At 31.1% G+C, this 57,671-nt stretch carries 52 protein-coding genes, 3 pseudogenes and 1 riboswitch (2 of these 56 cut by a window edge); of the genes and pseudogenes, 50 read left to right on the top strand and 5 right to left on the bottom strand.

Translation table 11 applies throughout. The features are described 5' to 3' along the window. The 3 genes in view from CLOPA_RS19800 to CLOPA_RS19790 are tightly spaced (at most 24 nt apart) and all read right to left on the bottom strand, a layout consistent with a single transcriptional unit that may run on beyond the window. On the bottom strand, positions 1-152 hold the 5' portion of the coding sequence (locus CLOPA_RS19800) for a hypothetical protein (protein WP_015617204.1). It extends 79 nt beyond the left edge of the window; only the first 152 of its 231 coding nucleotides appear in the window; the start codon lies at positions 150-152; the stop codon falls past the left edge of the window. Next, on the bottom strand, positions 145-1,050 hold the full coding sequence (locus tag CLOPA_RS19795; RefSeq protein WP_015617203.1) for a 4Fe-4S binding protein: 906 nt from the start codon (positions 1,048-1,050) through the stop codon (positions 145-147). The genes CLOPA_RS19800 and CLOPA_RS19795 overlap by 8 nt, the downstream gene beginning before the upstream one ends. A 24-nt stretch (positions 1,051-1,074) precedes the next feature. Continuing rightward, the gene (locus tag CLOPA_RS19790; RefSeq protein ID WP_431602558.1) at positions 1,075-1,623 is read right to left on the bottom strand and encodes a hypothetical protein; all 549 of its coding nucleotides are present in this window, start codon (positions 1,621-1,623) and stop codon (positions 1,075-1,077) included. A 793-nt stretch (positions 1,624-2,416) separates the two neighbouring features. Here CLOPA_RS19790 and CLOPA_RS19785 point away from each other — a divergent pair. The 35 genes and pseudogenes from CLOPA_RS19785 (at position 2,417) to CLOPA_RS19630 (ending at position 42,662) form a co-directional block, all read left to right on the top strand. After that, entirely contained in the window at positions 2,417-4,330 is a 1,914-nt protein-coding gene (locus CLOPA_RS19785; protein WP_015617201.1) for a bacterial Ig-like domain-containing protein, read from the top strand. 111 nt (positions 4,331-4,441) lie between these two features. Next, complete coding sequence (locus CLOPA_RS19780) at positions 4,442-5,311, top strand: hypothetical protein (RefSeq protein WP_015617200.1); 870 nt, start codon at positions 4,442-4,444, stop codon at positions 5,309-5,311. Between the two features lie 112 nt (positions 5,312-5,423). Continuing rightward, complete coding sequence (locus tag CLOPA_RS19775) at positions 5,424-7,121, top strand: sulfite exporter TauE/SafE family protein (protein WP_015617199.1); 1,698 nt, start codon at positions 5,424-5,426, stop codon at positions 7,119-7,121. A 456-nt stretch (positions 7,122-7,577) separates the two neighbouring features. Beyond that, positions 7,578-8,396 carry an ABC transporter permease gene (locus CLOPA_RS19770; protein WP_015617198.1) on the top strand — a complete coding sequence of 273 codons (819 nt, stop codon included), beginning with the start codon at positions 7,578-7,580 and terminating at the stop codon, positions 8,394-8,396. A gap of 33 nt (positions 8,397-8,429) precedes the next feature. Beyond that, the gene (locus CLOPA_RS19765; protein ID WP_015617197.1) at positions 8,430-9,413 is read left to right on the top strand and encodes an ABC transporter ATP-binding protein; all 984 of its coding nucleotides are present in this window, start codon (positions 8,430-8,432) and stop codon (positions 9,411-9,413) included. A 69-nt stretch (positions 9,414-9,482) separates the two neighbouring features. Beyond that, positions 9,483-10,430, top strand: a complete 948-nt coding sequence (gene cysK, locus CLOPA_RS19760) for a cysteine synthase A (RefSeq protein ID WP_015617196.1) — start codon at positions 9,483-9,485, stop codon at positions 10,428-10,430. Positions 10,431-10,720: 290 nt separating this feature from the next. Further along, the gene (locus CLOPA_RS19755) at positions 10,721-12,028 is read left to right on the top strand and encodes an O-acetylhomoserine aminocarboxypropyltransferase/cysteine synthase family protein (protein ID WP_015617195.1); all 1,308 of its coding nucleotides are present in this window, start codon (positions 10,721-10,723) and stop codon (positions 12,026-12,028) included. A 386-nt stretch (positions 12,029-12,414) separates the two neighbouring features. After that, the gene (locus CLOPA_RS19750; RefSeq protein ID WP_015617194.1) at positions 12,415-13,305 is read left to right on the top strand and encodes a radical SAM protein; all 891 of its coding nucleotides are present in this window, start codon (positions 12,415-12,417) and stop codon (positions 13,303-13,305) included. 224 nt (positions 13,306-13,529) lie between these two features. After that, complete coding sequence (locus tag CLOPA_RS19745; RefSeq protein ID WP_015617193.1) at positions 13,530-14,999, top strand: nitrogenase component 1; 1,470 nt, start codon at positions 13,530-13,532, stop codon at positions 14,997-14,999. Then, positions 14,999-16,315, top strand: coding sequence for a nitrogenase component 1 (locus CLOPA_RS19740; RefSeq protein WP_015617192.1), 1,317 nt, complete (start codon positions 14,999-15,001; stop codon positions 16,313-16,315). The genes CLOPA_RS19745 and CLOPA_RS19740 overlap by 1 nt, the downstream gene beginning before the upstream one ends. A gap of 380 nt (positions 16,316-16,695) precedes the next feature. Then, positions 16,696-17,805, top strand: coding sequence for a histidinol-phosphate transaminase (gene hisC / locus CLOPA_RS19735; RefSeq protein WP_015617191.1), 1,110 nt, complete (start codon positions 16,696-16,698; stop codon positions 17,803-17,805). Next, entirely contained in the window at positions 17,805-18,908 is a 1,104-nt protein-coding gene (locus tag CLOPA_RS19730; RefSeq protein ID WP_015617190.1) for an iron-containing alcohol dehydrogenase family protein, read from the top strand. The genes hisC and CLOPA_RS19730 overlap by 1 nt, the downstream gene beginning before the upstream one ends. A gap of 169 nt (positions 18,909-19,077) precedes the next feature. Beyond that, a complete protein-coding gene (locus CLOPA_RS19725) occupies positions 19,078-20,253 on the top strand; it encodes a M20 metallopeptidase family protein (protein WP_015617189.1) in 1,176 nt (391 codons plus the stop codon). A gap of 360 nt (positions 20,254-20,613) precedes the next feature. Further along, positions 20,614-21,060, top strand: a complete 447-nt coding sequence (locus tag CLOPA_RS19720) for a pyridoxamine 5'-phosphate oxidase family protein (RefSeq protein ID WP_015617188.1) — start codon at positions 20,614-20,616, stop codon at positions 21,058-21,060. A gap of 54 nt (positions 21,061-21,114) precedes the next feature. Continuing rightward, entirely contained in the window at positions 21,115-21,933 is an 819-nt protein-coding gene (gene nifH / locus CLOPA_RS19715; RefSeq protein ID WP_015617187.1) for a nitrogenase iron protein, read from the top strand. A gap of 266 nt (positions 21,934-22,199) precedes the next feature. Beyond that, the gene (locus CLOPA_RS19710) at positions 22,200-23,666 is read left to right on the top strand and encodes a nitrogenase component 1 (protein WP_015617186.1); all 1,467 of its coding nucleotides are present in this window, start codon (positions 22,200-22,202) and stop codon (positions 23,664-23,666) included. A 3-nt stretch (positions 23,667-23,669) separates the two neighbouring features. Further along, a complete protein-coding gene (locus CLOPA_RS19705) occupies positions 23,670-24,968 on the top strand; it encodes a nitrogenase component 1 (protein WP_015617185.1) in 1,299 nt (432 codons plus the stop codon). 31 nt (positions 24,969-24,999) lie between these two features. Beyond that, a complete protein-coding gene (locus tag CLOPA_RS19700; RefSeq protein WP_015617184.1) occupies positions 25,000-26,310 on the top strand; it encodes an O-acetylhomoserine aminocarboxypropyltransferase/cysteine synthase family protein in 1,311 nt (436 codons plus the stop codon). Between the two features lie 94 nt (positions 26,311-26,404). Then, positions 26,405-26,746 carry a NifB/NifX family molybdenum-iron cluster-binding protein gene (locus CLOPA_RS19695; RefSeq protein WP_015617183.1) on the top strand — a complete coding sequence of 114 codons (342 nt, stop codon included), beginning with the start codon at positions 26,405-26,407 and terminating at the stop codon, positions 26,744-26,746. Positions 26,747-26,801: 55 nt separating this feature from the next. Next, entirely contained in the window at positions 26,802-27,146 is a 345-nt protein-coding gene (locus CLOPA_RS19690; RefSeq protein ID WP_015617182.1) for a NifB/NifX family molybdenum-iron cluster-binding protein, read from the top strand. A gap of 250 nt (positions 27,147-27,396) precedes the next feature. Further along, positions 27,397-28,377 (top strand): alpha/beta fold hydrolase, encoded by a 981-nt coding sequence (locus CLOPA_RS19685; protein WP_015617181.1) that lies wholly within the window; start codon positions 27,397-27,399, stop codon positions 28,375-28,377. A gap of 65 nt (positions 28,378-28,442) precedes the next feature. Further along, complete coding sequence (locus CLOPA_RS19680) at positions 28,443-29,987, top strand: ABC transporter substrate-binding protein (protein ID WP_015617180.1); 1,545 nt, start codon at positions 28,443-28,445, stop codon at positions 29,985-29,987. 91 nt (positions 29,988-30,078) lie between these two features. After that, on the top strand, positions 30,079-31,020 hold the full coding sequence (locus tag CLOPA_RS19675) for an ABC transporter permease (RefSeq protein WP_015617179.1): 942 nt from the start codon (positions 30,079-30,081) through the stop codon (positions 31,018-31,020). 8 nt (positions 31,021-31,028) lie between these two features. Then, positions 31,029-31,829 (top strand): ABC transporter permease, encoded by an 801-nt coding sequence (locus CLOPA_RS19670; RefSeq protein WP_015617178.1) that lies wholly within the window; start codon positions 31,029-31,031, stop codon positions 31,827-31,829. A gap of 14 nt (positions 31,830-31,843) precedes the next feature. Beyond that, on the top strand, positions 31,844-32,833 hold the full coding sequence (locus CLOPA_RS19665; protein WP_015617177.1) for an ABC transporter ATP-binding protein: 990 nt from the start codon (positions 31,844-31,846) through the stop codon (positions 32,831-32,833). Then, positions 32,823-33,782, top strand: a complete 960-nt coding sequence (locus CLOPA_RS19660; protein ID WP_015617176.1) for an oligopeptide/dipeptide ABC transporter ATP-binding protein — start codon at positions 32,823-32,825, stop codon at positions 33,780-33,782. Before CLOPA_RS19665 ends, CLOPA_RS19660 begins: the two co-directional genes overlap by 11 nt. 9 nt (positions 33,783-33,791) lie before the next feature. Then, positions 33,792-33,935: pseudogene (locus CLOPA_RS25365) on the top strand (MFS transporter); the annotation flags it as partial. A 417-nt stretch (positions 33,936-34,352) separates the two neighbouring features. After that, the gene (locus CLOPA_RS19655) at positions 34,353-35,819 is read left to right on the top strand and encodes a nitrogenase component 1 (RefSeq protein WP_015617175.1); all 1,467 of its coding nucleotides are present in this window, start codon (positions 34,353-34,355) and stop codon (positions 35,817-35,819) included. Positions 35,820-35,993: 174 nt separating this feature from the next. Then, positions 35,994-36,104: riboswitch (SAM riboswitch) on the top strand. Between the two features lie 131 nt (positions 36,105-36,235). Continuing rightward, on the top strand, positions 36,236-36,412 hold the full coding sequence (locus tag CLOPA_RS24585) for a YezD family protein (RefSeq protein WP_015617174.1): 177 nt from the start codon (positions 36,236-36,238) through the stop codon (positions 36,410-36,412). A gap of 467 nt (positions 36,413-36,879) precedes the next feature. Then, complete coding sequence (locus tag CLOPA_RS19650) at positions 36,880-37,464, top strand: nitroreductase family protein (protein WP_015617173.1); 585 nt, start codon at positions 36,880-36,882, stop codon at positions 37,462-37,464. Between the two features lie 247 nt (positions 37,465-37,711). Next, positions 37,712-38,935 carry a radical SAM protein gene (locus CLOPA_RS19645; RefSeq protein ID WP_015617172.1) on the top strand — a complete coding sequence of 408 codons (1,224 nt, stop codon included), beginning with the start codon at positions 37,712-37,714 and terminating at the stop codon, positions 38,933-38,935. Positions 38,936-38,972: 37 nt separating this feature from the next. Beyond that, complete coding sequence (locus tag CLOPA_RS19640; protein ID WP_015617171.1) at positions 38,973-39,443, top strand: pyridoxamine 5'-phosphate oxidase family protein; 471 nt, start codon at positions 38,973-38,975, stop codon at positions 39,441-39,443. A 511-nt stretch (positions 39,444-39,954) separates the two neighbouring features. Beyond that, positions 39,955-41,217 carry a radical SAM protein gene (locus CLOPA_RS19635; protein WP_015617170.1) on the top strand — a complete coding sequence of 421 codons (1,263 nt, stop codon included), beginning with the start codon at positions 39,955-39,957 and terminating at the stop codon, positions 41,215-41,217. Between the two features lies 1 nt (position 41,218). Continuing rightward, positions 41,219-41,434, top strand: a complete 216-nt coding sequence (locus tag CLOPA_RS25355) for a hypothetical protein (protein ID WP_155241947.1) — start codon at positions 41,219-41,221, stop codon at positions 41,432-41,434. A 28-nt stretch (positions 41,435-41,462) separates the two neighbouring features. After that, positions 41,463-42,662 (top strand): radical SAM protein, encoded by a 1,200-nt coding sequence (locus tag CLOPA_RS19630; protein WP_015617168.1) that lies wholly within the window; start codon positions 41,463-41,465, stop codon positions 42,660-42,662. 200 nt (positions 42,663-42,862) lie between these two features. Here the strand turns inward: CLOPA_RS19630 and CLOPA_RS19625 are convergent, their stop codons facing one another. Both CLOPA_RS19625 and CLOPA_RS19620 read right to left on the bottom strand, forming a co-directional pair. After that, positions 42,863-44,083, bottom strand: coding sequence for an IS256 family transposase (locus CLOPA_RS19625; protein ID WP_015614553.1), 1,221 nt, complete (start codon positions 44,081-44,083; stop codon positions 42,863-42,865). A 177-nt stretch (positions 44,084-44,260) separates the two neighbouring features. Further along, a complete protein-coding gene (locus CLOPA_RS19620; RefSeq protein ID WP_015617167.1) occupies positions 44,261-45,043 on the bottom strand; it encodes a nucleoside phosphorylase in 783 nt (260 codons plus the stop codon). A 599-nt stretch (positions 45,044-45,642) separates the two neighbouring features. Here CLOPA_RS19620 and CLOPA_RS19615 point away from each other — a divergent pair. The 15 genes and pseudogenes from CLOPA_RS19615 to CLOPA_RS19555 form a co-directional block, all read left to right on the top strand. Further along, entirely contained in the window at positions 45,643-46,407 is a 765-nt protein-coding gene (locus CLOPA_RS19615) for an SDR family NAD(P)-dependent oxidoreductase (RefSeq protein WP_015617166.1), read from the top strand. 300 nt (positions 46,408-46,707) lie between these two features. Further along, positions 46,708-48,075, top strand: a complete 1,368-nt coding sequence (locus CLOPA_RS19610) for an MATE family efflux transporter (RefSeq protein ID WP_015617165.1) — start codon at positions 46,708-46,710, stop codon at positions 48,073-48,075. 98 nt (positions 48,076-48,173) lie between these two features. Then, positions 48,174-48,692 carry an adenine phosphoribosyltransferase gene (locus CLOPA_RS19605; RefSeq protein ID WP_015617164.1) on the top strand — a complete coding sequence of 173 codons (519 nt, stop codon included), beginning with the start codon at positions 48,174-48,176 and terminating at the stop codon, positions 48,690-48,692. A 51-nt stretch (positions 48,693-48,743) separates the two neighbouring features. Then, positions 48,744-49,535, top strand: coding sequence for a nucleoside phosphorylase (locus tag CLOPA_RS19600; protein WP_015617163.1), 792 nt, complete (start codon positions 48,744-48,746; stop codon positions 49,533-49,535). Between the two features lie 185 nt (positions 49,536-49,720). Next, positions 49,721-49,990, top strand: coding sequence for a hypothetical protein (locus CLOPA_RS25820; RefSeq protein WP_207637889.1), 270 nt, complete (start codon positions 49,721-49,723; stop codon positions 49,988-49,990). Between the two features lie 12 nt (positions 49,991-50,002). Further along, a pseudogene (locus CLOPA_RS25815) lies at positions 50,003-50,977 on the top strand (radical SAM protein); the annotation flags it as partial. A gap of 541 nt (positions 50,978-51,518) precedes the next feature. Beyond that, positions 51,519-52,529, top strand: coding sequence for an ABC transporter substrate-binding protein (locus CLOPA_RS19590; RefSeq protein WP_015617162.1), 1,011 nt, complete (start codon positions 51,519-51,521; stop codon positions 52,527-52,529). A 40-nt stretch (positions 52,530-52,569) separates the two neighbouring features. Continuing rightward, positions 52,570-52,995, top strand: coding sequence for a GNAT family N-acetyltransferase (locus CLOPA_RS19585; RefSeq protein ID WP_015617161.1), 426 nt, complete (start codon positions 52,570-52,572; stop codon positions 52,993-52,995). Positions 52,996-53,152: 157 nt separating this feature from the next. After that, positions 53,153-54,106 carry a D-2-hydroxyacid dehydrogenase gene (locus CLOPA_RS19580; protein ID WP_015617160.1) on the top strand — a complete coding sequence of 318 codons (954 nt, stop codon included), beginning with the start codon at positions 53,153-53,155 and terminating at the stop codon, positions 54,104-54,106. A gap of 28 nt (positions 54,107-54,134) precedes the next feature. Beyond that, complete coding sequence (locus CLOPA_RS26880) at positions 54,135-54,413, top strand: sulfatase-like hydrolase/transferase (RefSeq protein ID WP_080648395.1); 279 nt, start codon at positions 54,135-54,137, stop codon at positions 54,411-54,413. Continuing rightward, entirely contained in the window at positions 54,352-54,801 is a 450-nt protein-coding gene (locus CLOPA_RS19575; RefSeq protein ID WP_155241946.1) for a sulfatase/phosphatase domain-containing protein, read from the top strand. The genes CLOPA_RS26880 and CLOPA_RS19575 overlap by 62 nt, the downstream gene beginning before the upstream one ends. Before the next feature lie 34 nt (positions 54,802-54,835). Then, positions 54,836-55,057 (top strand): sulfatase-like hydrolase/transferase, encoded by a 222-nt coding sequence (locus CLOPA_RS19570; protein WP_015617159.1) that lies wholly within the window; start codon positions 54,836-54,838, stop codon positions 55,055-55,057. A gap of 114 nt (positions 55,058-55,171) precedes the next feature. Further along, a complete protein-coding gene (locus CLOPA_RS19565; RefSeq protein ID WP_015617158.1) occupies positions 55,172-55,393 on the top strand; it encodes a hypothetical protein in 222 nt (73 codons plus the stop codon). 244 nt (positions 55,394-55,637) lie between these two features. Then, positions 55,638-56,866, top strand: a pseudogene (locus CLOPA_RS26875) (radical SAM protein). A gap of 333 nt (positions 56,867-57,199) precedes the next feature. Further along, positions 57,200-57,671, top strand: partial view of an AAA family ATPase gene (locus CLOPA_RS19555; protein ID WP_015617157.1) — the 5' portion only. The gene runs 401 nt beyond the window's last position; 472 of the gene's 873 nt are visible here — the first part of the coding sequence; the start codon lies at positions 57,200-57,202; its stop codon lies off the right edge, out of view.

The following is a 57,671-nucleotide window of genomic DNA, read 5'->3' as shown; positions in this document are numbered from 1 at the left end:
GATATACCCACAAGAGGAACTAAACAACTTAATCCACAAGCTCCACAGGTTCCTGTACAAGCTCCTACTCCTGGTATAAAATTACTTGTTGCAGCTATACTGATACCAGCAACACCAATTCCAGTTCCAATTTCTTTGATTTTATTATTCATTTATAGCCTCACTCACAGGAATGGGAATATCATGTTCATTAATACTTTCCTTTTTCCATCCAGGCTTTCCTGTTCCATAAGAGATTGCATTTTTAGGGCAGGTAGCTTCACATTGTCTGCAAGTAATACAATTAAGAATCTCATAGGATATGTTTCCATCCTTCTTTTGTAAAGATCCCATTGGACATGTTTTTACACAAGCTGCGCAGGAAACACATTTTTCCTTTGATAATCGTAATTTAAAAGTAAAACCAAACTTTGAGCTTATACTTTGTATAATTCCTTGTACAGCTCCTACAGGGCACATAAAATTACAATAACCTCTTCCACCTTTCGTAAATATTCCAAAAACAAATAGCCAAAGAAATCCTGTTATAATTGTAGTTGAACTTAAGAGTCCAAAATTGCCCCAAAATCCTCCGTTCATAAGTCTTTGTAAAAAGGAAAGATTACAAAATGCACAGGCAATGCTTCCGGCTAAAAATGGAGTCATTAGATAGCCTGCTAAAAAACCATATCTAATAGGTATTGGATTTATTATTTTATACCAATTTATTTTAAATCTTTCAGGAACTAAACGACTTAAATATTCGGGAAAAGCTCCTGCTGCACATAAGCGTCCACAGTAAAATGCACCAAAGAAGAAAGTAAGAATAAAAAATAAAATTACTGATATAAATACAACGGACATAAACTCTATTCCCTTACCCGTAAAAAGATTCAATAATGGTATACGAAGGCATATTGAATGAATATCTGAAGAACTTCCTTCATTATGTATTAATTTTCCCAAGGCTTTTTCATATAAAGCGAAGGGAGCATAAAATAGAATTATCCCAAATAAATACCATATTCCTCTTTTAATTAAAAATATATTACCTCTTTTCATGCTTATCATTATTTGTAACCCCCTCATAAACCTTTAATCTTTATCTTTTATATTTGAGTTAATAACTTTAATAGGAATAGTCCCAACTATGCTGTTATTTTTCGAATTTATTATATTTATAACTCCTTCACTTACTAAATGTTTATTTGTTCTATTTCTGGGTATATCTAATAAAACTGTTATATTGAATTCTTCACTTGCTTTTAATACAGTACTTAAATTTCCATTTATACCAAAAGATTTATCTATTTTTGAGGTTATTGTTACTTTCCCATCAAAACCTTTATACAGTAATTGCAGAGATATATCTTCTTTTCCACTATTTATAATAGTACCTTTAATTGACTGTACATTAGGTTGGACTAATTGTTTAGGTAAGCCTTGTTGTTCTATATCTATTATGGTAGTCTTGGCTATATTTTTATTATTACTTTTCTCGTTAATTTTAATTTTAAAACTTGAACTTTGCTCTACCGCTGTTGCTTTTTTATAGTATCCAGCACCTATTGTTATTAAAGTCATTAATATAAATACGGTAACAAAAATGAATACTCTAAAAAACTTTTTTTTCACTATTCTCATCTCCTTGTATAGTGATTATTGTAAAATATTTCATATAAAAAAGGCTAGGATTATCTTCTTAAAATCAGTAAGATAATCCTAACCTCCAGTTTTCTGGTCAGTTCAAATAAAAATAAGTGCATGCTATTTCTATATTTTTAATGTGCCTTTTGTAAAATTGTATTATTTTATTATTCTGTTGTCAATAAAAATTTTATGCTTATGTGTAATTATGATGTAGAATTTATTAATATTATATGAATAAAATGCATGAAATTTATTTTCAATATACGATTAACATTGTATATATTAAGGATTTCTCTTTTAACTATTCCTTACAAAATTATTAACTATTTATTCATAATTATATATTTTTTATAACTTCATCAATAAAATTGTAATATAAGTAACATGATTTTATTATAGAATTTGAAAAAAATTATAAAATCTTTTTAGTTCACTTTTTTCATTTTTTTGATGTTTCGACTCATTTTAGTGTTCCTGCCCAGCAACAAACTCATGCTAAGTAAGATTCATCGCTTAATAACAAAATTTTGTTAATGAATTATTCATAATATCTACATTGTATCTACATAAAATTTAAATAAAATTATGAATTTTTATTGACAAATAAAACATAATCTATTAACATTAAGTCACATTAATCAAATAGGTGTAATATAATTTGCTCCTTTCCTGTAAAGGAGTGGTGCTAACCAGAAATACTGGAGGCTGACTTGTTTTATGAAAGATTTATTTATCATAAAACAGTCAGTTTTTTTATTTACAAAAACTATAATACGGAGGATTAAAAATGAGTAAAAAGAAAATAATTGCAATATTACTTTTCGCAGCAATAGCAATTTCAGGATTATCCATTTCAATTTTAAAAGCATCAAGTAGTAAACATCAGGAAGCAAAAATAAATTATAAGGCAGATGTAAAGAATGATGAGTCTCAATCAAAGATATCAGACAAATTGAATTCAAATACAGATAGTAAAAGTGGAAACTCAGAAGATATAAAAATATTGTTGAAAAATTTACCTGAATATAAGCCATATGTACAGAATGATGGAGCTAAATCAGTAGTACCAGTAACGGCAGCAAATATAACAGAATCTAGTAGTCCAAAAGCTGTTACTGGTCAAGTATTGACAATTACAGCAGGAGAAAAAACAACAACTTATAATGCTGATATTAATTCCTCAACAAATAACTTGATACTTAATAGTGTAGCAATAACCAAACTCCCAGATAAGCTTACCTATTCAGCAGGAGATACATTGGACATTGTGGGTTTAGAAGTAACAGGAACCTATAGTGATGGAACTAAGTCAGTAATACCAATTACAGCAGCAAATATAACAGGATTTGATAGTTCAAAAGCTGCTGCTGGTCAAGTATTGACAATTACAGTAGGAGGAAAAATAGTAACTTATCTAATTAACATAAATCCTAAAGTACAAACATTTACAGGATACATTACAACAGAAGATGATTTTGTAAATCCTAAGATAGGCGGTATTGATCCTAGTACGGATACAAAGTCTATGATATTAATGAAAACTATGGCTAGAGCCGGATTGGGTATAGCTGTTAAAGAAAATAATGTATGGAAATTCTACTACCTTGATGGTAAATTTGCTACAGATAACACTAGTGGAGCTGATGGTACTGGTTCACAGCTAGATGCTTGGAATCTTGTTCAAAGTACTACAAAAGCTGATCATATTTCTGTCACTGTTACAGGTGAATTAACCGAAGATACGGCAACTAATACTGGTTCTGATGCTGATGGAATAAACTATCCTGTAATAAAAGCATCATCTTTAAAGGAAACTTCAGTGCTAAATAGTATAGCAATAACCAAACCGGCAGCTAAGCTTATTTACTCAGTAGGAGACAAATTAGATATTTCAGGTTTAGAAATAACGGGAACTTATGCTGATAACACTACAAATGTACAATCAGTTAAAGTAGGAAATATAACAGGATTTGATAGCTCAAAACCAGTAGCTAATGAACCACTGACAATTACAGTTGGAGGGAAAACAACAACTTATAATGTAGAGATTAAAGCAGATCCAAGTAATATAGCAATTACAAAACCAGCCACTAAGCTTATTTATAATATAAAGGATAAATTAGATATTAGTGGTTTGGAAGTAACTGCAACTTATAGTGATGGAAGTAAGTCAGTAATACCAATTACTGCAGCAAATATAACAGGATTTGATAGTTCAAAAGTTGTTGCTGGTAAAGTATTGACAATTACAGCAGGAGGCAAAACAGTAACTTACACAGTTGATGTAAAGCCTAAAGTACAAACTTTTACAGGATATATTACAACTGAGGATGATTTTGCTGCTAATCTTGGAGAAGATACTGCATTTATGATAGATATGAAAATGATGGTTTTATCTGGACTAGGGATAACCTTCCAACAGGATGGGAAATGGGTTTTCTATTATATTGATGGAAATATTGCAACGAATAACACTAATGGAGCTGGTGGAAAATGGGTTTTTGACGGAACTGGCTCTCAGCTAAATGCGTGGAATATAGTTGAGGCACAAGTGAAAGAAAATAATGGGGCTAATAAAATGAACCCAGTACCAGTTACTATAACTGGTACATTAAATGGAAATACTCAAACTAATCCTGGACTTGATGCTGATGGAGAACACTTCCAGGTTATAACGGTAAATTCCATAACTAAAAATTAAATAATAGAAATTTACATTATTCACATTAACTAGATAAGCGAGGTTAAAGTTTACCTCGCTATCTTCTCTGTTAATTTAATAAAACTAAAATAAGCTAGCAAGGTGATATAAATGAAAATAGAAAAAAAGTATTTTTTATTCATAATTTTAATAATATGTCTTTTAATATCAAGTGTTGGATATGGTAAATCTGATAATACATCATCAAAAGCTAATAAAAGTGTAAAAAATAAAATTACGCAATCTAGCAGTAATAGTAATGATACCGCATCACAAATTAATAATAGTATATCAGCATCAGACAATAATAATGCGGCAGCACCCAATAATAACGCTAATTCTTCAACTGAAGTAGCAATTAACAATAGCAGTAATCAATCTAATATATCTTCTGCATCAAAAAATAATACATCATCAGCAGTAAAGTACGATGCACAACAATCTCAATCATCAACAAATGCTGGCAATACACAGCCAGCAGTGCCAAAAGCAGCGTCAGCACCAATACCAACCGAAACATCTACATCAGAGGCAGCAACATCACCGTCAGTTCCAGTATCGAAAACACCAGCTCTAACAACCCAGACATTTACAGGCTTCATTACAACTGAAGATGATTTTGCAGCTAATCTTAGAGAAGATACTGCTTTCATGGTATATATGAGATTAATGGCTTTATCTGGATTAGGAATAACTATTCAACAAAATGGACAGTGGGTTTTCTATTATTTTGATGGAAATATTTCAACAGATAATAAAGGACCTGATGGTAAATGGGCCTTTAATGGAACAGCTTCTCAGTTAAATGCATGGAATATAGTTGAAGCACAAGTTAAAGAAAATAATGGAGTTAATAAAATGAAACCAGTGTCAGTTACTGTAACTGGTACATTAAACGGAAATACTAAAACTAATCCTGGATCTGATGCCGATGGTAAGCAATTTCCAGTAATAACTGTAAAATCTATAACTAAAAATTAAATTATAGGGATTTACATTTATAAATAATGTTAATGCGGTAGCACTATACTCTACTGTATTAGTATTTAAGAAAATATTAGTTCTAATTATTTTACGAAAGGGGAAGGATTTTGTGATAAAATTATTAAAAACAAATAATGTAAATTTAAAGAAATTAATGTATAGATTATTTATATTTTTAATAATTATTACATGTATAATTGTTTTAGTAATATCAGTTAAAAAGATTTTTAATGTTGATATAATAGGTGTCTTCAAAAATTTATTTTTGCTAAAATATCTTCCTAAGTTAGGTAATAATACTAGCTATGGGTTGATATTTATATTTGGTATATTAACATCTTTTCATTGTATCGGAATGTGTGGTGGCATAGCCATTTCACAGACTGTCAAAAAAAGTGAAATTGAAAATTCTAATAATAGGTTACATTCAGTTGTATTACCATCTTTAATTTATAATATAGGTAGAGTTACTTCTTATACTATTGTTGGTGCCGTAGTTGGAGGCTTAGGAGGTATAATAAGCTTTGCTGGCGTATGGAAAGGAATAGTACCCATTATTAGTGGTATATTTATGATTATTATGGCCATTAATCTTTTAGGGATTTTTAAGTTTCTAAGGAGACTAAATATTACAATGCCATATTTTGCTGCAAAAAAAATATTTGAAGGTAATAGTTATAGCCCAATCATTGTGGGCTTATTATCTGGATTAATGCCATGTGGGCCATTACAGATGATGCAATTATATGCTCTGAGTACAAAAAGTATACTTTATGGAGCTGTATCTATGTTGGTATTTTCAATGGGCACAATGCCTTTATTATTTACATTTGGTACAATAAATACATTTTTAAATAAGAAATTTTCTAAGATAATTTTAAAGGTAAGTGCAGTACTTGTTTTTTCATTAGGGGTAGTAATGATTGGAAGAGGATTAGCATTAGCAGGTATATCTATTGAAATGCCAAATATGAATATTGTCAAAAATGGTGATATAGCTTTTGCGGTAATTAAAGGAAACAGTCAGACAGTACAAGCTGAAGTACAGTCTGATACTTTTCCAGAAATAGTAGTAGTTAAAGGTATACCTGTTAAATGGAATATGCATGTGGACAAAGATAATTTAAATGATTGCAATAAGGAATTTCAAGTTTCAAAACTCAAAATTGATAAGGGTCTTGCTGCTGGAGATAATATCGTAGAATTTACTCCTGATGAGGCTGGCAATTTTACATATACTTGTTGGATGGGTATGATAAAAAGTAAAGTAATAGTAGTAGATAATCAGAGTGATTTAAATAAAATTGAGAAGAAATCAACAGCGCCTACATCAACACAACAAATATCTACGTCATCTGCAACATCAATCTCATCGTCAAAAACATCTTCAAATTCTAATGCGCCGGTTCAGACCTTTACAGGGTATATTACCACTGAAGATGATTTCGCAACTAATCTTAAAGAAGATACTGCTTTCATGATATATATGAGATTAATGACTTTATCTGGATTAGGAATAACATTTCAACAGGATGGAAAATGGGTCTTTTATTATATAGATGGTAATATTGCCACAGACAACAAAAAACATGGTGAAAAATGGACTTTTGATGGTACAGGTTCTCAGCTGGATGCATGGAAGTTAGTTGAATCACAAGCTAAGGAGAACAATGGAGTTAATAAGATGAAACCAGTCCCTGTTACAATAACTGGTATATTAAATGGAAATACTCAAACTAATCCTGGATTGGATGCTGATGGTAAGTATTTTCCAATTATAGTGGTGAAATCTATGACAAAAAATTAAATAATATGCATTATAAATATAGTAAAAATTATTCATGTTATTAATCTAATATCTTATATAACAAAATTTTATTTTGTATTTGTTGGCTTCCACAGCGTGCGATGGAGTTTTACAGTGACTAGTTATCGGATAAATTTAATGAACAATATAAGTATATTAAATTTAAGTTTTTTAAATAGATACACTGTAAATAAATACAAAAAAGTATTGACATCTACTAAGAATTATAGTATTGTATACTAAACAGATAGGAATGATATATTAATATAAAAGGTTGACCAGAATAACTGGAGACCAAGTTTTCTAAAATTCAATTTAAGAAAACTTGGTCTCTTTTATTTTATAAAGTGGGAGGAGAATTTTTAATAATTACATAAGGAAAATAGAAAATAAATGATTCATTATCAATGATTTGAATAATAAAATAAATTATTTATACGAGGGGGATATATTTATATGTCAGCTATAACAATTGAAAAATCAGATAAAAAAAAGGTGGATGTAACAGCCAAACTACAAGTTTTTGCTAGAAAGTCTATAGCCATAATAGTTTTTTTTATTTTATGGGAAGTACTACCTACAATAGGAGTAATAAATAGACAATTTATACCACCAGTATCCGAGATTGCAGTTTATCTTGTAAAAATGACAATAGCAGGAGATTTACTTATTCATGTACAGGCAAGCTTTGTAAGAGCATTGGAAGGTTTTGCACTTGCAGTGCTAGTAGGTACACCATTGGGATTCCTTTTAGGAGGTTGGTTTAAGAAATTTGAGGAGCTATTAAGTCCATTACTACAGGTTCTTGCACAGATTAATCCTTTTACACTTTTTCCTATATTTATGTTGTTCTTTGGAATTGGGGAAGTAGCAAAAGTAGCAATAATTTTTTGGACATCTATATGGTCAGTACTGTTTCAGACAATTAACGGTGTTAAAAATATTGATCCTGTTTTACTAAAAGGGGCAAAAGCCATGGCTACACCCAAATTTTCTCTTTTTTATAAGATCGTTTTACCAGGTGCAGCACCTTTGATTTTTGCAGGACTTAAAAGTGCTATAGGTACTTCATTTTTAATGCTTATTGCTGCAGAAATGATAGGGGCAAGTAAAGGACTGGGTTGGTTAATATTAAATGCACAAGTTAATTATAATATTGATAGATTGTATGCAGCAGCAGTTGTTATTGCAGCACTTGGACTGGGAATGAAAAAGTTGTTGACTATAATAGAAAATCTAGTAATTACATGGAAAGAAGATTCTTCAAATATATAAAAATTTAATTTATATGAAAAGGAGTGTTTGTATATGAGTGGAGAAAATACAGTATTAAAAGAAAATGTTTTTATTAATAAAGAAGAAAAAAAATCTTTTGAAAGCCGACAAGATAATAATAGTAAGCATAATGATCACAAGGGACATCCTAACAAGGATGAAAGAGAAATAAAAATATTAGCTAAAAATGTAACTCGTACCTTTACGGTAAAAAATCGAGGACAAAAAGGTGTAAAAGAATTTGTAGCAATTAAAGATATTAACTTAGAAATACGTGCAGGTGAATTTATTACTCTTGTAGGGCCAAGTGGTTGCGGAAAATCTACATTTTTGGATATACTTTCAGGACTTTCAAAGCCTACTTCTGGAGAATTATATATTGATGGTAAATTGGTAACAGGACCAGCTCTAGATCGTGGTATAGTATTACAGGGATATGCACTATTTCCATGGAGAAATGTTCGTAAAAACATTGAATATGGCCTTGAATTAAAAAAGATTCCAAAAAAACAAAGAAGAGAAATTAGCCAAGAGTTTATTGATTTAGTAGGGTTAACTGGTTTTGAAGATAGATACATTCATGAATTATCAGGTGGTATGAGACAGAGGGTAGCCATAGCTAGAGCATTAGCCTACAATCCGGAAGTACTTTTAATGGATGAACCTTTCGCTGCTGTTGATGCACAGACTAGAGAAACCATGCAAGAAGAGCTTCTTCGTATATGGGAAAAGACTAACAAAACTATAGTATTTATAACTCATAGTATTGAAGAAGCAGTATTTCTTGCAGATAGGGTGGCAGTTTTATCAGCGAATCCAGGATCTATAAAGGAAATCATAAATGTAGATTTACCAAGACCTAGAAAACTTGGAGATGTAAGAAATTCACCTGATTTTAACTGGTTAAGTCATAAGGTCTGGGAACTGCTGCATAATGTAGAAAATAAAAATGAAACTAATGTAATAAATGAAAGCCGTAATATTGCAGAGGAGATATCTCCTACAGTAGATTTGTAATTTGTATGCTCCTAGTGGTGGGTAGATATTAAATAATGAATTATGAGTGGAAATCTGGGAGGACATCAAATGTCGAAAATAGCTAAAAAGCTGGTAGATTTAATTGGAAATACTCCATTATTAGAGTTATCTAATTACAGTAAATACAAAGGATTAGATGCTACAATAATTGCTAAATTAGAGTATTTCAATCCATCAAGAAGCGTTAAGGATAGAATCGGATATGCCATGATTAAAGATGCCGAGGATAAAGGATTGATAAATAAAGATTCAATTATAATCGAACCAACTAGTGGAAATACAGGAATTGCATTAGCTTTTGTTGCAGCTTCAAAGGGATATAGACTTATACTTACTATGCCTGAGACTATGAGTATAGAGAGAAGGAATCTACTTACAGCACTAGGTGCAGAATTAATTTTAACTCCAGAAGCTTACGGAATGAAGGGAGCAATAGAAAGGGCTGAAGAACTAGCAGAGAGAATCCCAAACTCTTTTATGCCAAATCAATTTAATAATCCTATAAATGCTGCTATGCATAGGCAGACTACGGGAGAAGAAATATGGAAAGATACAGATGGAAAAGTTGATATTTTTGTTGGAGGAGTGGGAACAGGTGGTACTGTTACTGGAGTGGGAGAAGCTTTAAAAAGACGAAAACATAATGTTAAAATTGTTGCAGTGGAACCTTTTGATTCGCCTGTTCTATCAGGTGGTTCAAAAGGTTTAAATAAAATAGAAGGTCTTGGGCCAGGTACTATTTCTAATATATTTAATCTAGATATAGTAGATGAGATATATAAAGTAAAAGCTAATGAAGCTTTTGAAACCTCAAGACAATTGGCTAAAACAGAAGGTTTACTAGTAGGAAAGTCTTCTGGAGCAGCAGTATTTGCTGCAATGAAAATTGCACAAAGACTAGAGAATAGAGGAAAGAATATTGTGGTTTTATTACCGGATACGGGTGAAAGATATTTGTCAACATTGCTATTTTGTCATTTACGTATTATAAAATAACATAATATTTCATGAATATATATTAGAAGAAATAACTAGCCAATTAACATAGCAGGTTTGTTATTTCTTTTTAGATGTTCAACGGTTTTTAGCTTTTAATAAGGCACATTCAAATAAATAACTAGTCAGTATGCTAGTCTATTTTGAATCCTACTACGTCAACAGAACCCTTAGATAGCTCACTATCCTTGGAACCTGTTTCCTTGTATAATTTCAAAATATCCGTTGCATCTTTGACTTACTATTTATTTTCATATGCCTAAATTATTGATTTTAAGGAGTGTTTATAGATGTCAGAAAAAAATTATAGATTTGAAACTTTGCAATTAAGAGGGGGATATGATCCAGAAAAACATAATTATGCTTCAACAGTACCTATTTATCAAACTGCCTCCTTTAATATTGGCAATGTAGAAAGACTCAGAAGAATACGTAATTATGAAGAAAAAGGATTTCTATATACAAGAAGTGGTAATCCAACTTTGGATGTGCTTCAGCAGAGAATAACAGCACTGGAAGGTGGAACATCAGCTATTGCGGTTGCTTCGGGTATGGCTGCTGTGGCCTATTCAATACTAAATGTAGCAGAAGGTGGCGGAGAAATAGTTGCACCAGCTTCACTATATGCTGGATCATTTAATTTATTAAAGTACACATTACCGGGATTTAATATAAAAGTAAATTGGGTAGAAGATCCAAACGATCCTGAATCTTATAGAAAAGCTATTACTCCTAATACAAAAGCTATATTTGCTGAGACTATAGGAAATCCATTAATAAATATACTTGATATTGAGAAGGTGGCGGAAATTGCACATGAAAATGGAATTCCTCTTATAGTGGATAATACTTTTCCTACGCCCTATCTCTTAAAGCCTTTTGATTTTGGAGCTGATATAGTTGTGTATTCCTCTACAAAAGCATTAGGTGGACATGGTAATACGTTGGGAGGACTAATTGTAGAAAATGATAAGTTTAATTGGGATAATGGTAAATTCCCACATTTTACAAGACCTGATTACAAGGCTCAAAATAAAAATTTATACGAATTATTTCCAAAAGCAGTATTTACAACAAGAGTAAGAATACATTATTTATCAAATTTTGGTGCGGTACTTAGTCCTTTTGATGCATTCTTAATTCTTCAAGGAATTGAGACACTATCAGTAAGAGTAGATAGAGAAGTGAAAAATACAGAAGAAATTGCAAAATATCTTTCTAAGCATCCATCAGTTTCTTGGGTGAGCTATCCTGGTATTGAGGATAATATAAATAGCGGCTTAGCTAAAAAATATCTTCCAAAGGGATCAGGTTCAATATTGTCCTTTGGATTTAATGGCAGCCAAGAAGAAATAGATGTATTTCTTGATAGTTTGGAAGTTTTTAGTTTTCTTGTAAACGTAGGAGATTCAAAGTCTTTAGCAACTCAGCCAGCAGAAACTACTCATGGCTCGTTAACAGATGAAGATAAAGAAAAAGCTGGAGCATTTTCTAATGCAATAAGACTATCAATTGGAATAGAAAATGTACAGGATTTAATAGAAGATTTGGAACAAGCCCTTGCAAAGGCTAAAGGTAATTTTGTAGAAGAAAATTAAAATTAAATTTATGTTTGACAAATCAACGAATAAGAATTATAATAATGTCAATAAAACAAATATGATTACTTGGGATTAATAATTTTAGTTTACCAGAAAAACTGGAGACTAAGTTCTATAATACTACATAGGGCTTAGTCTCTTTTTTTATCTATAGGAAATTATTTTTATAAATCTTAATTAATGTCATTAATAAATTAAGGTATCCAAGGAAAATAACTAGTAAATATCTTATCATATCTGACTTACTATTTACTTTCAGATACTTAAATGTAGAAATGAATTTAAATTAAAATATTTTTATATGTAAATAAGAATTTATTTTAAAATTCTACAGAATTTATGTAAGAAAAATTCAAAATTGCATTTAATGAGGAGGAAATTCTATGTTAAAACCTAATAAAGATTCAGGCTTTGCTCATCTTTCAAAAATACATCCTTGTTTAGGTGGAGAAGCTCATCATAATTTTGGAAGAATTCATCTTCCAGTAAGTCCGGCCTGCAACATTCAGTGCAAATTTTGCAAAAGGGATTGCAATAGCAATGAGGAGAGACCCGGAGTCGCAAACGGAATATTAGATCCTAAGGATGCTGTAGATACTGTTAGAAGGGCATTGGAACTTTGTCCTCAAATAACAGTAGTAGGTATAGCTGGACCTGGAGATACTTTGGCAACACCACAGGCTATTGAAACCTTTAAACTTGTGGACAAAGCTTATCCAGATCTTGTTAAGTGCTTAAGTACAAATGGATTGTTGCTTGAACGTTATGCTCAGGATATTTATGATGCTGGAGTGAGAACTATAACAGTAACTGTAAATGGAGTTGATCCAAAGATTCAAAGTAAAATTATATCCCATATAGTATTAGATGGCAAAATATATCACGGAGAAGAAGCTGCAGACATACTTATAAAAGCCCAACTTAGAGGAATTGCTAAAATAAGTAGTTTAGGCGTAGTAGTAAAGGTAAACTCTGTGCTTATCCCAACAGTTAATGATGAACATATAGAGGAGATTGCAAAAACTGTAAAAGAAGCAGGAGCTACTTTATATAATATTATACCTTTAATACCACAACATGATTTAAGCCATATTCCAGCACCTACCTGTGAACAGCTGGATAAAGCAAGAGTGATTGCTGAAAAATATCTTGGTGTTTTTAGGCACTGCAAACACTGCCGTGCAGATGCATGTGGAATACCAGGTAAAGAAGATCTTTCGTTAAAGCTTTATGGAGTTATAAATGAGAGACTTGAGACTTTCTCACATGGTTAAACATATAGTATGTTTTATTTAATATATTATACTGCTAAATAGCTAATTAAGATCAATATTCATTGATTTTGGTTAAATGGGGATCAGCAATTTATTAATAGAGTTAATAATAGTATAGAATATAAGAGTTGACCAGAAAACTGGAGGCTAAAAATTTCTATTATATAACAAGGAAGATTTTTAGCCTTTTTTGTTTAGATTTAGTATACAAGGGGGATAGTTTTATGTCCATAAATATTAAAAGAATTGAAGCTGTTACTAGAGAAAATAGACTTGGTGCAATTACTGGATATACAGGAACTGTTAAAGACCTTGTAAAAAAGGCTAAAACTGGATGCCTTAAAAATAAGGAGAGATGCTTTAGTCAGGCTACTAATTGCAGTTCTGGATGTGCTCAGGGATATTTATCACGTATAATGGATGCAGCTATTGTGAATCACGGTGCCAGGGGATGCTCGGCAGATGTTATTGGAGAAAATACTAATTTTCTATGGGGGCAAAATATACGTGATCTTGAAAAAAGGAACGTAAATGTAATTAATACTAATATGACAGAAGAAACTACTGTTTTTGGTGGATTAAAAAAATTAAGAGAAGGTATAAGGGAAGCTTATAGAAGATTCCATCCTAAGGCTATCTTCATAACGACTTCTTGTGCATCAGCAATTATTGGAGATGATGTAAAAAGTATTGCAGATGAAATAGAAGTCGAAATAAACATACCAGTTGTTCCAGTTTTTTGTGAAGGCTTTAGATCAAAAATATGGGCTTCTGGATTTGATTCAGCATTTCACGCATTACTTACCAGAATAGTAAAACCTCCAAAAGAAAAACATCCAGAAATTATCAATATGTTGACCTTTAATGGCAGCGGACGTGATTATGTAATAGAAATATTATCAAATTTTGGACTTGTACCTAAGTTTGGAGTTCCCTTTTCCACTATAGAGGAAATATCAACAATGTCTGAGTCAGCAGCAACCATAAGCATATGTGGTACTCTTGGAAGTTATTTTGGAAATGGACTTGAGCAGAAATATGGAGTCCCTTATGTTAGATCTTTGCAGCCACATGGAATTGCCGGTATGGATAATTGGCTTAGAGGTTTAGGTAAGGTTGTTGGTAAGGAAGAGGAAGTAGAGGAATATATAAAGAGGGAAAAGGAGAAAATTGCACCTGAGTTGGAGGAAATAAGAGGAAAGTTAAAGGGAAAAACTGCAGTAGTAGGCATGGGACCAAGCTTTTCTCACAACTATATTAGGGTACTTGGAGAATTAGGTATTAAAGTAATATGGGGTGCTTCCTGGCATTTTGATCAGGAATATGATCATGGCAGCATACCAGAGTCTACTATTGAGCTATCTGAAAAGGAATATGACACTCCAATAAGTGTATGTGATCAACAAAATTTTGAAATATTAAATTTACTTAATAAGTTGAAACCAGATCTATATTTATCAAGGCATCCTGGTACTACCGTATGGCCAACTAAGATGGGAATACCTTCTGTAATGGTAGCAGACGAATTTAGTGCTTTTGGTTATAGGGGAATAATAGATTTGGGATATAGAATAATAGATGCTTTAGCAAATAATAATCTTGCACTTAGTTTATCAAAAAGGGTTAAACTACCTTATACATCTTGGTGGCTTCAGCAGGATACATTTAAATTTCTCGAAGAAGAGGTGAAATAATGGGTGAGGTAGTTGAACAATTAAGACATGTTTGTACTCTTGGAGGATATGAATCGGTACTGGCAATAGAAAGGGCTGTTCCAATAATACATGCTGGACCAGGCTGTGCTGCAAAAATATGGGCTACCTTAGGCCTGCAAAATGGGTGTCAGGGAACTGGATATATAGGAGGGCATTCAATACCATGTACTGATGTAGGAGAAAAAGAGGTTGTTTTTGGTGGAGCTGACAAATTACGAAGCGTTATCTCAAACTCCTTTAAGGTAATGGATGCAGATTTATACGTAGTATTGACTGGCTGTACTTCAGATATTGTAGGGGATAATGTGCCTGAGATTGTTAAAGAATTTAAAAATGGTGAAAAATCCATAGTATATGCTGAAACAGGAGGCTTCAAAGGTAGTAATTTCATAGGCCATGAGTTTATTATTGATGCCATTATAGATCAATATTTAAAGCCTGCAGATGAAATAGAACATAATCTAATAAATATATGGGCTACAATACCTTATCAGGATACCTTCTGGGCAGGAAACTATGAAACAATAAAAGATCTGCTTTCTCAAATAGGAGTGAAAGCCAATATTATTTTTGGACCGGGTAATGGTTTAAAAGCTTTAAATGATGTAACAAAAGCTCAATATAATTTATTAATATCACCTTGGGTAGGGCTTAAAAATGTTATTCATTTAAAGGAGAAGTTTGGTACCCCTTATGTACATTATCCAGTACTTCCTATTGGTCCAACGGAAACAGGTAAATTTTTGAGAACTATAGGAAAGCTTCTTCATATTGAGGATAATGTTGTTGAAGGAGTAATAAAAAGACAGGAGGACAGATATTTCTATTATATAGAAAGAGCAGCAGATGTGTTACTTGAAACTAGATTACTGCCAAAGCATTTTATTACTATTGCAGATAGTGCTTATGCATTAGGTGTTTCTAAATTTTTGACCAATGACCTAGGACTATTAGGTGATAAACAGTTTATTACAGACGATGCACCTAAAGAGTATCATGAACAAATAAAGGAAAACTTTATTGAAAATTCCAATACTACCATAGGTAATATTCAGTTTACCAGTGACAGTGGAAATATAAAAGATTATTTAAGAAACACTAAATTCAGAACAAAACCACTTATATTGGGTAGTGGTTGGGATAGAGTGATTTCAAGGGAAGTTAAGGGTTATCAGCTATCTATATCTGCACCTATAAGTGATAGGATGGTACTTAGTAGATCGTACCTAGGATATGAGGGTGCTCTAAGACTAACAGAGGATATTTATTCTGCAGTACTGCAGGATTTCCAGTAAGATATTCTATTTTGAGTTCTACAAGTAATCATTTGAGTATTCACATATCTAATATTTCTGTTCAAAAATTTTTAGATAAAAATTAAGCTTTATAAAGTATGCTGGATTGTTTGTGGAATTTAATGTAGATAAAGTTTTGAGATTTATCCGATGACTACATGCTCTAATGTTCTGTAAAAGTGAGAGTAAAGAGCATGTACGTCCCTGGCGATTTACCCTAAAGGACAACGATTTCTAAGTATCAAAAATACTGATACTAAGAATTCTGTTTATGAGATGGTTTAATATAGATAAAAATTATTGCTGTGGGATGCAATAAAATAACAAATTGTGTGGGTTAGTATTGAGAATTTTAACATTATTTTGGAAGGAATGGTAATATGTCAGAACTTAGTTGCAGAAAAGCATTAGATAATATATTGTCCTATGCACCTGCTAAGACACTTCAGGAAATACAGCAGGAGCTTGGACTTAGCAACATTTTAAGACTTTCAGCAAATGAAAATACTATGGGGCCATCACCTTTAGCATTAAAAGCAATTGAGGAAGGATTAAAGGGAGTTTATCTTTATCCAGATGGACAATGTACTGAACTTAGAAAAAAATTAGCTTATACATATAACCTTGATGAAGAGAAGATAATTTTTGGTAACGGATCCTTTGAATTGATTAATCTAGTAGCAGAGGGATTTATTAATCCAGGAGATGAATCAATAATACCTATACCAACCTTTGGATGGTATAAGGTTGTAACTTTGGCTATGAATGGGGTTCCTGTTGAGATTCCTATAAAAAATCACACAATAGATTTAAATGAAGTAAAAGAAAAAATAAATGATAGAACTAAAATCATATGGCTGTGCAATCCAAATAATCCAACAGGAACTATTTTTGCTAGAGAAGCTTTGATAAACTTCTTAGATTCAATACCTAAAAATATATTAGTAGTACTAGATGAAGCTTATTATGAATTTGTTACTAATGAAGCATATCCTCAGACGGCTTCACTGGTAGATAAATATTCTAATATAATAGTCCTAAGAACTTTTTCTAAAGTTTATGGATTGGCTGCACTTAGGATAGGCTATGGTATTGCAAACAAAAAGCTAATTGGCGAATTAAATAAAATAAGATTGCCTATAAATGTCAATGGATTGGCGCAAGCAGCTGCTATAGCTAGTTTAGAGGATCAGAATCATAGAGAAGCATGTGTTTCAAATAATAATGAAGGTAAAGAATTTTTTTACAAAGAGTTTGATGAAATTGGTCTTGAATATATATCAACAGAGACTAATTTTGTTATGGTCAATGTCTATGAGGATAGTACTGAAATCTCAAATAAAATCTTACGAAAGGGTATTGCTGTTCGTGCTGGTATAGAATATGGAATGCCAACCTGGCTTAGAATTACCATTGGAAAGCCAAGAGAAAATCAATTATTAATTGAAGAATTAAAGGTTGCTTTAAAAAATTTTGAGAGGGTGATATAATGATAAAAATTAAGGCACCAGAAGCTTATATTAATGAGGAAAATATTTTGGGGCAGAGTGGGAAGTATGTTTCAGAATTTGGAAACCATGCTCTGATTATTGGAGGTAAAACTGCTTTAGAGTCAGTAGGAGAAGACTTTTTTAAAAGTTTCAGAGATGAAAAAATTAAATATGAAGTTGAAGAATTTCATGGCTATTGTTCTTTTGAAAATATAGATAAATATTCTGATCTGTCTACTAAATTAGGAGTAGATATAATTGTAGGTATTGGTGGAGGTAAGGTACTAGATTTAGTAAAGGCTGTGGGAGAAAAGACTGATTTGCCTGTAATAACAGTTCCAACTATTGCTGCAACTTGCGCAGCATGGTCTGCTTTATCTGTAATATATAATGAGATTGGTGAACATACAGATTATATACTATTAGAAAAATCACCAAAGCTAGTACTAGCTGATACCAATATAATATCAAAAGCTCCTGCTAGATATTTAAATGCAGGTATAGGTGATACTATTGTAAAATGGTATGAAGCTGTACCTCATCTATCAGAAAATAGCGATATTACTTTAAAGATTGGTTTGCAAACAGCAAAATTAGCACTTAATATATTAGAAAATTACGCCAATGAATTACAGGTAGAATCTAGAGAAAGCTATATAAAAAATCAATATAAAGATGTAATTGATTCTATTATAATTTTAGCTGGATTAGTTGGAAGCATAAACGGTGGAAAGCATAGAGCTGCTATAGGACATGCTGTTCATAACGGTCTGACTTATATTTCTGATACTAAGGGGACTCTGCATGGAGAAAAAGTTATTTTTGGACTAATTGTACAGTTTATTCTGGAAGGGAAAAGTGAAAGGGAAATAATAGATCTTATTGATTTGCTTAACAAGCTGGATTTACCAGTCACTTTAGCTCAGCTGGGGATAAAGGATAATGTTGATGATAAAATATTAACTATTGCTAACAGTGTTAACTTTAACTCTGATGAATTAGATAATTTAAATTTTCAGGTTAATAAAGATCTAATTAGAAAGGCAATAATTAGAGCTGATGAGCTTGGACGGGATAGTTTAAGTTTACAGGCTATAGTATAACATTTTACTTTTACATATTGTAATTTAGTTATATAAAATTTAATAAAGATGCTTATTTAAATAAATTATTAATCTTCACTTAGCTTTATTTTGGGTGAAGATTAAATTTTTACAAAAATTGTAAATAGTTTACTTAGAATAAAAAATTACAGGAGAGGAGGGGAATTATATGTTGATAAGTGATTTAGCTTATGAAATTGAGTCAGACATAATTGATATACGTAGAACAATTCATAAGAATCCAGAACTTGCCATACAGGAGTTTAAAACGGCAAAACTTGTTGCTAAAAAACTTAAAGAATTGGGGATTGAAGTTACAGAAAAAGTTGGAAAAACTGGTGTTATTGGATTGTTAAGAGGAGAAGCAGAGGGTAAGACCGTTGCCTTAAGAGCCGATATGGATGCATTGCCTATACAAGAAAAAAATAATCATGAATTTAAATCAGTGAACAAAAATATTATGCATGCTTGCGGTCATGATGTTCATACAGCAGCATTATTAGGGGCAGCGGATATATTGTCTAAAATAAGACACTTAATAAGGGGAAATGTTAAGTTTATTTTTCAGCCTAGTGAGGAAAGTCCATTGGGTGGAGCTCATGAAATGATTGAAGAAGGTGTTATGGAAAATCCTAAGGTGGATGCTATATTTGGTTTGCATGTAGACCCAAATCTTTTAGCAGGAGACATTGGTTTGCGATCAGGAGAATTTTATGCTACAGCAGGTGGCTTTGAAATAGAAGTAATAGGGAAGAGTGGACATGGGGCTTTGCCGCATAAAGCCACAGATGCAATTATAGTTGCATCTGAATTAGTATTGTCATTGCAAACAATTGCATCTTCTAAAATTAATCCTTTAGAGCCTTTTGTCATAACTATAGGAACTATAAATGGAGGAAATAAAGCAAATATAGTAGCGGATAAAGTAACTTTAACTGGGACAATTAGATTTTTTAACAAAGATATCCACGATAGTGTTAAAGGCATCATAGAAAATGTTGTTAAAGGTATTACATTGGCCCATGGTGCATCTTATAATTTTAAATTCCGAATAGGAGACAGTCCGTTAATTAATGATGAAAACATGATAAATATTGCAAAAAAGTCTGCCATAGAAATTGTTGGTGATGAAAAAGTAAAATCGGTACCTAAGACTTTACTAGGTGAAGATTTTGTATTCTATTCACAAATTGTACCCTCTGCATTTATGTCTTTAGGGGTAGGATTTTTAAATAAAAAAAAATTTTCACTTCATAATGCAAATTTTGATCTTGATGAAAGGGCACTTCCAATTGGAGCAGCACTTCTTGCCAATACGGCAATAAATTTTTTAAATAGATATTAAATTTAATGAATGTAATATTATATAAAGTGTAATTAACGTTTTTTACAAAAAATTTATTATAATTAAAAAAATATTTGACAAAGCATTGTTTTAGTTTTATAATTTAAATTAAACAAATATGAATACTTGGTAATTCTTTTATATACAGTTGACTAGAAAAACTAGAGACTATATTTACTTTTATTATGCATTTAAAGTAAATATAGTCTTTTTTTATTTTATTAATGGATATTTAGCAATAAGTAAAAATGATTAACCTATATGTAGTTTTTATTGTAATAATACATAGTATTCATATTGAAATAATTAGTAATTTATAGGATTTTATAGGTTTATAAGATGAAATGGGGGGATATTAAAATGAGTGAGATATCAAATCAAGCAACAAAATATATAGAACAATCAAAGTTAGCATGGCTTATAACTGTTGGAGAAGATAAAAGGCCTTATGTAAGACCTATGGGAGCATTTTTCAATGATGGTTTGGATTTATATTTTTTAACTGCCAAGAAGACTGATAAAGTTAAACAAATAAATACAAATCCAACTGTTACCTTTTATTTTGAGAATCCAGAACAATCTTATGACACTTTTAAAAGTGTTGCTGTTAGTGGAGAAGCAGTAGAGGTTTTAGAGGAAAGTGAATTTAAGAAGGCTGTAGAGGGCATAGGTATTCGTTATCCAGCTATAAAAGGGAATGTGGAAAATGGAAATATTAAAGATTCATCAATTTATAAAATTAATACTAATTTTATAAAAACAGCAGATTATACGAAATCACCAAAGGAAGTATCTGAAAATATTTAATGTTATTAATTTTAAATAATTATAAAATGAGAAAATTTTAGGAGGAATATTTAAATGAGACAAGTAGCTATTTATGGAAAAGGTGGAATAGGTAAATCAACTACGACACAAAATCTTACAGCAGGTTTAGTTGAAAGAGGAAATAAAATAATGGTAGTAGGTTGTGATCCTAAAGCAGATTCAACAAGATTATTATTAGGAGGACTTGCACAGAAATCAGTTCTTGATACATTGAGGGAAGAAGGAGAAGACGTAGAATTAGATTCTATATTAAAAGATGGATTTGGTGGAATCAGATGCGTTGAATCAGGCGGCCCGGAACCAGGAGTTGGATGTGCAGGAAGAGGAATAATAACTTCAATAAACATGCTAGAACAGCTTGGAGCTTACACAGATGATTTAGATTATGTATTCTACGATGTACTTGGAGACGTTGTTTGTGGTGGATTCGCAATGCCAATCAGAGAAGGAAAAGCTCAAGAAATATATATAGTAGCAAGTGGAGAAATGATGGCTCTATATGCAGCTAACAACATTTCAAAAGGTATCCAAAAGTATGCTAAGAGTGGTGGAGTTAGACTTGGTGGTGTCATCTGCAACAGCAGAAAAGTTGCAAATGAATATGAATTACTTGATGCATTTGCTAAGGAATTAGGAAGTCAATTGATACACTTTGTACCAAGAAGTCCGGTGGTAACAAAGGCTGAAATAAATAAGAAGACTGTTATAGATTTTGATCCTAAATCTGAACAAGCTGATGAATACAGAGAATTAGCAAGAAAAATAGATGAAAATGAATTGTTTGTTATACCAAAGCCAATGACTCAAGAAAGACTAGAAGAAATATTAATGCAATATGGTCTTAATGACTAGAAAGATTTAAAAATCATTTCATTTGAAAAATTTATATATTGGTAACTTAATGCTTGCAGGTAACACTGCAAGCTAAGGCATCTTCAAAAAATACTCAGTCAGTATGCTAGTTTATTTTGTATCCTACTGCGTCAACAGAACCTTCTGATGGCTTACTATCAGAAGAACCTGTTTTCTTGTATGATTCAAAATATACGTCGCATCTTTGACTTATTATTTATTTTCAGATGCCTAATAAAATACTCAAAATTCAGGAGGATGACTTTATGTCAATTAATTTAAAAATATCTGCAGTACCAACAAGAGAAAATCGTTTAGGCTCTGTAACAGGTTATAACGGTGATCTTCATGATATAGTTAATAAATCCAAATGTGGAGACTTAAAGAATAGAGATAGATGTTTCAGTCAGTCAAGTTCCTGTAATGCAGGTTGTGCACTAGGTCAACTTTCAGGTATAAGAGATGTAGCAATAATAAATCATGCTCCTTCAGGATGCACAGCTATGGCACCAAATACTGATGTTACCAATAGACAGTTAGCTACCAAAAGGGGTATCACAAATGCAACAGTCTTTGTAGGGACCGATATGAACGAAAAAGATACAGTCTTTGGAGCTACAGGTAGTCTTAGTGAAATAGTAATAGAAACTTATAATAGATATAAACCAAAGGCAATTTTTATAGGTACATCCTGCTTAACTGGTATTATAGGTGAAAATGTTGATAGTGTTGTGGAAGAACTTAAAAAGGAAATACCAGTACCTATAGCAGCAGTGCATTGTGAAGGTTTCAGGTCAAGAATATGGGCAACAGGTTTTGATGCCTCAGATCATGCTGTGCTAACAAGTATTGTAAAGCCACCAGAAAAAAAAGTTGATGTAATAAATTTCAAAAACTTTTATGAAAGTGCCAGAGGGGAAATAACTGATATATTTTCAAATTTCGGTGTTAAACCTCTATTTTTATATCAGAATTCTACAGTTGAAGAGCTTTCTCATATATCTGAATCTTTGGCAACAGTAAGTATATGTGGTGTACTAGGGTCCTATTTAGGAAATGGATTGGAAGAAAAGTATGGAGTGCCTTTTGTAAAAACAATAAATCCATTGGGGGTTGCAGGCTTTGAAACCTGGCTTAGAGGGATAGGAAAAGTTATAAAGAAGGAAGCAGAAGTTGAGGCTTATATAGAAAAAGAAAGAGCTATATATTTACCTAAAATAGAGGAAGTCAAAAAAGAACTTAAAGGTTTGAGAGCTGTACTTGGAATGGGACCTGGTTATACTTATGAGGTATCTCGTGTACTTCAGGAATTAGGAATGGAAGTAGTATGGGCAGCATCTTGGCATCACGATAAAAAACATGACAATGGTGAAATACCAGCAGCACTAAAATATTTAGATGAAAATTCGCCTTATAATTTTAAAGTCAGTGTAGCAGATCAGCAAAATTATGAGATTCTTAATATACTAAATGAATATAAGCCTGATATATATTTCTCACGTCATCCGGGAACTACAGTATGGGCAATAAAACAGGGTGCATCTGCATTATGTGTTAATGATGAATATATGATATTTGGATATAAAGGCACATTGGATTTTGCATATACAGTACTTGATACAATAAAAAATAGAAGTTTTGAAAAAAATCTGGCAGCAAGAGTTAAATTACCTTATACACAATGGTGGTACAATCAGGATAATTCACTGTTTATGACAAAGGAGGCAAAATAGTAAATGGCAAAAATATTAGATCAACCTAGGTATAAATGTGCTTTAACAGCCATGCAAACCGTACAATCAATTCCAGGGGCGTTACCTATTTTACATTCAGGACCTGGATGTGGTCAAAAACTTGCAGGGGGTGCTGGAAGTTCAGGACATTTTTCCCACAACATATTTCCTTGCACAAATATAAGCGAGAAAGAAGTAGTTTTTGGTGGAGAGAAAAAGCTTAGAGAAACTATATCCAATGCACTTAAGGTTATAGATGCAGAATTGTATGTGGTATTGACAAGTTGTACATCAGAAGTTATAGGCGATGATGCAGAAGAAATTGTTCGTTCTTTTAAAAATGCTGAAAAACCAGTAATATATGCCTCAACACCGGGATTTAAAGGAAATAACTATGTTGGTAATGACTGGGTAATAAAATCTATTATTGAACAGTACTTAAAACCAACGGATAAGAAAGTAAAAGGACTTGTTAACATATGGGCTGGAGTTCCATTACATGATCCATTTTGGCTTGGAAACTTGAGAGAATTAGAAAAGCTTGTAGCAGAGATTGGATTAATACCAAATACCATATTTGGCCATGACAGAGGAGTTAAAAATTTAGATAAGATACCTGAAGCTGAATTTAATCTTTTGGTAGCTCCTTGGGCAGGGATTGAGAATGTTGAATTTTTAAAAGAGAAGTTTGGTACACCTTATTTACATTATCCTACTCTTCCAATAGGTGCTACTGAAACTAGTAAGTTTTTACGTGCTGTAGGAGAATTTGCAGGGATAGATAAGCAAAAAGTTGAAGATGTTATTACAAAAAATGAAGAAGAATATTATTATTATATAGAACGTTTTGCAGATGTATTTCTTGAAACACGTGTAATGTCAAAAAGATTTGTGGTTGTTTCAGATGCTCAGTATTCACTTGCACTAACAAAATTTTTGGTTAATGATTTTGGGCTTTTCCCATCAAAGCAATATATAATTGATGATACACCAGACAAATATAGAAAAGATGTAGAAGGATATTTTAAGGAATTAAATTATGGAATAGAAGCAGAAGTTGCATTTTCCAGTGATGGATACCAAATACACAATGAAATAAAAAATACTGATTTTCATGGTTACCCACTAATTCTAGGCAGTTCTTGGGAAAAGAAGGTTGCTCAAGAAACTAAAGCCCACTACCTATCAATTTCATGGCCTATTCAAGAGAGGCTTGTAATAAACAGTTCTTATGTAGGCTATGGTGGAGGACTTAAACTTCTGGAAGATATTTATTCAGTAGTTCTTACCAGATTTAATTAATATGTTTTAAAATTGAGGGGGAGTATTAAAAATGGCAAATGAAGAGTTGAAATTTGATACATTAAAAATAAGAGGAGCTTATAATTCTGCTGAGCACAATTACGCAGCTTCTGTACCTATTTATGAAACTGCAGCTTTCGATTTAGGAAGTACTGAAAGAGCAGGAAATTTATTTTCATTTTCTGAACCCGGCTTTATCTATACTAGAGTGGGTAATCCTACCACTAATGTTTTGGAACAAAGAGTGGCAGCATTAGATGGAGCTGCCGGTGCTGTAGCTGTGGGATCAGGAATGGCAGCAGTAACTTATACATTATTTAATGTAGCTGAAAATGGTGGAAGAATACTTACAACACCATATCTTTATGGAGGAACTATTGATAGTTTCAAAAAGATATATCCTAAATTTGGTGTTGACATAGATAAGTCAGAGAATTTTCACAATCCAGAAGAACTTGCAAAAGATATCAAACCAGATACAAAAGCAATATTTGTAGAAAGTATTAGTAATCCAAATGCTGTTATAGCTGATCTGGAAGCACTAGCAAAAGTTGCTCATGACCATGATATTCCACTTATAGTTGATAATACCTTTGCAACTCCATATCTTCTTAATCCTATAAAATATGGTGCTGATATTGTCATCTATTCAGCTACAAAGGCTTTAGGAGGTCATGGAAATTCGATTGCAGGTCTTATTTTAGAAAGTGGTAAATTTAACTGGGGAAATGGCAAATTTCCACAATTTCAGGAGCCAGATTATACTTTAAGAGATTCAGAAGGAAAATCAAGAACCTTTCTAGATGTATTTCCTGAATTTCCTTTTACATGGAGAATAAGAAAAAACTATCTTGCATATTTTGGTGCTGCACTTAGTCCATTTAATTCTTATTTAACTCTACTAGGAATTGAAACCCTTTCAGAGAGAATTCAAAAGCAGGTTGAAAATACTAAGAAGATAATTTATTATTTAGAGGACAATGATAAGGTTGAGTGGATTAAACATCCTTCTGCTAAGGGTAATCCATATAGAGAACTTGCAGAAAAATATGTACCTAAAGGAGCAGGATCAATTTTTAGCTTTGGCTTTAAGGGCACAGATGAGCAAATTAATAAATTTTTAAATGCAATAAAATTGTTCAATTATCACACAAATGTTGGAGATGTAAGATCTCTTATTATTAATTCTCCAAAGACAACCCATGGGGAACTTACAAGAGAGGAACAGGAATTTTCAGATATAGCTCCAAATACAATTAGAATATCTGTAGGACTAGAAGATCCTCAGGATCTTATTGCAGATTTGGATCAGGCATTTAAGGCATCTTCAAAAAATAATTAAGTCAGTATGCTAGTCTATTTATTTTCAGATACCTAAAAAGGCGTTTGAATAGTGTTTGAATAGTTTGAATATGCTTTTACGAGGAGATGATTTAATGTCATATAAAGTTGCCATTGGCACTTCTGATGGTAAATTTGTCAATCAGCATTTTGGTAAAGCTGCACAATTTGCAATTTATGAAGTTGAAGATAAAAAATTCAATTTATTAGAAGTTAGAGAAAATAACCCTGCTTGCGGTGATAATGGTCATCAAGAAAATGCTATGTATGATAGCATAAATCTTTTATTAGATTGTAAAATAGTACTCATAAGTATGATAGGTGTGGGCCCGGATCAAGTGTTGTTTGATAAGGGAATACTCAGCTATGAAACTTCTGATTCCATAGAGAATGCCTTACAATATGTTTCTTCAAATATTGAAGGCAAATATTTTTAATATAAATAAATTCCAAGTAAATCGGTATGTATGATAAGAATTGGAGCGTGATAAAATGTCATATAAAATAGCAGTTGCCAGCAGTGATGGTAAAGATATAAATCAACACTTTGGAAGGGCTGAGCAGTTTTTTGTATATGAAGTGGAGGATGATAATAATTTTAAATTTGTAGAATTAAGAAGAGCTACAGATTTTCATAGTGAACATGAGGATCATGTAACTAAATTGAAAAATACTATAAAAGGACTAAATGGATGTAAGATTGTGCTAGTGACACAAATAGGGGATGGTGCTTCTAGAATATTAAGAAGTAATGGAATAGAGTCTTTTGACGTAGAAGATTCTATAGAAAATGCTTTGCCTAAATTGATCAAGTACTATTCTACGGTTAACTTGTAATAAAGCATTCGACAAATATTGGTATAAGAATTATAATAAAATAAATTTGAAAAATAGGAATTGTATTTTAAGTTTAGTTTTAAAAAAATGGAACTATAATTAGAACATGCAATTAATAAAATATTTAATTTGGTTGATTAGATATACTAAAGGCTAAGTTTAATCTTTTAAGATTAGACTTAGCCTTTTCTATTTTTTAACTTTAATAATAGTTGGAATATATAAATTTAATTTATGAGGTGGTATGTAAATGACGGCAAATATACTCCAAAATACCTACAATGTGAATTCTGAAAAAACATTTTTTTTCAAAGATTATGACGGAGTGAAGATATATACAAAAGTTTGGTATCCAAAAGAAAAAGATAATATAAAGGGAATTATTCAAATAGCACATGGTTTAGGGGAAACTACTGAGTACTATGAAGAATTTGCAAATTTTTTTAGAAGAAACGGATATGTAGTATATATTAATGAAGCATTAGGGCACGGTAGGACAGCAGGAAACATAGATGATTCAAATTATAAATATAATGCAGGTAATGCAGGAACAGATGGTTTAAATCACATGGCTGTAGATTTGAAAATATTAACTGAAAATATTAAAAAGAAATATCCTGATAAAAAGATTTTTCTTCTAGGTCATAGTTTAGGGTCTGTAATATCACAAATTTATGCTTATAAATATGGTAATGGAATAAATGGAATTATATGTACTGGTGCAATAAGTGAATTAAATGAAGATAGATTTGAGTATTTATTACAAATAGCTAGAAGAGAAATAGAAAAACGTGGGAGGCTTGAACCTTCAGTAGAAGTATTCAATGCTCTATTTGGAGATTTAAATGACAAATTTAAACCTGCTAGAACTGAATTTGATTGGATAACAAGTGATGAAAAATTGCTTAGGAAATCATTAGAATCACCTTATGCAAATATACCCTTTAACGTGGGTTTTTATTTTGATTTTATCAATGCATTAAAAAATAGAAACGAAAAAAATAATATTGAAAAGATTCCAAAGGATTTACCAATATTTTTACTGTCTGGTAGTGATGACCCACTTAGTGATAATGGTGATGGTATTAAAGAATTATTTAATATTTATAAAGAAGAGAAGTTGAAGGATATATCTTTTAATATATACGAGGGAAAAAGACACAGTATATTGAGGGAGACTAACAGAAATATAGTATTTAAAGATATACTTGACTGGATTGATATTCACTAATTTTAAAATATATTTTCTTTAAAACAATGTTTAGATATTTAAAGTTACAAAGGGGAGTGGTAATCATGAAAAAGCATAAAATTATATTTAATGTTACGTCATTATTAACTGTAATATTAATTTTATTTTCTTTAGCAGGATGCACAAATGCCGCTAGTAATAATACTAGTGATACTAAATCAGCAGATAATATTAAAGAAGGCGGGTCTATTTCTTTGCCAACTAGTGAACCGGATTTTTTAGATCCTGATCTAGCAGCTGCGGCAGATACAAGGTCAGTGCTTTTTAATGTATTTGAAGGACTTGTAAAGCCAGATGAGAATGGGAATCTTATTCCAGCAGTGGCCAGCAGCTATGAAATTTCAAAGGATGCTTTAAAGTATACTTTTAAACTTCGAAAAGGAATAAAATTCCAAAATGGTAATCCAGTAACTGTACAGGATATAAAATATTCTTTAGATAGAGCTGCAGGAAAGGACACTGGTAAACCACTAAAAACAGAACTTACAAATATTAAATCCGTTGATATTAAGGACGATTCTACTGTAGAAATTAATTTGACAAAAGCAGATTCGGAATTCCTTTCATATTTAACAGTTGCAATTATTCCCAAAGATTATAAAGATCAAAATACAAAACCTATTGGAACGGGGCCATTTAAAATAGTTAAATATACACCTCAGCAGGAAATTGTACTGGAAAAGAATAAGGACTATTGGCAAAAAGGTTTACCACATATTGATAAGGTCACATATAAGATTACTTCAGATGCAAATTCAATATTAGTAGATCTTAAAGCAGGCAGCTTAGATACAGCCTTTATACCTAAAGATCAAGCTGATCAAATTTTAAATGACTATAATCTTTTAATTGGAAGTGCTAATTTATTGCAGCAACTTTCCATAAATAATGCAGTGAAACCTTTTGACGATGTTAGAGTACGCCAAGCACTATACTATGCTATAGATACTCAAAACATTATTGATACAGTTGCAAGTGGAGTAGGAAAACCGGCAGGAACTAATTTCTTCTCAAGCTTTAAAAAGTATTTTCAACCTGGACTGGAGAAAACTTATAAGAAAAATATTGACAAGGCAAAAGAACTTTTAAAAGAAGCAGGATATCCAAATGGATTTGAAACTAGTATTAGTGTGCCTTCTAATTATCAATTTCATTTAGATACAGCTCAAGTAATTGTTGAACAGCTTAAGGCAATTAATGTTAAAGCAACAATTAAACCTGTTGAGTGGGGAGTATGGCTTAGCAACGTGTATAAGGGGAGACAATATGATACTACAGTAATAAGCTTAGATGCATCTTATTTATCTCCAAGGGCACTGCTTGGAAGATATGTGTCAACGGATTCTAGTAATTTTATTAACTTTAAAGATCCTAAATATGATGAAATATATAATCAAGCTGTAAATGAAACAGATGATGCAAAGAAAGTTGAATATTATAAGCAATTGCAGACAATTCTAAATAAGGATGCTGCTTCTGTGTTTATCCAGGATCAACAAAAAACTGTTGTGCTTAAAAAGGGATTAGCTGGCTATAAATTTTATCCGTTATATGTTCAAGATTTGTCTTCAATTTATTATACAAAATAAGGCACATTCAAATAAATAACTAGTCAATATGCTAGTCTATTTATTTTCATATGCCTAAATTGAATTTAATTTTAAGAAAGTAGTGAGATTAATGAAGTATATATTAAGAAAAATTGTAACGGTAATTGTAACATTAATAGTTGTTTCTGGTATTACATTTTTCTCATTTAATGTTGTGCCTGGTGATCCAGCTTTACTAATTCTTGGTACAGAGGCCACCACGCAAAAGATTCAAAACTTAAGACAAGAACTTGGATTAAATCAAAGTTTACCAGAAAGATATATAAATTGGATTGGAAATTTTATTAAAGGTGATATGGGAAAATCTATAAGATTTTCCCAACCTGTTAAAGATTTGATTGTAACTAGAATTCCCGTTACTTTCAGCCTTGCTGTTATGTCTCTTATTTTAATAATTGTTATATCAATTCCATTGGGAATTTATTCAGCTAAAAAAGAAGGCACAGTTATCGATGCTGTAATTAATATTATTAGTCAAATTAATATGGCAATACCATCTTTTTTTATGGGAGTAATTCTTATTTTAGTGTTTGGAATTATATTAAAGTTATTTACTCCCGGGAAATATGTAGATTATAATAAAAATTTTATAGGTTTTTTACTGTATCTAATTCCAGCCGCTTTTTCTATAGCACTACCCAAAATTGCAACTGTAATTAAGTTTTTAAGGGCAGCCATACTTCAAGAAATGTCAAAGGATTATGTTAGAACAGCTTATAGTAAAGGCAATAAAGAAAATATGGTTTTATATAGACATATACTTAAGAATGCCACCATAACTATAATAACTTTAATGGGAATGATTATTGCCGAGGTTTTGGCGGGAAGTATAATTGTAGAGCAATTATTTGCTATACCTGGAATAGGAAGATTGATGATTATGTCTATTTCAACAAGAGATTTTCCGTTAACACAAGCTTTAGCTATATGCATTGCTTTTTTTGTTGTATTTATTAATCTCTTAGTAGATATATTTTATCAAATAGTTGATCCTAGAATAAGGGTTAGATAGAGGTGCGTATGAATAGACGATTTAACTATAATTTACTTATAGGATATATTTTAGTAGGATTTATAATCTTAATAATGATTATTGACATATTCTATACTCCCTATGATCCCAATAAAATGAATGTAGCTGAGAGATTTGGGGCACCAAGTATTAGACATTTTTTAGGTACTGATAATTTTGGAAGAGATATTTTTAGTAGAATTATTGATGGAACAAAAACTACTTTGTCTGTAGCTATTAGTACTGTATTTTTCGGAACTTTTTTTGGTGTAATATTTGGAGCAATTTCCGGTTATTTTGGTGGCTTTATTGATGAAATAATCATGAGAATTAATGATGCATTAATAGCTTTCCCAGGTATTTTACTTGCTTTAGTTATAGTAACAACTTTGGGACAAGGTAAATATCAAATCATTTTAGCACTGGGAATCATATTTACACCTAGCTTTTCACGTATTACAAGAAGTGAATTTTTAAAGGTTAAGCAGCAAGATTTTATTAGAAGTGCTGAAGTTTTTGGTGCAAGTCCATTTAGAATCATGTTTGTACATATATTGCCTAATATATATCCAACTCTTTTATCGGCAATAACTATAGGATTTTCAAATGCTATATTATCTGAATCAGCTTTGAGTTTTTTGGGGCTAGGAGTTAAACCTCCAGATCCTAGTTGGGGAAGAATGTTGTCAGAGGCACAAGCATATTTGTTTAATGCACCTTGGTATGCTATTGCATCAGGCACAATCATAGCTATAACTGTTCTTGGATTTAATTTTATTGGGGAAGGGCTTAGAAAAATATATGGTTAGTGAGATGAATTATAATGTCTAAAGTTTTACTTAAAGTAAAAGATCTTTCAATTTCTATAAAAGGTGCGAAAGGAGTCAACAGTGCGATAAATGGAATATCTTTTTGTATAAAAAGTGGAGAAATATTAGGTATAGTTGGTGAATCCGGATGCGGGAAAAGTATTACAGCACTTTCTATTGCGGGCCTTTTACCGGATTGTGCAGCAGTTAGTAATGGAAGTATAATTTTTGATGGAATTGAACTTAAAGATATAAAAAAGGATGAATTTAGAAAAATTCAAGGAAGAGATATCTCAATTATATTTCAAGAGCCTATGACTTCATTAAACCCTTTGATAACTATAGGTAAGCAGATCGGAGAATCTTTAAAAATACATTATAAGATAACAAAGAAAGAAATAAAACAAAAAGTTATTAGTGCTTTAAATAAAGTTGGTTTATCCAAAGTAGAAGAGGTATATAGTTCTTATCCACATCAATTATCAGGAGGAATGAGACAAAGGGTTATGATTGCAATGGCTATTGTATGCAGACCAAAGTTAATAATAGCAGATGAACCCACTACAGCTCTTGACGTCACAGTTCAAGCTCAAATACTTTCACTTTTAAAAGAGATAAATCGTGAATATAAAACGTCAATTTTATTTATTTCTCATGATTTAGCTGTAATAAATCAATTATGTGATAATGTTATTGTTATGTATTCCGGAGATATTATTGAAGAAGGAATTACAAAAGATATACTTATGCATCCTTTGCATCAATATACAAAAGGATTATTGGGATCAATACCTAGTAAAGATAAAAAAGGTAAAAGACTTGTGAATATTCCGGGGAAAGTACCTTCAATAGAGGTTAAAAAAGTTGGATGCAGTTTTGCATCTAGATGTAATCAAGCTCAAAATAAGTGTTTTTCTGAAAAACCTCAAAATTTTCAGATAGGAAAGGATCATAAAGTGTCATGCCATCTTAATGAGGAAGGTGAAAAAGATTATGCCATCTAATTTAATATTGGAAGTAAATAATTTAAGTAAAAATTTTCACATTAAAAATTCAAATATTTTTAGTAAAGATAAGGTTATAAAAGCTTTAGATGATATTTCTTTTAATATTAAAAAGGGTGAAATTTTTGGACTTGTAGGTGAAAGTGGTTGTGGAAAATCAACTCTTGGAAGATCAATTGTAGGATTAACTAAAGATGTGGAAGGACAAATATTTTTTGAGGGTAAAAATATAAAAAATATAAAGAGGTTAAGTAAAAAAGTACAAATTATTTTTCAAGATCCTCTAAGTTCATTGAATCCTAAGAAAAAAATAGGGTGGATTTTGGAAGAACCATTGAAGATACATAAAATTGGGAATAAGGAACAACGATTAAATATGGTAAATAAAATTTTAGATTTGATTGGACTTGATAATAGCTATAAAGATAAATATGCAAAGGAATTAAGTGGCGGCCAAAGGCAGAGGATAAGCATTGGCAGTGCACTTATGCTTAATCCGGAACTTATAATTGCAGATGAACCAGTTTCTGCATTAGATGTTTCTGTCCAATCTCAAATTCTCAATTTAATGCTAGATTTACATGAAAAGCTAAATTTAGCATATCTTTTTATTTCTCATAACCTTGATGTTGTATACTATATGTGTGATAGAGTGGCGGTTATGTATGCTGGTAAAATTGTTGAAATAGCTTCTGCAGAAGAAATTTACGATAAACCACTACATCCTTATACTAAGGTTTTACTTAATTCTGTTCTCAAGTTTGATGAAAATATAGACTTGAGCAATGAGATTACTGAAGGTAATAGAAATTTAAGTGTTGAGTTTAGTTGCCCTTATTATAAAAAATGTACTTATGCTAAAGAAGAATGCCGGACAAAAGCACCAAAAATTAAGAATATAAATGGAGAGAATGAGTTAGAACATCTAGTAAGGTGCAACTTATTTTAATAGTAAATAAACATAAAAATTGTGGCAATTGCATCTTTTGCTATTGGTTTTACTCTCGTAGTTCCTCAATTTATGGTACCACTTTCAGAAGAGCTTGCAGATCCAAAAGTAAGAGGTAAAATAATTGGTACAGTCTTTAGTGGATTATTAATATGAACAGCATCTAGAAATTTTTAAGCTTATGAAAGAAAGAAATTCACAAAATGCAGCAGAATGTATGTTTAGTCATATAGAATGTAATATAGGGCATGTTAAGCTGTTAATAGATAATTGACAAAGTATTTGTTTAGATTTATAATAAAGACTAAATAAATTTAATAGTTGGGAAATTTCCCATATACAGTTAACTAGACAAACTAGAGACTATGTTTACTTCCATATTTGAAGTAAATTATAGTCTTTTTATTTTTAAAAATCTTTTTAAATTTATAATAGTTTATTCAAATTGTTTGCAGTATTAAGTAAATTACTGAATTTTAAAATGATCTATAAATGTTTAAATTGACTAATACATTATATCTAGTGGTGTTAAACTAATAAAATATTTTTAAAATTTAGGAGGAGAAGCTTATGGCAATTAATTTAAAGATATCTGCAGTGCCAACAAGAGAAAATCGTTTGGGATCTGTAACAGGTTATAATGGTGATCTTCACGATATTGTGGAGAAATCAAAATGTGGAAATTTAAAAAATAGAGATAGATGCTTCAGTCAGTCCAGTTCTTGTAATGCAGGTTGTGCACTGAGTCAACTTTCAGGTATAAGAGATGTGGCAATAATCAATCATGCTCCTTCGGGATGTACAGCCAATGCCCCAAGATCAGAAGTTACTAATAGGCAATTGGCCGCTAAAAGAGGAGTTACAAATGCAACAGTTTTCGTAGGAACAGATATGAATGAAAAGGATACAGTTTTTGGCGGGGCAAGTAGTCTTAGTGAAATAGTAAAAGAAACTTATAAAAGATATAAGCCAAAGGCAATTTTTATAGGTACATCTTGCTTAACTGGTATTATAGGTGAAAATGTTGACAGCGTTGTGGAAGAACTTAAAGAGGAAATACCAGTACCTATAGCAGCAGTGCACTGTGAAGGTTTCAGGTCAAGAATATGGGCAACAGGCTTTGATGCTTCTGATCATGCAGTACTTACAAGCATTGTGAAACCACCAGAAAAGAAAGTTAATGTAATAAATTTTAAAAACTTTTATGAAAGTGCCAGAGAGGAAATAATAGATATATTTTCAAATTTCGGTGTTAAACCTCTATTTTTATATAGAAATTCCACGGTGGAAGAACTTTCTCATTTGTCTGAATCACTGGCAACGGTAAGTATATGTGGTGTATTAGGGTCATATCTTGGAAATGGGTTGGAAGAAGAATATGGAGTTCCTTTTGTAAAGACTATAAATCCACTGGGGGTTGCAGGCTTTGAAACCTGGCTTAGGGGGATAGGAAAGGTTATAAATAAGGAAGCAGAAGTTGAGGCTTATATAGAAAAAGAAAGAGCTATATATTTACCTAAAATAGAAGAAGTAAAGAAAGAACTTAAGGGTTTAAGAGCTGTACTTGGAATGGGGCCTGGTTATACTTATGAGGTATCTCGTGTACTTCAAGAGTTAGATATGGAAGTAGTATGGGCAGCATCCTGGCATCATGATAAAAAACATGACAATGGAGAATTGCCAGCAGCACTTAAATATTTAGATGAACATTCACCATATAATTTTAAAGTAAGTGTGGCAGATCAGCAAAATTATGAAATACTCAATATATTAAATGAGTATAAGCCTGATATATATTTCTCACGTCATCCGGGAACTACAGTATGGGCAATAAAACAGGGAGCATCTGCACTATGCGTTAACGATGAGTATATGATATTTGGATATAAAGGTACACTAGATTTTGCATATACAGTACTTGATACAATAAAAAATAGAAGCTTTGAAAAGAATCTGGCAGCTAGGGTTAAATTACCTTATACAGAATGGTGGTACAATCAGGATAATTCACTGTTTTTGACAAAAGAGGTAAAATAGTAAAATAGTATTATATAATGTCATACTATATTGACAAAATCATATTTATATGTTAAAAATATATATAAGAAATTTATATTCTAACGAAATACCTATTTTTCTTATATGTTTAATAAAAAGACATTATTATAGTAATATCAAAATAAGTTTATATTATAAAATAATAACTAATTAATCTCATCAAGAGAAGCAGAGGGACTGGCCTGATGAAGCTTCGGCAACCTTCATACGTGTAATTAGAAAGGTGCCAAATCCTGCAGTTGAATGTTTAACGGTAGATGAGAGAGGGTATATGAAGTAAAAAAACCTCTTTCATCTATATATATTAGATGGGGAGGTTTTTAATTATGTGTTGAGTAACTAGAAAAGCAATGAATTATTTTAAAAATTTCATATTTCTAGGGGGGTAAATAATTTTGGAAAGTGCAAATAATGTTAGTAGATTATATAAAAAGAAAAATCCCGTTTCTCAAGCAAATTTAGAAAAGATAGTACAATTGTTAGGTGAAATAAAATATGGTTCAGTGACATTAGTTATTCAGGATGGAGTTCTTATTCAAATTGAAACAAATGAAAAAATAAGGCTCAAGTAAAGAAGAGATAAATAATAATGAAAAGTAACAAGTTTTTAATTTGTGTATGTCAATTATAGTAATAATTATAAATATAAGTTAAATATTGCAATGAAACATATAAAATCAATATGTATACTTATATTGAAGTATTACTTAAAATATTTAGTGAATTTCAAGGATACAATATGAGAAAATAAATATATTTATGTATTTAAAATACATAAATTAGATAGTCAACTAGATGAACTAGAGACTATGAATAATTTTACAGCTAATTACATGTAAATTAATTCATAGTTTTTGTTACATATTTACATATTACATAAATTTTAATTAATATTATATATTGTTGATTATAATTTATATATTTTATCTAAATGAAATAATTACTTTATAAGATAAATAGTTTATATGAATTTGATTTAAAGATATATCTTAAATTGTTTTATTCGATAAATAATAAAGAAAGGAAGTATAATATAAAAATGAGTATATTTCAAACTATTTTTAAAAGAAGAACAATACGAAGTTTTAAGCAAGACGCAATACAGCCAGAAAAGTTAAAAAAATTAGTGGATGCAGCAAGAGTAGCACCACAAGCTGCAAATTTACAGCCTTTAAAGTATGTAATTATTAATGATGAAAAATTATTAGAACCAATTTTTAAGACTACAGCTTGGGCTGGTTATATAAGACCAGCAGCTGATCCACAAGAAGGACAAAAACCAGTTGCTTATATATTAATTCTTGTTGATAGTGAAATAAAAAAAGAGGGTTATGATGTAGATGCTGGAGCAGCAGTTGAAAACTTGCTATTAACTGCAGTTGAAGAAGGATTAGGAACCGCTTGGTTAGGTGCTATAGATAGAAAAAAAATAAAAGAGTTATTAAATATACCAGATAAATATATTATTCACACTCTTGTGGCATTGGGATATCCTGGTGAAAACCCAGTTATTGAAGATGAAAAGGATAATTCTATTAGATATTATAAAGATGAAAATAATGTTTTGCATGTGCCAAAGAGAAAGCTTGAGGATATAGTATTTTTTAATAATAAGATTGTATAGATAATTTTTGTTGAAGTGGCTGTACTAATAAATAATTTTAATTTGATTCTCCTTAATTTAATATTGACAATTACAGTAATAAAGGTTATTATAAGTAAAACATAAAATATTTATAGGAATACTAGGAATAGTTGCTTACTAGAAAAACTAGAGGCATCCAGAAAAAATTATTTTTTTTGGATGCCTTTTTTGTAACATAATTTATTATAAAAAAATTTAATTATTGTAATTTGAGAGGAGAATACAAATGGCGAATTTTTCACATTTAACAAAAGATCAATTAAAACAAAAATTATGGGAGGAAGTAGCTTTAAAAGCAGACTTAATTGCAAATGGAGTTGATATTTCTAAAGAGGCTTTGGCTAGTATAAAACTTGGTACGGAAATAAAAGAACAAGTACATTGTCTTTTTGAAATGGATTTTCAGGATCATGATTTTGAATTGCCTGCAGATTTCAATCTTCCATTGGGGATAAGTGTTTCTTTTAACTGGAATCCAGCAGCACTATATAAAATTGTTACTGAAAAAGGTAAATTTATTTTGATTAAAAATGGTAATAAGGTTTCAGATATAGAATTTCATAAGAGACCAGGATTTTATGGTAAGAAAACTTCTGATGGAAAAAACATGGAGAATATAGGTGTGTACAATCCTGATGGACATGTATTTGTTGTTTATAGTAATGAGTGTTCATATAAAGATAAGGGTGAAGATTGCCTATTTTGCAATATAAACCATACTAAAGATACTTATGCTGAAAAAGAAGGTACTGAGTGGAAAACTCCTGTTCAAATTGGAGAGGTTGTGGCAGAGGCTTATAAATCAGGAATCGCTAGGCATGTAACTATAACTGGTGGAGTAATACCAGAACGTAGGGAGCTTGAATACTATCTTGATGTAGCAGATGAAATCAAGAATCATACAGGTTTAGAGGATTTTAATGGAACAGCTACAGTTGCAGCCCCTTTGGATCTTTCGAATATTGATAGATTAAAAGAAGCAGGTTATCGTACTACATCTATGAATCTAGAAATTTGGGATAAAAATATTTATAAGACTATTTGTCCAGGAAAAGCTAATGGTAGTGGTGGTTGGGATCATTGGGTTGAAGCTTTAGAGCATGCTATAAAAGTTTTTGGTTACGGCAGAGTGCGTTCAACCTTTGTTACAGGTATTGAGCCTAAGAATAGGACACTTGAAGGATTTGAATATTTAATATCAAAAGGAGTTGTAGCTATAGCATCCCTTTGGATACCGAATCCTGGTTCAGTACTTGAAGGTCATCGTACACCTGAATCAGCTTGGCATTTAGATTTAGCTGAAAAGAATGTTAATCTATGGAAGAAAAATGGAATAACTTATGATCAGATTTTTGATGCTAATGCCGGATCAGATGCATTGCAGCATGATATTTATCGTATTCAAGATGAAACACTTCCTGTTTTTAACTTACAGAATAGTTTAGTATAAATATATAAATTAAATATTATTTTGGGGGTATGTATAAATGGCAATTGATAAAAATTTTATAAAGGAATATTTAAATAGTACAAAATATATAACTTTAGCTACAGTAGATGGTGAAAATGCTCCTGCATTAAGAGTTTTGGGTGCTTTTGGTGTAGATGGTTATGAGACTTATTTTTCAACTGTTGAGGGAGCTGCAAAAGTTGAACAAATTAAACATAATTCAAATGTTTCAGTTTTTTTTCAGCATGAAAATCAAGAATTAGCATCCTTTATTAATATTACAATAAAAGGTAAAGCTGAAAAGGTAACAGATGAAGTAGAACTTAAAAAATCCATTGAGGTAATAGGTAATAGAAATTCTAGATTTAAAGAAAGAATTGAAAAAGATGGCTTAGGTAGCAATATAATAATACGTGTAAATCCATCGGAGTTAAAAATATTGGACTTTAAGAAAACTCCAGGAGAGAATCGTGTTGAAGTTATCTCTTTGTTAGATGAAAATTATTAATAATATATGAAGTATTTAATTATAAATATACTTTTATAATTAAAAAAGAAATTAGTGTAATATTATGACATATGGAATAATTTATTTATAAATAAATTACAACAATAACATAAATAACAAAAATATTAATAGTAAGACTGTACAGTAATATCTTTCTTTTAACACAATAATGACTTATATGAGAATAATAGGGAATTAAATATATCTATTTAGTTGACTAGTTGGACTAGAGGCTAAGGTTTGCTTTTTGTTAGTAAAGGGTTGAACTTTAGCCTTTGCTTTTCATATGGGAGTGGGACTCCAACGTTTTGTGGATAAATATTCACATGATTTATATAGTATGCAGCAGGCATGAGGATATTAATTGTTCATATATTTTAGTGTTTTCTTCTTCAAAAAGTATTTCATTGAAGTATATCCGATTTGATGAAAGGCTGGGCAACGTCCTTGGATACGAGATTAGATATAACATTAAATTATTAATAAATATAATTCAAAATGAGGTGTTAAAATGGCATTACTAAATGAAAATGATTCATACAATTATCTCCCAAAAATAAAAACAACAGTTGAAAATATTAAGAAAGAACTTCTTGAAGAAGTAAAATTAAAAATAGGTGTTTTTGTAGAAGGTATAAGTTTTGATCCTAATGATATTAAAAAGTTTCCCATAGGTACAGAATATCAGGAACAAATCCATATATTGTTTGATATGGATAAAGCTCATCATTCAGGTTTTCTTCTTCCATCAAATTTTTATCTTCCACATGGAGTCTTTGCAGCTTTTAGATGGGATCCTAATTCTAGATATAGATTAGTAGAAGAAGATGGCAAGCCGGTTTTGTATAAAGATAAAACTAGGCTAACTGAAATAAATTTTTATAAGAGACCTAAACTTCTTGGTTATAATACAAGAAATGGAGAAGCTTTTGGCCATATTGCTAATTTTAATCCAGAAGGTTCAGTTAATGTATGCTATAGTAATGAATGTGCTTTAAAAGATACTGGTGATGATTGCTTGTTTTGCAATATAAATTCAACTGCTGGTGCTTATAAATCAGAAAATATATTTATTAAAACACCTGAACAGGTCGGAGAAGTAGTAGCTGCAGCATATAAAGAGGGTGCAGGGAATCATGTTAATGTAACAGGTGGATTTATTCCAGAGCGAAGAGAAATAGATTATTATGCAGATGTAGCTGTAGAAATAAGAGAGCAGACTGGGCTTGATGATTTTAATGGTACCGCTGTAATTGGAGCACCTTTGGATTTTGGAGTTATAGAAAAATATAAAGAGGCAGGATACAGGACTATAGCAATGAATCTTGAAATATGGGATAAGAATTTTTATAAAACAATATGCCCTGGAAAGGAAAAAACTTGTGGTGGAAGAGACCACTGGATTGAGGCCCTTGAATATGCTGCTCAAGTTTTTGGAAGAGGAAATGTTAGATCAAATCTTGTTGCAGGTATAGAGCCTAAGCAATCCATACTGGAAGGAGTAGAATACTTAGCTGAAAAAGGAGTATTATGCTATGCTAATGCATGGTGCCCAAATCCAGGTTCAACATTGGAAGGACATCGTACACCTGAAACTGAATGGCATTTTGATCTTCAAAGGAAAGTTGCTGATATATTTATAAAAAATGGATATAAAGTAGATCAGCTTTATAATGGTGCTGGAAACAGCTCTTCTATACATGATATATTCCGCATAGAAACTGAATACTTTGATAAGGCATATCTTCCTCAGTACAAATTTAAGCAATTATAAAATGTTGGCTAGGAAAAGAGTTAACTTTGAAGAGAATGTTAAAATGGTACATCTTATATGTGCTGGAGGTATAAGACAAGAACTTGGTGTATATGAGGTTATTGATGATTGTGGAGGATCACTGTTAGGTTGGATGTCTCAAAATCCTTTTGTTAGGTTATATAGGGAAGATGTGGCACCTGTTGTATTAAAAAAGTCTCTGATTTATGTAAAATAATTTATATAAAAAATTATAGGAGGTCAATATGGGAACTTTAAAGGAAAAATTGTATGAAGAGTTAAAACTAAAATTAGCTTTAAGCGTTGAGGGTGTTACATATGATGTAGGTGTTTTTGATAGTCTGTTGGAGCGTAGTGAAGGTTTAAAGAAACTGAATTATTGCACTTTGGATAAGGATTTGTTAACAAAGAAAAGCTATAATATACCATACGGATTTATTTTGGATAATGGATTTGGCGTTGGACTTATCACTGATAAAAATTCTCCTTACAAAATTGTGGAAAATGATGGAGTGTTTAGTGTTAATTATATAGGAGAAAAGCTATCAGATATAACATTTCCAGAAACTCCTGAATTTTATTCGAAAAAAACAAAAGATGGCATAAGTATGAGAGATATTGCATCTGATTCAGCCATAGGAAGCGTTGATAAGAGTCTTGTTGTTGCTTATAGCACAGAATGTTCCGTTAAAGATAAAGGACAAACTTGCTTATTTTGTGTAATGAATGGAACAAAAGGACTAGATGGTGGAGAAGATAGGCCAGCTTGGAAATATCCACATCAAATTGCTGAAACTGTAAAAGCTGCCTATGATGAAGGGTATAAGCATTTAACAATTACGGGAGGCTTTGTACCAGAGCGTAGAGAAGTTGAGTATTATTTAGATGTAGCAGAAAGCATCAAGGAAGCCCTTGGAACAAATACCTTTAATGGAACAGCATGTATTGGGGCACCAATTGATTTATCAGTTATTGAAAAGTATAAGGAAGCAGGTTATAGTTCCATTGCGTTTAATACAGAAGTATGGGGTAAAAATTATTTTGATATTGTGTGCCCTGGAAAAGTAGAAGAATGTGGTGGCTATGATAATTGGATAAAAGCAATCGAATATGGAATTGAAGTATTTGGTAAGGGAAATGTAAGAAGTAATTTTGTAGTAGGCTTACAGCCAAAAGAAGTATTATTTGAAGGTATTGAATATTTAGCTTCTATAGGTGTTGTTACAGTTGCCTCTAGCTGGGTACCAGGTCTTGGATCTCCGCTTGAAGGACATCGCTCTCCTACTGTTGATTGGCATTGGGATGCTCAACTTAGGCACGCAGATATTTTAAAAAAATATGGACGTACCTACGAGGAAATATTTAATGCTACACCAGGTAGAACGTTAACACATGATATTTATCAAATAGAAGAAGAAAAATTATCTATTTTTAATAAAAAATAAGTAATTTTTAAAATTATTGTTCATAAAAAAAATTAGAGTCTGTCAATAATTTTGTGTAAACTGCCATAAGAAATTTTAAATTAGATGTTTTTATGAGAAACTAGGTTTGGTATTAGAAATATAAAAACCTAGTTTTTTATATTTATTATATATTTTTACAGTAAAGCATTATAGCTATGACTAGAAGATTATAGGTAAATTTAAAAAATTACAGTTTCAAGCCTATCACTAAAATATATAGATAATTGAGCTAGTATTTGAGCCCATCCACGTATAGATTGGGTCCACTTTTTGCTTATATCCATTGTTGCTAGATAAAGCATTTTAAGTAAAGCATCATCTGAAGGAAATACGCTTTTACTCTTGGTTACTTTTCTTAATTGTCTATTATAGCTTTCCATTGCATTGGTAGTATATATTATTTTTCGTATCTCTGGCGGGTATTTGAAGAATGTAGAAAGTTCTTCCCAATTAGCTTTCCATGAGCGGATAGCAATAAGATATTTATCTCCCCATTTTTCTTCAAATTTAGCTAGCTCCGCTAAGGCTGCATCTTCTGTTGCAGATGTATATACTAGTTTTAAATCTGCATTGAATGCTTTTAAATCTTTATAAGATACATATTTAGAAGAGTTTCTAATTTGATGTATTATGCATCTCTGAATCTCAGTACGAGGATAAATCGCTTTAATAGCTTCTTTAAATCCATTAAGACCATCAACACAAGCTATAAGTATATCATTAACCCCTCTATTTTTAAGTTCATTTAATACTAAGAGCCAGTATTTTGATGTTTCATTAGCTCCAATCCAAATTCCCAAAACTTCTTTAATACCATCTAAGTTTACTCCAATAACTGCGTAAGCAGCCTTGTTTATGACTCTATTATCCTGTTTAACTTTATAATGTATGGCATCCATAAAGATTATAGGATAAACGGCTTCTAATGGTCTATTTTGCCATTCTTTAGCTATAGGAGTAATTTTATCTGTTATACCAGATATTAGTGTAGGCGAAGCCTCAAAACCATATATGTTTTCTAAGTGAGTAGCAATATCTCTGGTAGTCATTCCTTTTGCATACATACCAATAACTTGATCTTCAATTCCAGATATATCTGTTTGATTTTTCTTAACAACCTCCGGTTCAAAACTACTGTTTCTATCTCTTGGTACATCAAGTTGAAATTCTCCAAGATCTGAAATTACCTTTTTAGAGCTTCGTCCATTTCTACTATTAGATGTATTTTTATTTTTGTAGTCATATTTAGAATATCCCAGATGGTCATCAAGCTCCGCTTCTAACATTTCTTTAAGCGTATCGGCGAATAGATCTTTCAATGTTTCTTGAACATCTTTTGCACTTGTAGGCTTTGTTTCCTTAATAAGTTGTTTAATAAGTTCCTTTCTTGAAAAAGACATAATCTGTGCACCCTCCATTTAATAAGAATAATTATATCATCTTTATGGAGTTTACACAGATTATTTTACACTCTCAAAAATTAGGGTATTATCAGCATCATTGGTGGTAATACCCTATAAATTTTCCTTTGCAACAATTAAAGAATTATAATTTAGCTAAAGGAAATATCTATATGATCAAAGTTTTGTAGCTATTTCCGCGGCAATAGAGAATATCTTTTCAACTACTGAATCTCCTTCTTCTTTTCTCCAAATTTCTCGAGAATCCCAACTTACACCGCCAAGACTGTCTAAGGCATATAGCAATTGACCCAATTTAACCCCTCTAAATTTTGCTACAGCGAGCAATGCAGAGCATTCCATTTCTACGGTAAGACATCCTTCGGCCTTTCTTCGCTCTACTTTTTTTACAGTTTCTCTAAATATTGCATCTGTTGTCCAAGTTTTGGTTTTTATGTAACGTACCTTTCTTTCTTCAAGTGCTCTAACTATAGTATCAATAACATCTTGTTCCATTTCAACTTCTCTAGATGGTGGTAAGTAGTGGTAGCTTGTACCTTCTTCTCTTACAGCTGTAACAGGGATTACTATGTTTCCAGCAGCAATTTCATGGTCTAAAACACCTGCTGAACCAAAAACAATTATTTTATCAACGCCTAGTGCAATTATTCTTTCTAATTTAATTACTGCAGCAGCTGCACCAACTGGTATTTGCAAAAAAGCAAATTCTTTTCCATATATTTCAGACTTAAAAATACTAGTTTCTTCAATTGGTGTTTTAATATATCCGATTTTTTTTACATTGTCTAGAGTTGAAAGCTTATCAATTAGTTTACTAGAGAAAGAAAATACACAACTACTAGGTATTTCCTCATCAAGAAAAACATTTTGTTGAGATGAAGGCTCGATAAATGCTTCTACAGTACTATCAAATTCATGTAATGGGTACTTGTCTTCCATATTATAATTTACCTCTTTCTCTTATTAATTAAAATAAGTTTTAATTAATCCTATAACTAAAAGCAGTAGCAATACTACTTGATTCATAGAACTAGTTAAGTCATTGCTTAGTAACTTTATAAAACAAATATGTTTTATATGAATTGATAGTAACTCCAAATATTCTAGATGTCAATATGCTAATATGAGAAAAGTTAAACTAAAAATTAAGAGGGCACTATAAATAACTATTATGGCGTTAGCGATATATTTATAGTTTATTGGAATACAAACGGCAAATTATAAAAACAATTTAGTACTGTTAAAGAGGAGCGGTCAACAAATTGATTTAAACTTGTATAAAATGAAAAAGTTATTAAAACATTTTTAGCAGTATATTGATTCCAAGGCATGTCGGCCAAAGTATATTGACATGATTCGATATATAAAATACAATATAGTAAACATATAAGAATGCTACAGTACATATAAGTTTTTTGGTTGACTAGGAAAACTAGAGACTAATATTTTATCCCTATTTAAATGGATAGATATTAGTCTTTTTATTTAATTAATTTTAGTCTAGACTGAACAATAAAATATAGTTGGAGGTTATTATTATGGGATTTGAAGGAAAAGTTGTTGTGATTACAGGTTCATCAAGCGGAATTGGAAGAGAAATTGCACTAGAGTTTGGTAAAGAAGGTGCTGTGGTAATAGTAAATGGAAGAAATGAAGCAGCAATTGAAAAAGTAGCAACTGAAATAAAAAATAATGGTGGAACAGCTTTGGGAATAAGAGCTGATGTTACACAAAAGGATGAAGTTGAAAATCTATTCCAAACTATAATTGAAAAATATGGAACAGTAGATGTATTAGTTAATAATGCCGGTGGTGGTGGCGATGCTAAAAAAGTAGAAGATATAACAGAAGACGAGTGGGATATTGTTGTAAATAGAAATTTAAAGAGCGTCTTTTTTTGTACACAAGCTGTTATAGGAATCTTAAAAAAGCAAAAGAAGGGTAGAATAATAAATATATCATCTCAAGCAGGTAGGGCTCTTACTATTTTAGCAGGTCCACATTATGCAAGTGCTAAGGCTGGTGTGATAAGTTTCACAAAACAAGTTGCAAAAGATTTAGCAAAGTATAATGTTACAGTAAATGCAGTAGCACCAGGAATAATAGCTAGCGGAGATAGGCTAGATAATTCATGGAATTCATTTTCAACGGAAGATAGGGATGGATTTTTAAATGATATACCTGTTGGAAGGCTTGGAACAAATAGTGAAGTTGCACATGTTGTCCTATTTTTAGCATCAGAAGAAGCTGGTTATATAGTCGGTGCTACTATTGATGTAAATGGTGGACGATGGATGCTGTAATGGATTAGTTATAAAAAGTGGAAGTAGAATCTATTTAATGTAGTAAATATATAAAAGGAACATTAATCTTTTATTTTTTAATGTATTGACAAGTTTTTATATGTAAAATATAATTAACATATGAAACATATAAGAATACTATTGAAATAGTATTTGTGTTATAGTTGACTAGGGAAACTAGAGGCTAATATCTAATCCTTATTTTTAAGGAGAGATATTAGTTTTTTTGTGTATAATTAATTTTATTTTAAATCTAGGTTGTATATCTAGGACTTTTAATCCAGAGTAAAGGAGATTTTAATGAATATAACATACTCAAGGCATGAAATACGCCGGGATATTATAAAACTAGCATGGCCAACAATAATAGAACAAGTATTGATTATGATGGTTGGTATAGTATCAACTATATTGGTGTCAAAGCTTGGAAAAGAATCCATTGCAGCAGTTGGAATGGTTAATAATTTAGTGAATTTTTCTCAAACTATTTTTGCTGGTCTTTCAATAGGTTCGACAATAATAATTGCTAGGGTTACTGGTGAAAGCGGTATTAAAAATGCAAAAGAAGTTTTAGTTCAATCATTATTTATGAGTGTATTTGTTGGAATATCTCTTACTTTTTTAGGAATTGTGTTTTCCAATGAGATAATAACTACTTTTTTTGGTGCTGCTGATTCTAAAGTAATAAGCTTAGTTGAGATTTATTATCATATTGTGCTTTTAGGAATGCCATTTGTAGTAATAGAGATGGTGATAGGTGGAGCTTTAAGAGGAATTGGGGATACGAGGACGCCTATGTATGTTGTTTTATTTGAAAATTTAATGAATGTGTTATTAAGTGTAGTCCTAATTTATGGAGTAAACTATAATGAAGTATTTTATTTAAATCCTTTAGGTGTAAAAGGTGCTGCAATAGCTGCTACTACTGCAAGAATTATTGGTGGCATAGTAATAGTGTATTTTTTATTTAGAAAAAAGTCTAAAATAAATCTTATTAAATTTGGTAAATTTAAAATTAATTTTAAAATAATAAAAAGAATAATAAGAGTTGGAATTCCTGCGTGTATAGAAAACTTAATTATGAATGGCGGGTTTTTAATGCAGCAAATACTTGTTGTAGCCATGGGTACTGTTGAAGTAGCTGCTTTTCAGATCGGAGGAAGTATACATTCCTTGGCTTTTTTACCATTGTTAGGCCTTGGTTTAACAACAACTACTACTGTTGGTCAAAGTTTGGGCAGTAAAGATTTAAAAAAAGCAGAAGCTTATGCTTATGAGAATATAAAGATAGCAATCTTTACTGGACTATGCTCTACAATGATAGAATTTTTTGGAGGATTTTTGTTTGCAAGATTATATTCTTCAGATTTACAAGTTATAAATACAAGTATTATTGTAATTAGAGGTTTTGCTTTGGTTTCATCATTTCTAGGAGTTGAAAAGGTTGGTTCAGCTATATTAAGATGTTCAGGTGACATTAAATATGTGATATTTTCATCAGTTGCGGGATTGTGGACATTTAGACTTATAGTGGCAGCTATTTTGATTAGATTTTTAAATCTTGGTCTCTATGGGTTAATGATAGGTATTTTTTTGGATTACAGTATTAGAGCAGTTATGTATATTTTTAGAATAAAAGCTGGTAGATGGAAATGTTTAAAAGTCTAATTAGAAGGGTAAATCTAATAAGAAATTAATTGATAATGTGAATTAATAATTGATAATTATATAATTAGTGAAATTTAATATATAAGGAGAGGATTTCTATGAGTTTAAAAGATAAAATAAGAATTATTGAAGATTTTCCAAAGAAAGGTATAAGTTTTAAAGATATTTCAACCTTAATTGGAGATGGAGAAGCATTTAAATATACAGTTGAAGAAATTGTAAGCCATTTGAAAGATAAAAAAATTGACGCTATAGCGGGGCCTGAGGCAAGAGGTTTTTTATTTGGTGCCTCAGTAGCAAGTAGTCTTGGGGTGGGGTTCATACCTGTAAGAAAAAAGGGTAAGTTATCACCAGAGACACTACAAATAGAGTATGAATTAGAATATGGAAAGGATATACTTGAAATTCATAAGGATGCAGTGAAACCTGGACAGAGAATAGCTATAGTAGATGATTTATTAGCTACAGGGGGAACAATTGATGCAGTTGCAAAATTAGTTGAGTTAGCTGGAGGAGAAGTTTCATCTTTAGCTTTTGTAATTGAACTTACTGAACTTAATGGAAAAGCTAAACTTGAGAAATATGATGTCTTTTCCTTAGTTAAGTATGATATTTGATCAATAGAATTTCTAAAACAAATATTTAAAAAGTGAAGGAGAAAAATAAGTATGGAAGAAAGAATTAATGCCGAAATGTTTTTAGAACATTTAGCCTCTAGGCAAGGAGTGACAATAAATGATTACAAAATTGCTCCAGTAGTTATTGGTTCATGGGATCATAACCTAATAAAAAATATTGCAGAAGATTTTGAATTAGAACCATTGCCAAATTGGACAAAAAATAGTACTGTTTACAACTGGAAAACTAATGAACAGGATATAACTTTTATTACTTTACCAGTAGGTGCACCGTCTGCTGTTAGTACTCTTGAGCAACTTATTGCACGTGGTGCAAAAGTCTTTATAGGAATTGGTTTCGCAGGTAGTTTACAACCTTCAGTACCTGTTGGAAGTATAGTAATTGCAAATAATTGTATTCGTGAAGAGGGAACCTCTTATCATTATATAAAAGATGATTCTGAAGGATTACCAAGTGAAAGACTGTTAGATCGTTTACAAAAAGCCTTTGATAATGAAGGGATTGCTTCAATAACTGGAGGTATTTGGACCACAGATGCAATTTATAGAGAGTTAAAAAGTAAAGTTGAGGATTATGGGGAAAGAGGAATTCTTGGTGTGGAAATGGAGACCTCAGCACTATATGTTGTAGGAAAATATAGAGGAATTGATGTGTGTAATGTATTAGCAATTAGTGATGAGTTATGGAGTGACTGGAATCCACAATTTGGTTCTGAAAAATTAAACAATACTATAGAAACTGTTAAAAAAGGATTGCTGAATAATATAAATCTGTTTGCAGAATTAGCTGATAAGCTAGAAGATGAAGGTGCTACTGCTTAAACAAAATAATTGTTTACTCCAGTTGAATAAAAGTACTAGAGGCTGAGTTTTACAATTAAAATGTAAAACTCAGCTTTTTTAATTAATTGAGTATATTAAAGTTAAATTGTTAGTGGGATTGATGCTGATATAAATATAAAATTTAGATATAAAAGAAGCATTAATACAATAAGGGAGATATTAAAATGAGTAATTTAAAATCATGGAGTGTAGATGTTAGTAAACTTACGAAATCTGAGTTGAAGAGTAAGCTATGGGGGGAATTAAAAATTAAAGCAGATCTACAAACTCAAGGTGTGTCTATTTCTAAAGAGGCTAGTGAAGACGGAGAAAGGCTATATACACATTTAGGAAGTAGCAATATTAAAGGGGGACGTAATCGTGATGTCAATAAGAAAGATTGGTTACCTTCAAGGTTTTTCTTACCTTATGGACTTCAGACAGGATTCATATGAAACAAAAATTCACTTTATAGAATAGAATTAGAAAATGGAAAGCATATACTTAATTATAATGGAAACAAGCTTTTTGAAGTTAGATATCCAGAACTTACAAAGTATGAAGATACTCTTTCATTTGATGGTACTCCTTTATGCCTTATTGGTAACGCGTCAGATTATGACAAACATGTTATATTTACTTACAGTAATGAATGTTCCTACAAAGAAAGAGATGAGGATTGCTTGTTTTGCAACATAAATTATGATAAGGAGTTATATACTGAAGCTTATGCTGAAAAGTATGGTCCTCATTGGAGAAATCCAAAACAGATAGCCGAAGCAGTAAAAGCAGCTTTTGATGAGGGAATTGCAGACCATCTTACAATTACAGGCGGTGTAATAGCTGAACGTAGAGAATTAGAATATTACGTTGATGCTGCTGATGCTATAAAGGAAGCTTTAGGTGTTGAGGAATTTAATGGTACTGCAACAGTAGCAGCACCTCTTGATCTTAATAATATTAATAAGTTTAAGGAAGCTGGATTTAGAACTACCGCATTAAATTTAGAACTATGGGATAAAGATTTTTACAGAGCTGTTTGTCCTGGAAAAGCTAATGGAAGTGGTGGTTGGGATCATTGGGTAAAAGCACTAGAATATGCAGTAGGAGTATTTGGTTGGGGACGCGTCCGCTCAAATTTTGTAGCTGGAATAGAGCCTAAATCTAAAACTATAGATGGATTTGAATATCTTGGTTCTAAGGGTATTGTATTCTCTTTTAATATATGGGCACCTAACGTAGGGTCAGCTTTTGAAGGACACAGAAGCCCAGAAACATCATGGTATGTAGATTTGTCAGAAAAAGCTGCAGCCATTTGGAAAAAGAATGGTTTTACATATGATCAGATTCATGATGCTACAGCTGGTGATTATAGATTACCGAATGACATATATCGTATTGAAAATGAAATATTTCTAATTTATGAAGAGGCAATTCAATAAAAAAATTTAAATAAGAATTATTTAAGTAGTAATTCTAATAAAGAGGATTGTTTTTAAAAATACTAGAATTCAAGTATAATTATGTTTAAATTTTAGTATTTTCTTGTTTTGGATCATTTTTATAAGTACAATCTTCTTAAATGGTGGTTTGTACTTATAAAATTCTATATTAAAATTTTTTTAGTTATATATTGACAAACGTATTAATAAGTTATTTTTTTATATAAAACATATACGAATGCTATGAATTGGTTGACCAGAAAAACTGGAGGCTAAGTTTTGTTATAGAAGATAAAACTTGGTCTTTTTTTATTTGTAAAATTTTAAGTATTACAGAGGAAAAAATGTGAATTATAATAGATAAATAGAAAATGATATCTGTTAAAAGGGAGGAATGATAAACTAACTACTACTTCTAATGTTAATGTAAGTTTGTTGGAAGTAGGATATAAAGTGATACAAATATGTTGAAGATAGTTCTTGAATTTCTAAATAGTTGTTAACATGAAATAATTAATAAGTGATAGGAGAATGTAGCTTTATGAAAAAAATAATTAGTATTATGGCATTAATTACTTTAATTGCATTTTTTATAGTTGGTTGCGGAAATGTGAATAGTAGTGGAACATCTAACAATCAAACTAGTAATCAAAAAGAAAATAAGCCAAAAGAAATAAAAATTGGATATCAACCTGGATTAAACCATGCTTTATTAATTGTAGCTAAACAAAAAGGATGGTTTCAAGATGAATTTAAAAAGGATGGAATTAATGTACAATTTCAGAGTTTTGTATCTGGTCCACCTATGATTGAAGCTTTTGCTGGAAAAAGGTTAGATATTGGGCAAGTTGGAGATCAACCAGCTATTCAGGCAAAAGCAAATAATATTGATATTAAAGCTATAGGAGTATATTCATCTGGCTATTTGAGTAGTTTAATTGTACCAAAAGATTCGACAATAAATTCAGTAAAGGATATAAAGGGCAAGAAAGTTGGAGTTACTGTCGGCTCTACAGCACATATACTTTTAATTAAATTTCTTGAGTCAGTTGGATTAACTACTAATGACATAAATTTAGTTAATTTACAGCCGGCTGATATAAAAACTTCACTGGCATCTAAGGATATAGATGCAGCAGTAACTTGGGAACCATTTGTTTCTAATTCTATAGTAGATGGAACTGCTCGCTCAATAGCAGATGGTAAAAATTTAAGAATTGATAGTAATTTAATAATTGCTACAAGCTCTTTTGCTAAGCAATATCCTGATATAGTAAAACGAATATTAAAGGTGTATGAAAAGGCACAAAAATGGATTGAAAGTAATCCAGAAGAGGCTAAACAAATTGTTGCTGACGATATTAAAATGCAAAAAAATGTATTGGATGTAGCATTTCCAAGAGGAAATTATAATATTAAATTCACAGATGAGATTATAAACTCAGTTAAAGAAACGGCTACTGTTTTGAGAAAAAATAATACAATACGAAAAGATGTAGATATTAATGACCTTATAGACGAAAGTTATTTAAAAAGTATTGGTGTACAGTAAAGTTAGCTAATATTAAAAGAATTCTATCTAAATAGAGAAGGTGGTTATAACGAATAATCTACATATTGTCAATAGAATACCCACCATAGAAGAATTCGTCAATATACGAAAAGAAACTGGCTGGGAGACATATGATTTAAAAGCAGCTGAGGTAAGTTTGAAAAATTCCCTTTTTAGTGTTTGTGCAGATTATAATGAAAAAATAGTTGGTTATGGAAGAATAGTTGGAGACAAAGGGATGTATTTTTATATTCAAAATATGATTGTACTTCCCAAATTTCAAGGAAAGGGAGTAGGAAAACTTATAATGAGGGAATTAATGAAGTATATAGACAATAATTGTCCTAGAGGTTCCTTTATAGGATTAATGGCTTCAAGAGGGAAAGAAGAATTTTATGAAAAATTCAATTTTATAACAAGACCAGAAGGAAAATATGGGGCAGGCATGTTTATACTTAAACATTAAATTAGTGTATTACTAATAGGCGGTATATATTTATGAGCAAATATGTATTTAGAATTAGTTGGCAATAATTATTGGAGACTAAGTTTTGTAGAAATATAAAACTTGGTCTTTTCATTGAGTACAAAAAATAATAGTATGATTGGGAAGGTGATTATTAATGCATAAACTTATTTCTTTGATAAAGTTGTCTCCAAAATACTTGCATAAATTAGAGTTACTTGCACCTAATTGGAAAGTAATTAATGGTGAAGAAAGTTCCATTTATATGTCGCATTTAGAAGATGCCGAAGTTATTGTCGGATGGAATAAAGATGCTGAAAAAGTTTGTTTTAAAGATAACTCATCGCTGAATTGGATACATTCATGGGGTGCAGGGGTGAATAATATACCATTAGAAAAATTGAAGCAACAAAATATTATTCTCACTAATAGTAGTGGAGTACATGCTTTCCCTATTTCAGAAACAGTATTTTCTATGATACTTATGTTTACACGACGTATACATCTTTATCTTAGAAATCAGTTAAAAGAGGAATGGAAACATGAAAATAATTTGCCAGAGGTACATGGAAAGACCATTGGAATTATAGGTGTTGGAGCAATTGGAGAAGAAAATGCAAAATTAGGAAAGGCTTTTGGAATGAAAGTTTTAGGACTTCGCCGTTCAGGAAAATCTTTATTAAATGTTGACAAAATGTTTGACATGAAGGGATTAAATGAGCTAATTAGTGAAAGTGATTATATAGTTAATACATTACCATTAACAAAAGAAACATATAAACTAATTGGATTAGAACAGTTTAGAAAAATGAAGAGAAATTCCTTTTACGTAAATATTGGCAGAGGAGAAACCACTGATTCAGAAGCATTAATTAAAGCATTAGAAGAAAATTTAATTGCTGGAGCTGGATTAGATGTATTCGATCAAGAGCCTCTTCCTAAAGAGAGTCCTTTATGGAAATTTGAAAATGTAATAATTACTCCTCATAATTCTGGTGCAACATATAATTATGAAGAAAGGACCATGGATATATTCATAAAAAATTTTAAATCTTATTTAAATGGTGAAAAACTTAGAATTAATGTGGTTGATTTAGATAAACAATATTAAAAATATAAAATAATATAAGTAGTATAGTATTAATTTTAATTCGATATTTGAAAATGCTTTTGCCTGCCAGCCAGTATGTGGACCAGCAAGATCATGTCTGCAGCTTGGTAAATACGCTGCGGAAATTGGATGCTTTAAAAATGGAATAGCTCTTCCACTTAATGAAAAAACTATAGCGAATTATTTTTCAGAAAGTGGATATGAAGTAGGATATGTAGGAAAATGGCATCTTGCATCTACAACAGGTGAATTTAATTATAGGACAACAGCAATACCTCCAGAGAGAAGAGGGGGTTATATTAATTGATATTCCTTCAACGTTACTTGCATGTGCTGATATAAAAAAGCCAGATGATATGCAAGGAAAACCACTTCAACAACTAGTAGAAGGAAATAATGAAAATTGGCCAAAGGAGATATTTGTCCAAATAAGTGAATCACAGGTAGGACGAGCCATAAGGACAAAAATATGGAAGTACTCTGTTCGTGCAGAAGGAAAAAATGGATCTAAAGATGCATCAAGTAATTGTTATACAGAAGATTTTTTATATGATCTTGAAAATGATTATAATGAAAAAAATAATCTTATAAAAAATCCATTATATGCTGAGGTTAGAAAACAACTTGCTGATATATTAAAACTTAGAATGAAAGAAGCAAATGAAAAAGAGCCTAAAATTGTATCAGCACTTTAAAATGTAAAATAAGGAGAGAAAGCTGGAATAGAATATGAACGTAGTTATTTTAATGTCTGATGAACATAATCCTTTTTTTTCATCAACTTATGGGCATTCTTTTATAAAGACACCAAATATGGATATAAAGGCAGAGAACGGTACATTATTTAAAAATGCATACTGTCCTTCGCCACTTTGCATGCCAAGCAGATCTGCATTTATTACAGGAAAAAGAACTCATGAATTACAAACATACAGTAATTGTAATGTATAGATTGATGATAGTGCCACAACCTATGGAGCTGATTTATCAAAACAGGGTGTATATACTGCCTATATAGGAAAAACAGATGTTCATGCGCCAAGTAGTAAGCTGGGATTTGATGAGATGATATTACCAGGGGATCGTGAAATCCCTGGGGATACTAATTTTATACGCAGACCTCTTAAAATACGTGAGGATGCAGATAAAAGGGCTGGTAATTATGGCCCGAAGGGAAATCCTTATGTAAAAGATACAAGTTGCATTGATGCAGCAGTTGAGATGAAGAAAGTGAAATTAAATTTTTTAGTATTGACAAATACATCAATAAGTTATATATTTATATGAAACACATATGTATACTAAGAATTAGTTGACTGGAAAAACTGGAGACTAAGTTTATTTTTAAAAATAAGCTTAGTCTTTTTATTTATTAAATTTTAAATTTTGTAAATAAAAAGATATAAATCACGAAAAAGGTGTAATTAGTAAGTACACTACTATTCTAATATTAGTGCATTTTTAGTAGAAGCAATACATAGAGTAGTACAAATCAGATATGATTCTAACAATACAAGGGAGGAATTAAAAAATGCCTAATCAAAAATTAGAATTAAAAAACAAATTGTACAAAGAAGTAGAGTTAAAAAATGCATTGGCAGTTGAAGGAATTAGATTTGATCCAAATATTTTTAAAGAAGATCTGAAAAATAACAAGAATTTATCACAATCTCATAACTGTATGGATTTTTCATTAGATAATACAGAAAAATATGAAGTACCTTTAGGTTTTCGTCTTGAAAATGGATTTGGGGTATTTTTAAATAAAAGTAGTAAATCACCTTATTATATAGAAAAAGAAGAAGATGGTTTTTATATTTTAAAAGAGGGTGTAAAATTATCAAAATTAAGCTTTCTTAAACCACCTGAAATTTTTTCACAAAAAACTTCTGATGGTGTACTAATGAAAACTATATCTATGGCATCTGGGGACTTTAAATATGGTGATAGACAGATGGTAATTGCATATAGTAACGAATGTGCCTTAAAGGATAAAGGATTAGATTGTTTATTTTGTAATATAAATGCCACAAAAGATAGATTTGGAGAAAAGGAAGGTATTAAGTGGAAATATCCAAGGCAAATAGCTGAAACAGTTAAGGCAGCCTATGATGAAGGACTAGACCATGTAACTATTACTGGTGGCTTTATACCAGAAAGAAGAGAAGTTGATTACTACTTGGATACGGCAGAAAGTATTAAGAAGCCTTAGGAAGACAGGATTTTAATGGTACAGCATGTATTGGAGCACCAGCTGATTTATCAGTTATTGAAAAATATAAAGAGGCCGGTTTTAGTACAATAGCTTTTAATATGGAAGTTTGGAATAAAAAGTTTTTTGATGCAATATGCCCAGGAAAGGGTGATGCAGCATGCGGCGGTGGCCATGAGCATTGGGTTGAAGCAATAAAGTATGCAATAGAGGTATTTGGCTTTGGAAATGTTAGGAGTAATTTTGTAGCAGGACTTGAACCAAAGGAATATTTACTGGAGGGAATTGATTATCTTTCCTCATTGGGAGTAGTGGCTACAGCATCAAGTTGGGTCCCTAATATTGGTTCTAAGTTTGAAGGACATCGTACGCCAACGCCTGAATGGCATTGGGATGTAGTTAAAAGAGTAACAAATATATTGAGAAAGAATGGGATTACTTACGAACAATTATATAAAGCTACTCCAACTACATTCATTATACATGATTTGTATCGCATAGAGGATGAATTATTACCGATTTTTCAAAAACAGATAGTGCTTAATTAATATATAAAATTTTCTCGGATATTTAATTTTAAAATGTATTTAAAACAAGTAATGAAAAAAGATAATTAATAAAAATTTTATAAAGCATTAGAATATGAAGCTGATTTAGATAAAGAAGGTATAAATCATTATAATTAATTAAATTTAATGATAGAAATTTTTATTTTAGTATTGACAAATTCATAAATAAGTTATATGTTTATATAAAACATATATGAATACTAAGAATTAGTTGACCAGAAAAACTGGAGGCTAAGTTTTATTTTACTAAGATAAAACTTGGCCTTTTTTATTTATTAAATTTAAAACCTTATAAAGAAAGGAATATGAATTATGGCAAAGAAAACAAAACATATAGCTATCTATGGAAAAGGAGGCATTGGTAAATCAACTACTACTTCCAATATCAGTGCAGCTTTAGCAGAAGCAGGCTATAGAGTAATACAAATTGGATGTGATCCTAAAAGTGATTCCACTAATACTCTAAGAGGAGGAAATTATTTACCTACTGTATTAGACAGTCTAAGGGAAAGTAATCATGTAAAATTAGAAGATATTTCTGTAGTTGGCTTTGGTGGGGTGTTATGTATTGAAGCAGGGGGACCAGTGCCAGGAGTAGGATGTGCAGGAAGAGGAATAAATGCGGCAGTTTCTCTACTTCAAGAACTAAATGTATTTGAAAAGTATGAAGCAGATTATGTGTTATATGACGTTTTAGGAGATGTAGTATGCGGAGGCTTTGCAGTACCAATAAGAGATGGTATAACTGATAGGGCATATGTAGTAAGTTCTTCAGATTTTATGG

The organism is Clostridium pasteurianum BC1 (assembly GCF_000389635.1).
In the GTDB taxonomy this organism is placed as follows: Bacteria; Bacillota; Clostridia; order Clostridiales; family Clostridiaceae; genus Clostridium_I; species Clostridium_I pasteurianum_A.
Note: the sequence above shows the minus strand (reverse complement) of the source record. Positions and strands in the feature narration are given on the sequence as shown.

Excerpts from the sequence above, each read along its gene's own strand:
- CLOPA_RS19640 (WP_015617171.1), top strand. The coding sequence starts at position 38,973 with ATGGCAATTGATAAAAATTTTATAAAGGAATATTTAAATAGTACAAAA.
- CLOPA_RS19650 (WP_015617173.1), top strand. The coding sequence starts at position 36,880 with ATGAGTATATTTCAAACTATTTTTAAAAGAAGAACAATACGAAGTTTT.
- CLOPA_RS25820 (WP_207637889.1), top strand. The coding sequence starts at position 49,721 with ATGAGTAATTTAAAATCATGGAGTGTAGATGTTAGTAAACTTACGAAA.
- CLOPA_RS19765 (WP_015617197.1), top strand. The coding sequence starts at position 8,430 with ATGAGTGGAGAAAATACAGTATTAAAAGAAAATGTTTTTATTAATAAA.
- CLOPA_RS19795 (WP_015617203.1), bottom strand. The coding sequence starts at position 1,050 with ATGATAAGCATGAAAAGAGGTAATATATTTTTAATTAAAAGAGGAATA.
- CLOPA_RS25355 (WP_155241947.1), top strand. The coding sequence starts at position 41,219 with ATGTTGGCTAGGAAAAGAGTTAACTTTGAAGAGAATGTTAAAATGGTA.
- CLOPA_RS19660 (WP_015617176.1), top strand. The coding sequence starts at position 32,823 with ATGCCATCTAATTTAATATTGGAAGTAAATAATTTAAGTAAAAATTTT.
- CLOPA_RS19615 (WP_015617166.1), top strand. The coding sequence starts at position 45,643 with ATGGGATTTGAAGGAAAAGTTGTTGTGATTACAGGTTCATCAAGCGGA.
- CLOPA_RS19720 (WP_015617188.1), top strand. The coding sequence starts at position 20,614 with ATGAGTGAGATATCAAATCAAGCAACAAAATATATAGAACAATCAAAG.
- CLOPA_RS19590 (WP_015617162.1), top strand. The coding sequence starts at position 51,519 with ATGAAAAAAATAATTAGTATTATGGCATTAATTACTTTAATTGCATTT.
- CLOPA_RS19680 (WP_015617180.1), top strand. The coding sequence starts at position 28,443 with ATGAAAAAGCATAAAATTATATTTAATGTTACGTCATTATTAACTGTA.
- CLOPA_RS19710 (WP_015617186.1), top strand. The coding sequence starts at position 22,200 with ATGTCAATTAATTTAAAAATATCTGCAGTACCAACAAGAGAAAATCGT.
- CLOPA_RS19645 (WP_015617172.1), top strand. The coding sequence starts at position 37,712 with ATGGCGAATTTTTCACATTTAACAAAAGATCAATTAAAACAAAAATTA.
- CLOPA_RS19705 (WP_015617185.1), top strand. The coding sequence starts at position 23,670 with ATGGCAAAAATATTAGATCAACCTAGGTATAAATGTGCTTTAACAGCC.
- CLOPA_RS19785 (WP_015617201.1), top strand. The coding sequence starts at position 2,417 with ATGAGTAAAAAGAAAATAATTGCAATATTACTTTTCGCAGCAATAGCA.
- CLOPA_RS19745 (WP_015617193.1), top strand. The coding sequence starts at position 13,530 with ATGTCCATAAATATTAAAAGAATTGAAGCTGTTACTAGAGAAAATAGA.
- CLOPA_RS19670 (WP_015617178.1), top strand. The coding sequence starts at position 31,029 with ATGAATAGACGATTTAACTATAATTTACTTATAGGATATATTTTAGTA.
- CLOPA_RS19730 (WP_015617190.1), top strand. The coding sequence starts at position 17,805 with ATGATAAAAATTAAGGCACCAGAAGCTTATATTAATGAGGAAAATATT.
- CLOPA_RS19625 (WP_015614553.1), bottom strand. The coding sequence starts at position 44,083 with ATGTCTTTTTCAAGAAAGGAACTTATTAAACAACTTATTAAGGAAACA.
- CLOPA_RS19750 (WP_015617194.1), top strand. The coding sequence starts at position 12,415 with ATGTTAAAACCTAATAAAGATTCAGGCTTTGCTCATCTTTCAAAAATA.
- CLOPA_RS19630 (WP_015617168.1), top strand. The coding sequence starts at position 41,463 with ATGGGAACTTTAAAGGAAAAATTGTATGAAGAGTTAAAACTAAAATTA.
- CLOPA_RS19700 (WP_015617184.1), top strand. The coding sequence starts at position 25,000 with ATGGCAAATGAAGAGTTGAAATTTGATACATTAAAAATAAGAGGAGCT.
- CLOPA_RS19755 (WP_015617195.1), top strand. The coding sequence starts at position 10,721 with ATGTCAGAAAAAAATTATAGATTTGAAACTTTGCAATTAAGAGGGGGA.
- CLOPA_RS19695 (WP_015617183.1), top strand. The coding sequence starts at position 26,405 with ATGTCATATAAAGTTGCCATTGGCACTTCTGATGGTAAATTTGTCAAT.
- CLOPA_RS19605 (WP_015617164.1), top strand. The coding sequence starts at position 48,174 with ATGAGTTTAAAAGATAAAATAAGAATTATTGAAGATTTTCCAAAGAAA.
- cysK (WP_015617196.1), top strand. The coding sequence starts at position 9,483 with ATGTCGAAAATAGCTAAAAAGCTGGTAGATTTAATTGGAAATACTCCA.
- CLOPA_RS19600 (WP_015617163.1), top strand. The coding sequence starts at position 48,744 with ATGGAAGAAAGAATTAATGCCGAAATGTTTTTAGAACATTTAGCCTCT.
- CLOPA_RS19620 (WP_015617167.1), bottom strand. The coding sequence starts at position 45,043 with ATGGAAGACAAGTACCCATTACATGAATTTGATAGTACTGTAGAAGCA.
- CLOPA_RS19725 (WP_015617189.1), top strand. The coding sequence starts at position 19,078 with ATGTTGATAAGTGATTTAGCTTATGAAATTGAGTCAGACATAATTGAT.
- CLOPA_RS19635 (WP_015617170.1), top strand. The coding sequence starts at position 39,955 with ATGGCATTACTAAATGAAAATGATTCATACAATTATCTCCCAAAAATA.
- CLOPA_RS19690 (WP_015617182.1), top strand. The coding sequence starts at position 26,802 with ATGTCATATAAAATAGCAGTTGCCAGCAGTGATGGTAAAGATATAAAT.
- CLOPA_RS19570 (WP_015617159.1), top strand. The coding sequence starts at position 54,836 with ATGAACGTAGTTATTTTAATGTCTGATGAACATAATCCTTTTTTTTCA.
- CLOPA_RS19770 (WP_015617198.1), top strand. The coding sequence starts at position 7,578 with ATGTCAGCTATAACAATTGAAAAATCAGATAAAAAAAAGGTGGATGTA.
- CLOPA_RS19675 (WP_015617179.1), top strand. The coding sequence starts at position 30,079 with ATGAAGTATATATTAAGAAAAATTGTAACGGTAATTGTAACATTAATA.
- CLOPA_RS19665 (WP_015617177.1), top strand. The coding sequence starts at position 31,844 with ATGTCTAAAGTTTTACTTAAAGTAAAAGATCTTTCAATTTCTATAAAA.
- CLOPA_RS19780 (WP_015617200.1), top strand. The coding sequence starts at position 4,442 with ATGAAAATAGAAAAAAAGTATTTTTTATTCATAATTTTAATAATATGT.
- CLOPA_RS19610 (WP_015617165.1), top strand. The coding sequence starts at position 46,708 with ATGAATATAACATACTCAAGGCATGAAATACGCCGGGATATTATAAAA.
- CLOPA_RS19685 (WP_015617181.1), top strand. The coding sequence starts at position 27,397 with ATGACGGCAAATATACTCCAAAATACCTACAATGTGAATTCTGAAAAA.
- CLOPA_RS19790 (WP_431602558.1), bottom strand. The coding sequence starts at position 1,623 with ATGAGAATAGTGAAAAAAAAGTTTTTTAGAGTATTCATTTTTGTTACC.
- hisC (WP_015617191.1), top strand. The coding sequence starts at position 16,696 with ATGTCAGAACTTAGTTGCAGAAAAGCATTAGATAATATATTGTCCTAT.
- CLOPA_RS19580 (WP_015617160.1), top strand. The coding sequence starts at position 53,153 with ATGCATAAACTTATTTCTTTGATAAAGTTGTCTCCAAAATACTTGCAT.
- CLOPA_RS19565 (WP_015617158.1), top strand. The coding sequence starts at position 55,172 with ATGATATTACCAGGGGATCGTGAAATCCCTGGGGATACTAATTTTATA.
- CLOPA_RS19655 (WP_015617175.1), top strand. The coding sequence starts at position 34,353 with ATGGCAATTAATTTAAAGATATCTGCAGTGCCAACAAGAGAAAATCGT.
- nifH (WP_015617187.1), top strand. The coding sequence starts at position 21,115 with ATGAGACAAGTAGCTATTTATGGAAAAGGTGGAATAGGTAAATCAACT.
- CLOPA_RS19740 (WP_015617192.1), top strand. The coding sequence starts at position 14,999 with ATGGGTGAGGTAGTTGAACAATTAAGACATGTTTGTACTCTTGGAGGA.